The sequence below is a fragment of the Yersinia antarctica genome, assembly GCF_056636475.1.
On sequence record NZ_JBSJQF010000001.1, the window covers coordinates 920,281 to 977,951 of the forward strand.

A 57,671-nucleotide genomic window follows, 5' to 3' on the forward strand; every position below is an offset into this window, starting at 1 on the left:
CCCCCACCGACAGCCGTCACCACCCCTAAAACCAGCACACCAAACGGGTCCATACGCAACTTCCCCGCTAGCAATACACCAGAGATAGCAAATACCGCAGTACCTAAAATATCCAGCCAATAAACCAGCATTAATGTGACTCCGCCACGGGGGATGGAAAGCTGGCCATTTGTTGGCACAACTGTTCAGCGGCCAGCAGGATACGCGGACCCGAACGATTAAACCAGTCCTCATTCAGCGTTATAACAGGAATTGCAAGCTGAGGTTGCCAGAAGGCTCTGACATTATCAGCCTGTGGCTGGTCACCGCTGACTACGATCACCTGTGGTTGGCGTGTCATGACTTGTTCCCGACTGACTTGAGGCCAAGGAACACGACTGCCAGCAAAAATATTTGCTCCACCACACAAGGAAATAACCTCACTTTGTAACGTATGCCCAGAGCTGGTAAACAGCGGCTGAGTACCAAACTGTAAAAAGGTACGCAAGGGCGTGTTACGGACATTGTGGCGACGTAATTCAGTAACCTTCTGACGGAGTTGAGCTGCGGCTTGGTGGGCCTGTTCAGGATGCTGGCTGTATTGCGCCAATTTATCCAGATCACCAGCAATTTGATCAATATTTACCGGATCAGAATAGAAAATTGGAATACCAAAGGCGGCGAGTTGATCAAGCGGGCGTTGTGGATTACCGCCACGCCACGCGAGGATCAAGTCTGGCTTTAATGCCAAAATACGTTCGACATTCACGCCTTGCCAGGATGCAACTTGCTCAAGCTTTTTAGCCGCTTCCGGGTAATCAGAGTAAGCACTTACTGCAACCAGTTTATCGCCTAATCCCGCGGCATAAGCCAGTTCAGTGGTGCTGGGGGATAAGCTGATAATCCGCTCTACTGCCACTGCGTATGGTGCAAACAGGGCAAACGAAAACAGGCCGAGCAACAACGTTATTGCTGCTCGTGATAGGGAGAAAATACGGGAACGGACCATTAATTGCGATTAGCCAGTGTGGTTAACATGGCTTCGATCATAAGCGTCGACTGCTGAGCGGCGACCACTAAGAACTCTTCAAAGCTCAGATGAGACTCCTGATCAGCCACATCAGAAATCGCACGAACCACAACGAAAGGTGTCTTGAACAGATGACAAACATGGCCGATAGCGGCGGCTTCCATCTCGACTGCTGCCACCGACGGGAAGGCCGCGCGGATACGGGCCAGGGGGGCTGAACCATTAATAAAGGCATCGCCGCTGCAAATCAGGCCGCGTACTGCATGTAAGTTCAATTGATTAATGCAGCTTTCTGCCAGTGCAATCAACTCAGCATCAGCAATGAAAGCGGGAGGGCAACCGGCCATTTGGCCTGCTTCATAGCCGAATGCGGTCACATCAGCATCGTGATAGCGAACTTCGTTAGAAACAACGATATCACCCACTTTCAAACTGGAGGCTAAACCACCCGCAGAGCCGGTATTGATTACCACGTCTGGCTGGCAATGCTCTAACAGCAATGTTGTTCCCATGGCCGCAGAGACTTTACCAATGCCGGATTTTAGTAATGCGACATCAACGCCATTGAGTTTACCGGTGTAAATTTCGCAACCTGCTCGTGTCAAGGTTTGGCGATTTTCAATTTTATCACGCAGCAACGTAACTTCTTGCTCCATCGCACCAATAATGCCTACTTTCATATGGATACCCGCTGATTTTAAAGAGTGGATTAGGTTGTAATTATCAACGCACAGTTTATCAGTTAAGTGAGATATCCGGGTAGCTCAGCAAAGATAATGCGTAATGTGCCGCAGTTCATGCGTAATCAATTGCATCTGTTGGCGGGAGTCGGTATCACTGTTTATATTAAATGATCAGGGGGATAACATGTCCGGGATCGACTTTAAGCAGAAAATCAGTTTTCAGCGGCCGTTTGGTAAATCCAGTTCGGCGGAAGATGAATATGAGATTACCCGAGTATTTGAAAGTGATCGGGGTCGGATTGTGAATTCTGCCGCCATTCGGCGTTTGCAGCAAAAAACACAGGTCTTCCCACTGGAACGTAATGCCGCTGTTCGTAGCCGTTTAACCCACTCGCTGGAAGTGCAACAAGTGGGGCGTTATATTGCCAAAGAGATCCTTAATCGGTTTAAGCAGGATAAAAAAATCACAGCTTATGGGCTGGATAAGCTGCTTGATCCCTTTGAAAGCATAGTGGAAATGGCTTGCCTGATGCATGACATCGGTAATCCTCCCTTTGGCCATTTTGGTGAATCAGCTATCAATAACTGGTTTACAAAACAGATGGACCCTAACGGCGGTGGTGCGGAACCTCGTGGTAAGGATCATTGTCAGGTTAATGCATTAAGGCTGCGGGAAGGGGAAACAGAACTTAATATCCTGCGCAGTAAAATCCGCCATGACCTAAGCCAGTTTGAAGGTAACGCACAAGCCATTCGGTTGGTTTACAGTTTATTAAAACTGAATCTGACTTATGCTCAGGTAGGATGCATTCTTAAATATACCAAACCGGCGTATTGGTCAGGCGATATTCCTGCTTCTCATCACTATTTGATGAAGAAACCAGGGTTTTATCTGGCTGAAGAAGACTATGTTAAAGATTTACGTCGTGAACTCAATATGGGAGAGTTCAATCGTTTCCCTCTGACATATATTATGGAAGCTGCGGATGATATTTCTTATTGTATTGCTGACTTAGAAGATGCAGTAGAAAAAAGTATTTTCAGCGTTGAACAACTTTATGATCATATGATGCAAGAGTGGGGCGAAGTTACCCATGGCGACTTGTTTGATAAAGTTGTTGGTGGCGCATTCCGGCAATTAGGTCGCGGGCAAGGCCGGCGCAGTTCGGAAGATCAATTCTTTATGTATTTACGGGTAAATACTGTCGGGAAGTTAGTTCCCCATGCAGCACAACGGTTTATTGAAAATTTACCCACGGTATTTTCTGGCTCGTTCAATCAGGCATTATTAGAAGACTCCAGCCCTGCGTGTAAATTACTGCAAATTTTTAAAAAGGTGGCAGTAAAACATGTGTTTAATCATCCTGAAGTAGAACAGCTTGAATTACAAGGATATAGAGTTATTAGTGGGCTACTTGATATTTACAGCCCATTATTATCTATGCCGCAAACGGCCTTTACACAGTTAGTGGCAGAAGGCAGCCACCGCCAGTATCCTATTGAGACGCGGTTGTTCCATAAATTGTCTACTAAGCATCGCTTGGCTTATGCGGAATCGACAGAGCGGTTACGTAATTTATCGTCAGAACAACATGAGATCTATGAATATTATTATCGTGCTCGTTTAATTCAGGATTATATCAGTGGGATGACGGATCTTTATGCTTATGATGAATATCGGCGATTGATGGCTGCGGAATAGTATCCAAGCAAAGTGAGTTGTCCGTTTAATTAACTGTAGTTTTGTAAAGACGGACAATATTTTTTACTATTCCGATTATTGGTTCTATGAACTTCATCCCCCATATTTAATCTTACTATGCAAGACGGCTATATCCTTCTCTTGGCGTTGCCGCGTAGTGAGTGGCTTTCGTTACTCGACCCATCCCTATCGTTGAGCTTTAGTTCGCTCATTAGGATTCGCGCGATTGCTCACTGACTGCTACGTCAATTATTTTGGATATAAGTCAGTTATACCCTTTGTCTCTGAAGCTGCTAGGTTGTTAGCCGCAACTTCAATTTCTTTGGGTATATATACCATTTATTGACCCCTTATTAATTGTACAGCGAGAACCAGAATACATGAAAAAAACAACTTTAGTGTTAAGTGCACTGGCATTGAGCATCGGTTTAGCCATGGGGCCGGTTTCTTCTGCTATTTCGGCAGAGACGGCCTCTTCTAGCAGCCAGCAGCTCCCTAGCCTGGCGCCAATGCTAGAGAAAGTGATGCCTTCTGTTGTGAGCATCAACGTGGAGGGTAGCACCCAGGTTAGCAACTCCGGTGCTGGTGGCGTGCCACCACAGTTCCAGCAGTTCTTTGGTGATGACTCGCCGTTCTGTCAAGACGGTTCACCGTTCCAAGGCTCCCCGATGTGTCAGGGCGGGCAGGGTGGCAAAGGGGGATCACCTAGCAAGCAGGATTTCCGAGCGCTCGGTTCAGGTGTCATTATTGACGCTGCCAAAGGTTATGTCGTTACCAATAACCACGTGGTAGATAATGCGACTAAAATCAGCGTTAAACTGAGCGATGGCCGTAGCTATGAAGCAAAAGTGATCGGTAAAGATCCGCGAACTGATATCGCGTTATTGCAGTTAAAAGATTTTAAAAATCTGACTGCAATTAAAATCGCAGATTCTGATCAATTGCGTGTGGGTGATTATACCGTTGCTATCGGTAACCCATATGGTCTGGGTGAAACCGTAACATCCGGTATCGTGTCTGCTTTGGGGCGCAGTGGTCTGAACGTGGAAAACTACGAAAACTTTATCCAGACTGATGCCGCGATTAACCGTGGTAACTCCGGTGGCGCATTGATCAACCTGAACGGTGAGCTGATTGGTATCAACACTGCGATCCTGGCACCAGATGGCGGTAACATCGGTATTGGTTTCGCTATCCCAAGTAACATGGTGAAAAACCTGACATCTCAAATGGTTGAATTTGGTCAGGTGAAACGTGGTGAATTGGGCATTATGGGCACCGAGCTGAACTCTGAGCTGGCCAAAGCCATGAATGTCGATGCACAGAAAGGTGCCTTTATCAGTCAGGTCTTGCCAAAATCTGCGGCGGCCAAAGCCGGGATCAAAGCTGGTGACGTGATTGTCAGCATGAATGGTAAAGCAATCAATAGCTTCGCAGGTTTCCGTGCTGAGATTGGTACTCTGCCAGTGGGCAGTAAAATGACCTTAGGTCTGCTACGTGACGGTAAACCTGTCAATGTGGAAGTGACCTTAGAGCAGAGCAGCCAAACTCAGGTTGATTCCGGTAATCTCTATACTGGAATTGAAGGTGCGGAGCTGAGCAACTCTGATGTTAATGGTAAAAAAGGTGTGAAAGTTGATAGCGTGAAAGCCGGCACTGCCGCTGCACGTATTGGCCTGAAAAAAGGCGATATCATCATGGGGATTAACCAGCAGTCAGTTCAAAATCTGGGTGAGCTGCGGAAGATTCTCGATACCAAACCATCAGTGCTGGCGCTGAATATTCAGCGTGGTGACACTTCACTCTATTTATTAATGCAGTAATCGGCATTAATAACGCCAAAAGGGCGCAGTTCATTATGACTGTGCCCTTTTTTTATGTTGAAGCGGGGGTGTGCTAAGCAGTACCTAAATAGCTTTTGGCAGCATAGCGAACATTCTCTATCTCATCTAATAATTCAAGCCATTCAGGTTGCAAGCCTTGTAAATCTGTTTGCTGGCGCAATTGCTGCTCAATTGTCATGCGCAATTGCTGCTCAATTGTCATGCACAATTGCTTCAGTCGCGGCACACCGCTACATGCACAACTGCCATGGAACTTATGAATTAGGTTCAGAATATCGTTGTCATGACTACCTGCCAATATAGCCTGCACGCGACCTATCACTTGCGGCATAAATTCTAATAACATAGTTAACAGGTCTCTGGCGAGAGCCTCTTTATTGGCTGCTTGCCTGACTGCCAGTGGCCAATCTATCGCCCCGTCACATTCAGATTGAAGTACCGGCAAGTGAGCAGCCTGCACCAGAAGGGGGGCTGAACTATCATGCTGAAAGCGGGAAAGTGCCTGAATTAATCGAGCTTCATCAATCGGTTTTGCCAGATAGTCAGCCATCCCCAGTTTTAACAACTGTTCTTGCTGGCCTCTTACGGCGTGGGCGGTGACTGCAATAATGGGGGTATCCAGATGATGGGACATCTGATGAATGACTTCGCTGGCACGGATACCATCAATTTCAGGCATTTGAATATCCATTAAGATGATATCCAGCGTGTTTTCTCGGGCATAGGCAATGGCTTTCGCGCCACTGTCACACAACACGGTCTCTTCGACCTGTTCTTCAAGCAGGGTGCCAATGAGTTTTAGGTTAGCTGGATTGTCGTCAACTGCCATTACCTTAAACGGTAATTTAGCCAACTTGTCCGCTTGCTCCACTACGGGTAATTCACTGTGAGGTTCTTCAGATAACAGCAATGGAATCAATCTATTCGATGACAAAGGTTTGACCAGACATGCTTTGGCACCGAGCTGTTTAAGTTGCTCAGCCTCCACCTGTGACTGGCTTGGTAGAGCCAGAATTACGCGCTCGGAAATTTTCAGCGCCGCTACCAGTTTATCTTGATGAACCGCCATATCATTACGGAACGGAATGGGTACCCCCACCAGCAGGAAATCATAATGTTGGCGCGGTAATTGCGCTAACGTCGGGCTATGAGTGACCTGCAAGGGCGTGACACTCAGAATATCTAGCGCGGCCCTTGCTGCACAAGTATTGCGCTCAACATAGGCGAGTGTTTTCCCCTCTAAGTACGACATATCAGGATGGCGATAAGAGAGGGTTTCGTTAAGATCCAGTGTGAGATGGAACCTAAAGGTTGAGCCGCGATCTACTTGGCTGTGAAAGCTAATATCGCCCCCCATCTCTTTGACCAATCTTTCGGTAATGACCAATCCAAGGCCGGTCCCTCCGTGTCGACGCGAGATACTGGCATCCGCCTGACGAAAAGCCTGGAATAGCTGAGCCTGTTGGGATTCAGAAATACCAATGCCCGTATCGTGAATCTCTACTACCAGAGTGACTTGTTGTGCTGTCTTCGCCTGCACAGCAACCAGAATATCGATATTGCCCTGTTCGGTGAATTTAATCGCATTACCGAGCAAGTTCGTGACAATTTGCTGCAAACGCATCGCATCCCCGACTACCTGCTCGGGGACATCATTATTAACATGCAGTGTCAGCTCCAGCCCTTTCTCATGTGCGGTGTGTGCCAGTAAGATAATGACTTCATCCAGTGCACCACGTAGTGGGAAGGGAATGTGTTCAAGAATGAGTTTTTCGGCCTCCAGTTTGGAGAAGTCGAGAACATCATTAATGATGCATAACAGGTTGTTGGCTGAACGTTGGATAGTCTGCAAATAGTCAGTTTGTGTGGGGGTTAGCGAAGTTTTCAACGTTTGGCGCGTAAAACCAATGACACCATTTAGCGGAGTTCGTAGCTCGTGAGACATGTTAGCCAGAAACTCCGACTTAATGCGTGCCGCTTCCTGTGCCCGCTTTTTTGCCAGCCCCAGCTCAACATTTTGTATCTCCATCTGTTCCAGTGTTTCGCGTAAATCAGATGTCGCTTGATCGATATTTTGCTGCATATCTTCGTGATAGGCCGCCAACGACATCGCCATCGAATTGATACCATTTTTCAGAATATTCAGCTCGCCGAGCATATGTCCTTCGACCCGGCTATCCAATTGCCCTCGACGAATACGGTCAACAGCATTCACCATGTTACGGATTGGGCCGGTAACATCGCGCATCAAACGATAAGCAAACAAAATCGCTACACACATGCAAAACAGCAACAGCAGGGTTGAAATAAAGATCTCTTTGTATTGCTGCAAACGCACCGATTGTAAATCCAAATCTATGGCGATATAGCCTAGTGGCTGATGGGTTATATCCGAATCCGAGACTCTGTCACTGGATAAGTTGGATTCAGAGACAATAGGCATTCGCATAATCAGCGAGTCGCCGCGATAAGAGAGCATCAGCGACTCAGGGATAGAATCACCTTTAGGTAACCTTAATTGTGAGGAATTGTAATTATAGTTAGATGTGACAAAAAGATTGTTATCTGCGTCGAAAACGGATATTGACCGAACAATATTCGAGTGACGGCGATGAAGCAGGTTAATCAACTGACGGACAGTATCGCGGTTGCGAAAGGTCATGCCATATTCACTGGCAACCGCCAACGGTTCGATAATATTAGTGCCTGCATTAACTATTTGTTTTTGAAGCTCATTATAACGATTTACCATAAAGGAAGTACTGAGTAACAGCCCAAGAAGCAGCGTGGGGGCCAGGATTAAAATCATCATGCGCGCGCGAAGACTGTATTTGGTCATGGTATTCCAATGTGGGAGAATCGGCAGCTTACAAAACCAGTGCTTGATCAATCAATATGGCGCAATTCTACTCTCCAAACCGACGTGTGACGACCCGACAAACGATAACTGTGACAGTAAATTCTCTTGATCCCTTTGGTCAGGGGGTTGCACGCGATAAAGGCAAAGCTATTTTTATCCCCGGGGTTCTACCGGGAGAGCAAGCTGAAATTGAGCTGATCGAGCAAAAACGCCAGTATGGTCGCGGTAAACTTAAACGTTTGTTGAACCAATGTAGCGAAAGAGTGGCTCCTCCTTGCCCTCACTTTGGAATTTGTGGAGGCTGTCAGCAGCAGCACGCTTGTAGCCAATTGCAACAAGATAGCAAAGTAGATTCGCTCAGGCGACTGCTGGTGCAGGCAACGGGGGGCTGCCCTGCATTAGACTCGGTTATCTGTGGGCCAGAGTATGGTTATCGGCGGCGGGCGAGGTTGGGGTTGCTCTATCAGCCAAAACAGCAGCGATTACAAATGGGCTTCCATCAAACTGAATCTCACGACTTGGTTAGCATAAAACATTGTCCCGTCCTGCGGCCTGAATTGGAGCGCCTGCTACATCCGCTCTATCAATGTTTATCTGCCTTACAGGCTGTGCGCCGGTTAGGGCATGTGGAACTGGTACTGGCTGATAATGGGCCGTTGCTGGTTTTACGCCACCTTGATACCCTTAATGAGGTAGATCGTGCAGCGCTTATAGATTTTGCTCTGCGGGAGGGGGTTGCCGTTTATCTGGCTGCCGACAGCGAGAATCTGGAAAAACTCTTTGGTGAGGACCCCTATTACCAGATAGACGGTCTACGCTTAGCATTTCATCCACGGGATTTTATTCAGGTCAATGATACGGTCAACCAACAAATGGTGGCTCAGGCTCTGGCATGGCTTGATGTACAACCTGACGAGCGGGTACTGGATCTCTTCTGCGGTATGGGTAATTTTACATTGCCGCTAGCAAAGCGTGCGCGTGAAGTTGTCGGGGTGGAAGGAGTTGCGGAGCTGGTGGCGAATGGGCAGTATAATGCGCAGAACAATGCATTAGCCAACGTGTCATTTTTTCATGAAAATCTGGAATCCGATATCAGTCGTCAGCCGTGGGCGATACAAGGATTCGATAAAGTATTATTAGACCCCGCTCGCGCAGGTGCTGCCGGGGTGATGTCACATATAGTCAAACTGGCGCCAAAGCGGGTGGTGTATGTTTCGTGTAATCCCACTACGCTGGCACGGGATAGTCAGGTGTTGTTAGCCGCCGGTTACCGTCTTGCTCAGGTGCGAATGTTGGATATGTTTCCCCACACCGGGCATCTTGAATCTATGGCGCTGTTCATGCAGGAGCCAGGGGTCGCAAAGTAGGGAGAAGTTATGGTTGCGGTACGAAGTGCACATTTGAATCCGGCGGGTGAGTTTGCTCTCGACGACTGGATCGCCAGCTTGGGGCTTCCTAATCCGCAGTCAGGTGAGCGATTGGCCGAAACCTGGCGTTACTGTGAGCAACAGACGCAAAACCATCCTGATGCCTCGTTATTGTTGTGGCGCGGTCTTGAAATGGTTGAGATTCTTTCCACTCTGAGCATGGATAACGACAGTATGCGCGCGGCGCTACTGTTCCCGCTGGTGGATGCCAATGTGGTGGATGAAACCACCCTGACTGAGCAATTTGGCAAGGGTATCACCTATTTGGTGCATGGCGTGCGTGACATGGACGCTATCCGCCAATTAAAAGCGACTCACAACGACTCCATGAGCTCTGAGCAAGTGGATAACGTGCGCCGTATGCTGCTGGCGATGGTGGAAGATTTTCGCTGCGTGGTCATCAAACTGGCTGAGCGTATTGCTCATTTGCGTGAAGTGAAAGATGCACCGGAAGACGAACGCGTGCTGGCGGCCAAAGAGTGTTCCAATATTTATGCCCCGCTGGCTAACCGCTTGGGTATTGGCCAGATTAAGTGGGAGTTGGAAGACTTCTGCTTCCGCTATCTGCATCCCGATGAATATAAACAAATTGCTAAATTGCTTCATGAGCGTCGTATTGATCGTGAACAATTCATTGATGATTTTGTCGCTTCATTGCACAAAGCAATGGCGGATGAAGGTATCAAAGCTGATATTTATGGCCGACCAAAGCATATCTACAGTATTTGGCGCAAGATGCAGAAAAAGTCGTTGGCCTTCGATGAGTTATTCGATGTGCGCGCTGTGCGAGTGGTCGTCGAGCGTTTGCAGGACTGCTATGCCGCATTGGGGATTGTGCATACTCATTTCCGTCATTTGCCTGATGAGTTTGATGATTACGTCGCTAACCCTAAACCCAATGGCTATCAGTCAATTCATACTGTAGTCCTCGGGCCGCGTGGGAAAACGCTGGAGATTCAGATTCGTACCCGCCAGATGCATGAAGATGCTGAATTGGGGGTTGCCGCCCACTGGAAGTACAAAGAAGGTGCTGTGGCGGCGGGGCGTTCTGGCTATGAAGGGCGCATTGCCTGGTTACGTAAGCTGATTGCCTGGCAGGAAGAGATGGCAGATTCTGGCGAGATGCTGGATGAAGTGCGCAGTCAGGTATTTGACGACCGGGTCTATGTGTTTACCCCGAAAGGCGATGTTATTGATTTGCCTGCCGGTTCTACCCCACTCGACTTTGCTTATCATATTCACAGTGATGTGGGGCACCGCTGCATAGGTGCTAAAATCAGTGGCCGAATTGTGCCGTTTACCTATCAGTTACAGATGGGTGATCAGATTGAAATTATCACCCAGAAGCAACCCAACCCAAGCCGTGACTGGCTGAATCCTAACCTCGGTTATGTCACTACCAGTCGTGGGCGATCCAAGATCCATAACTGGTTTAGAAAACAAGATAGAGACAAGAATATTCTTGCTGGCCGGCAGATGCTGGACAACGAATTGGAACATATGGATATCAGCCTAAAAGAGGCTGAGAAGCTGCTAGTTCCGCGCTATAACATGAATTCGATGGATGAAGTGTTGGCGGCCATTGGCGGTGGTGATATTCGTCTGAATCAGATGGTCAACTTCCTGCAAGGCAAGCTGAACAAGCCAACAGCGGAAGAGGCTGATTTAGAGGCATTGCGCCATCTGAATAATAAGCATCAGCCACCACCACGCAACGCCAGCAAAGACAGCGGGCGCATTGTGGTCGAAGGTGTTGGCAATCTGATGCACCATATTGCCCGTTGCTGCCAACCGATTCCCGGTGATGAGATTATTGGTTTTATTACCCAGGGGCGGGGGATATCCATTCATCGTGCTGATTGTGAACAACTGGCTGAATTGCAGTCTCATGCACCAGAGCGGATTGTTGATGCGGTTTGGGGTGAAAGCTACTCCAGTGGCTATTCATTAGTAGTGCGGGTGACCGCCAATGATCGCAGTGGCTTGTTACGTGATATCACCACCATACTGGCGAACGAAAAGGTCAATGTATTAGGGGTTGCCAGCCGCAGCGATACTAAAAAGATGCTCGCTACCATCGATATGGATATCGAGATTTACAACTTGCAGGTGCTGGGCAGGGTGTTAGCCAAGCTGAATCAGTTGCCGGATGTGATAGATGCCCGTCGGCTCCACGGCAATTAAGTTTTTGATCTGGACGGCTACTGCGCTTTGGCATATTGATATTGGGCAGTGCTCGCCCTCCTCACGTACTGCGTGTACGCTCCGGGGGCTGTGCGCTGGCCGCAATCAATCTGCCTGCGCTCGCTACGCCTCGAATTTTAAACAGCAAAAAAGTGAATAAATTGAGATGACCCAGCCAGTAACTACCCCTGATATCACCGCCTTAGCTCTGCAACGTTTGTTGGATATTATGCGTACCTTGCGTGACCCGGAGCACGGCTGTCCGTGGGATCGTAAACAGACGTTTGACACCATCGCTCCCTATACATTAGAAGAAACCTATGAGGTGCTTGACGCGATTCAGCGCAAGGATTTTGATGATTTACGTGATGAACTGGGCGATTTGCTGTTTCAGGTGGTGTTTTATGCCCAAATGGGGCAGGAACAGGGGTTGTTTGCGTTTGATGATGTTTGTCATGCCATCAGCGACAAACTGGAGCGTCGTCACCCGCATGTATTCCCTAATGCTGCGCTAAACGCCACTGACGTAGCGATTGGCAGTGAAGCGGCGCTGGCGGGTTGGGAATCGCGTAAAGCCGAGGAAAGAGCGGAGAAAGCCCTGTATTCGGCACTGGATGATATTCCCGATGCACTACCAGCATTGATGAAAGCCCATAAAATCCAAAAGCGCTGCGCAGTGGTTGGTTTTGATTGGGACACACTTGGTCCGGTTTTGGACAAAGTCTATGAAGAGATCGATGAAGTGATGTTCGAAGCTCGCCAAGCGGTGGTGGATGAAGAAAAACTGGGGGAAGAAATTGGCGATTTGCTGTTTGCTACGGTTAACTTATCTCGTCATTTAGGCCATAAAGCTGAAAATGCCTTACAGGCAGCTAACCGCAAGTTTGAACGTCGTTTTCGTCAGGTAGAACAAATAGTTATGGCATCAGGGAAGAGCATGGAGAGCGCGACGCTGGAAGAAATGGAAGCCGCCTGGCAGCAAGTTAAAAAGCAAGAAACTGAAATTTAAGGTGTTTTAATTCATTTGGCGGATGGTTGTTGGATTTTAATTACGTTAATATATTGAATTATAACGGATAGCAAGACGATGTTCCGTGCGGTTTTGGTAGCGAAAATGGCCACTGGCGCGGAGATAGTTTGTAGCGAAACCAAGGTTCGAGTATACTACTTTCCCGTCTTGGTTCTTCCATCGTCTTTAAACCTAAACTCTCAGGTTCAGCATGACAACTAATTATATTTTTGTGACCGGCGGGGTCGTATCCTCTCTGGGTAAAGGCATTGCCGCAGCCTCTCTGGCGGCTATACTTGAAGCCCGTGGCCTCAACGTTACCATCATGAAACTGGACCCGTACATCAACGTGGATCCGGGCACCATGAGCCCGACTCAACACGGGGAAGTTTTCGTCACCGAAGATGGTGCTGAAACCGATCTGGATTTAGGGCATTACGAGCGTTTCATTCGCACCAAAATGACCCGTCGTAACAACTTCACCACTGGCCGTATCTATTCTGAAGTTCTGCGTAAAGAACGCCGTGGCGACTATCTGGGTGCGACTATCCAGGTTATCCCTCATATTACCAATGCTATCAAAGAGCGCATCATCGAAGGCGGCGAAGGCCACGATGTGGTTTTGGTTGAAATTGGTGGCACCGTGGGCGATATCGAATCCTTGCCATTCCTGGAAGCTATTCGCCAGATGGCAGTTGATGTTGGCCGCGAGCACACGCTTTATATGCATCTGACGTTGGTTCCTTACTTGGCAGCTGCCGGTGAAGTGAAAACTAAGCCAACGCAACATTCGGTAAAAGAGCTACTTTCCATAGGTATTCAGCCAGATGTGCTGATATGCCGTTCTGATCGCGCAGTTCCTGCTAATGAACGGGCCAAAATTGCCTTGTTCTGTAATGTGCCAGAAAAAGCGGTTATCTCCCTAAAAGATGTTGATTCCATTTATAAAATCCCAGGGCTATTGAAATCACAGGGCCTTGACGATTATATTTGTAAACGATTCAGCTTAACTTGTCCTGAAGCAAATCTTGCTGAATGGGAACAGGTATTATACGAAGAGTCGAATCCAGGTGGCGAAGTGACCATCGGGATGATCGGTAAATACGTAGAATTGCCGGATGCTTATAAATCTGTGATTGAAGCACTCAAACACGGTGGGCTGAAAAATCGCCTGACTGTGAACATCAAGCTGATTGATTCGCAAGATGTTGAGACACGCGGCGAAGAGATGCTGAAAGGACTGGATGCTATTCTGATCCCAGGTGGCTTTGGTTACCGTGGTGTGGAAGGCAAGGTTCTGGCAGCGCGTTATGCCCGTGAACACAATATTCCTTATCTGGGTATTTGCCTGGGTATGCAAGTTGCACTGATGGAGTTTGCCCGCAACGTAGCGGGGATGGAAAACGCAAACTCCACCGAATTTGTGCCAGACTGTAAGTATCCGGTGGTTGCATTAATCACCGAATGGCGTGATGAAGACGGCAACGTTGAAGTACGCACGGAAGAGAGCGATTTGGGCGGTACCATGCGGGTGGGTGGGCAACAATGTCACCTGACCGAAGGTAGCCTGGTACGTCAGATGTATGGCGAACCTACCATCGTTGAGCGCCATCGTCATCGCTATGAAGTAAACAACATGTTGTTGAAGCAGATTGAATCCGCCGGGTTACGTGTAGCAGGGCGTTCTGCGGATAACAAACTGGTGGAAATTATTGAGTTACCAAACCACCCGTGGTTTGTAGCTTGTCAGTTCCATCCAGAATTTACTTCGACGCCACGTGATGGTCACCCGTTGTTCGCCGGCTTTGTTAAAGCGGCTGGTGATTATCAGAAGCGCCAGGTGAAATAAAATATTTGGTAGAAGGGGCGGCAGTGATGTCGCCCCCTCTGTCTGGAGTTTTAGTTTAACTTGTACTGAGGAAAATCTAATGTCCAAAATCGTTAAAGTCATCGGTCGCGAAATCATCGACTCCCGTGGTAACCCAACTGTAGAAGCTGAAGTTCATCTGGAAGGCGGTTTTGTTGGTTTGGCTGCGGCACCATCAGGTGCTTCTACCGGTTCCCGTGAAGCACTGGAACTGCGTGACGGTGACAAATCCCGTTTCCTGGGCAAAGGCGTTCTGAAAGCCGTTGCAGCAGTAAATGGCCCAATTGCTCAGGCAGTTATGGGTAAAGATGCTAAAGACCAGGCTAACATCGATAAAATCATGATCGATCTGGATGGTACTGAGAACAAATCCCAGTTTGGTGCTAACGCCATCCTGGCTGTTTCTCTGGCAGCAGCGAAAGCAGCAGCAGCGTCTAAAGGCATGCCTTTGTACGAGCACATTGCTGAACTGAACGGCACCCCAGGCAAATTCTCTATGCCACTGCCTATGATGAACATCATCAACGGCGGCGAACATGCTGATAACAACGTTGATATTCAAGAGTTTATGATTCAGCCAGTAGGCGCGAAAACTCTGAAAGAAGCGGTTCGCATCGGTTCAGAAGTGTTCCATACTTTGGCTAAAGTTCTGAAGTCTAAAGGCATGAGCACTGCGGTAGGCGACGAAGGCGGTTATGCACCAAATCTGGGTTCTAACGCCGAAGCACTGGCTGTTATCGCTGAAGCGGTAAAACAAGCAGGCTACGTGTTGGGCAAAGACGTTACTCTGGCTATGGACTGTGCGGCATCTGAGTTCTACAAAGATGGCAAATATGTTCTGGCTGGTGAAGGCAATAAAGCGTTCACTTCTGAAGAGTTCACTCACTTCCTGGAAGACCTGACCAAACAGTACCCAATCGTCTCCATCGAAGATGGCTTGGACGAATCTGACTGGGCTGGCTTCAAATACCAGACCGAAGTTCTGGGCGACAAAATTCAGCTGGTTGGTGACGACCTGTTTGTAACCAACACCAAGATCCTGAAAGAAGGTATCGAGAAAGGTGTTGCTAACTCTATCTTGATCAAATTCAACCAGATCGGTTCTCTGACCGAAACTCTGGCTGCTATCAAGATGGCGAAAGATGCAGGTTACACCGCGGTTATCTCTCACCGTTCAGGCGAAACCGAAGATGCTACCATTGCCGACCTGGCAGTAGGTACCGCAGCAGGCCAAATCAAAACTGGTTCAATGAGCCGTTCTGACCGTGTTGCTAAATACAACCAGCTTATTCGGATTGAGGAAGCGCTGGGTGACCGCGCACCATTCAACGGTCTGAAAGAAGTGAAAGGCCAGTAATTACTGCGCGTTACCTTCAGTAAAACAGTTTGTTGATAAAGCCCGCCTTAATAGGCGGGTTTTTTTATGGGATATGGCGGGGCAAGCTTCGGTAATATGCTGGCCGTGAGCTGTCATTGTTACAAATTAGCCTGTTATTACCACTTACTTACCTCTGCGGGATTAATCTGAATCTCACCCACCCCACACATCGGCTTCACATCTCTTACACCGCTGCCGTGCAGATAATTCATCACCCGTTATCATTAATGTGTACCCGAATGATTCGACAATAATGCATAAAGGAAGATAACGGATGAAACTGAAATACTTAATGTTGCCAGCGATGCTTTTTACCAGCAGTGTGCTGGCTGCAGGCGTTACTGTGACCATGAACGAAGCACTCCCTGAAGGTAATGGTAAAGCTCTGGGCACGGTGACAGTGACTGAAACACCTTATGGTTTATTGTTTACGCCCAATTTGACCGGGCTGGTGGCGGGGATTCATGGATTCCATCTGCATGAAAACCCAAGTTGTGCACCAGGGCAGAAAGACGGCAAACCCGTGCCAGCCCTTGCTGCTGGCGGCCATTTTGATCCACAAAAAACTGCCGTACACCTTGGCCCTTATAATGACAAAGGGCATCTGGGGGATTTGCCGGGACTGGTTGTGAATGCTGATGGCAGCGCGACTTATCAGGTATTGGCTCCACGGCTGAAATCACTCTCTGAACTGAAGCAGCATGCCCTGATGATCCATGCCGGTGGCGACAACTATGCCGATCATCCAATGCCGTTAGGCGGTGGTGGTGCGCGCATGGCTTGTGGCGTGATTGAGTAATACTCTGATACAGACAAACTGGCAGCATAAGCGTTGCCAGTTTGGTCACAGTCAGAGAATCTGCGATAATCGCCGATTGGCTTGAATGAATATAGAGAAACTGATGCTGTACCCGATTAATGAGATGTTCCAAACCTTGCAAGGCGAGGGTTACTTCACCGGTGTACCGGCGATCTTTGTGCGTTTGCAGGGCTGCCCGGTAGGTTGTAGCTGGTGCGATACCAAACACACTTGGGAAAAGGAAGCCGATCGGGAAGTTGATATGCAGCGTATTATGGTGAAAACTGCCGAAAGTGATGCCTGGGGGGAAGCCAGCGCACAGCAGCTATTAGATATTTTCTCTCAGCAGGGATATACCGCACGCCACGTTGTCATCACTGGTGGAGAACCCGCTATTTACGACTTGTTCCCCTTAACCTCATTGTTGGAGCAGGCCGGTTATAGCTGCCAGATTGAAACCAGCGGCACGCATGATGTGCGGTGTTCAGCGACGACCTGGGTGACGGTTTCGCCAAAAGTGAATATGCGCGGTGGCCTGAAAGTATTGCCTCAGGCATTGCAACGCGCCGATGAAATCAAACATCCGGTTGGCCGCATGCGTGATATCAAGGCATTAGAGGCACTGCTTGCCACGCTGGATGACGACAAAAAGCGGATTATTGCGCTACAACCCATCAGCCAGAAAGACGACGCCACTAAGCTCTGTATCGAAATTTGTATTGCCAAGAATTGGCGGTTGTCGATGCAGACGCATAAGTATTTAAATATCGCTTAATCCCCTTCGTCCTTGCCGCCGCAGCCGTGTTGCGGCGCTCATTACTCGGCCCGTCCATGGGCCTCGCCTCTGTGAGGCCGCTGCAAGCAGCGTTCAAATCTGCTCCCGACAGATTTGTCACCCAAATCACTTACTCATGTAAGCTCATTGGGATTATGAGCCTTATAACAGGCTCACCCTGCGGGCCAGCACAAGCGCTGTTCAAAATGGTTTACAACCAATTTGTCATTCACTTGCTGTCTTGCTGCAACATCAATGACTTTGGGTATCGATTTGTTAGTCGCGATTTATTACCCGCGATAAACGCAGCCCGCAGAACAGGTCTCTTTCACCATTACTGCGCTCAGTTCTGGTAGCTGCGGTTTAAGCTGTTGCCAAATCCAACTGGCCAGCACTTCACTGGTCGGGTTTTCCAAACCAGGAATATCATTCAGATAGTAGTGATCCAGTCGTTCCCAAATAGGTTTAAATGCTGCTTTCAGATCAGCAAAATCCATCACCCAGCCGGAGTGAGCATCCACTTCACCGGTAACCTCGATACGGACCAGAAATGAATGACCGTGCAAACGGCCACACTTATGACCTTCCGCAACATGGGGCAGCCGGTGAGCGGCTTCAAATTGAAAATCTTTAAATAGGGTGGTGCTCATAGTCCTGACCTTATTGACTCAAAAAACCGCCGCATAGTACCGGAAAGCACCTCTGCTGGCTATGAAAGCGCACAACGGGGAGCGCTTCTTGGCCCCTGCCAATCCAGTCTTTTACCCGTAGCTTACTGATTTATATGTAGACGTAGTAAATTAATAGCTTGATATGGGTTAGTGAAAATTTTCTTAATAAGTTGAACACTTTAACTCATATCCATTACCTGAAAAACCGCTTAGTCGTTTTGGTTATTTATTATTTCTATCGCTTCTTTAATTGTTATTATCGGGATGGTTAACCTTACAAACATTAAGAAATATGTGCTGAAAATAGATCGACTGACACTGGCTAAAGCTTAAGGGAATGCGTACTGCAATGACGACTCAGGTTCCTCCTACTTCTTTACTTCCGCTATCGCCGGAGCAGTTAGCCCGCTTACAGGCGGCGGTTGGTGAGTTTTCCCCAACCCAAATGGCATGGTTGTCCGGTTATTTCTGGGGCATGGTTAATCAACAGCCAGGTGTGGCTGCAACCCCAGCGGCAGTGGCTCCGCCAGCGCTGACGATTACCCTTATTTCTGCCTCTCAGACAGGTAATGCACGCCGCTTGGCGGAACAGCTACGTGATGACCTTCTGGCGGCTAAACTTAATGTCAATTTGGTCAATGCGGGTGATTATAAGTTTAAGCAAATTGCACAAGAACGCCTATTAATTGTCGTTGCCTCCACTCAGGGCGAAGGTGAACCCGCGGAAGAAGCGGTTGCATTGCACAAATACTTATTCTCTAAAAAAGCGCCTAAGTTGCCGGAAACCGCCTTTGCTGTGTTTGGATTAGGGGACACCTCTTACGAGCACTTTTGCCAAGCAGGTAAAGATTTCGACAGCAAATTGGCGGAACTTGGTGCTCAGCGCTTATTGGATCGTGTCGATGCGGATGTGGAATATCAGGAATCGGCACAGCAGTGGCGTCAGCAGATCGTTGCAGTGTTACAGGCTCGGGTGCCGGCACAATCGGCAACTGCGGCGGCGGTAACTCAAAGTGGTGTCGTGGATGAAATCACATCCAGCCCATACAGCAAAACGGCACCACTGACCGCGCAATTATCGGTACAGCAGAAAGTGACAGGCCGTAACTCCGAAAAAGATGTCCGCCACATTGAAATAGATTTAGCCGATTCAGGTCTGCGTTACCAACCCGGTGATGCACTGGGGGTCTGGTTTGATAATGACCCGGCCCTGGTAGACGAGCTACTCGCTCTGTTGTGGCTTAAAGGCGACGAACAGGTCAGTGTCGACGGGCAGAATCTGCCACTGGCACAGGCATTGCGCAGCCATTTTGAACTGACACAAAATACGACGCTGATCGTTGATAAGTATGCGGCACTTTCCCGTGATGAGAAGCTGATTGCGCTGCTGGCAGATAAACCGGCGCTGCAACAATATGCCAAAAATACCCCGATCGTTGATATGGTTAGACAAGCCCCGTCTGATCTCAATGCTGATCAGTTGATTGCGCTGTTACGGCCACTGACGCCGCGTTTGTACTCCATTGCTTCCTCACAGGCTGAGACTGAAAACGAAGTACATATCACTGTGGGTGTGGTGCGCTATGACATTGATGGGCGACCACGTACTGGAGGGGCGTCAGGGTATTTGGCTGATCGGCTGGAAGTGGAGGGTGATATTCGTGTCTTTATCGAACATAACGATAACTTCCGCCTGCCTGCTAACCCGGAAACGCCAGTTATCATGATTGGCCCCGGTACCGGTATTGCACCTTTCCGCGCCTTTATGCAACAGCGTGAGGCCGATGGTGCGAGTGGCAAGAATTGGTTGTTCTTTGGCAACCCTCATTTCACCGAGGATTTTCTCTATCAGGTTGAATGGCAGCGCTATGTTAAAGACGGCTTGCTGACCCGCATTGATCTGGCTTGGTCGCGCGATCAGGCCCATAAAATATACGTACAAGACAAACTGCGTGCACAGGGCGCAGAACTGTGGAACTGGATACAACAAGGTGCCCACATTTACGTCTGTGGCGATGCTAACCGCATGGCCAAAGACGTTGAGCAGGTTTTACTGGACGTGGTGGCTCTGCACGGTGCAATGGATACCGAGCAGGCTGATGAATATTTAAGTGAGCTGCGCCTGGCGCGCCGTTATCAGCGGGATGTGTACTGATGAATGAAAAACACCCAGGACCATTAGTCGTTACTGGAAAACTGTCTGATGGCGAACGTATGAAGTCGGAAAGCAATTTCCTGCGTGGGACCATTGGCAAAGACTTGAATGACGGTCTAACGGGTGGTTTCAATGGCGACAACTTCCTGTTAATCCGCTTCCACGGTATGTACCAGCAGGATGACCGTGATATCCGCGCCGAACGCGCCGAGCAGAAGCTGGAACCACGTCATGCCATGATGCTACGTTGCCGCTTGCCGGGGGGGATTATTACCCCACAGCAATGGTTGGGAATTGATAAGTTTGCGGCGGATAACACCTTATACGGCAGTATCCGTATCACCAATCGCCAGACATTCCAGTTCCATGGCATTCTGAAAGGTAATGTTAAACCGGCCCATCAGTTGCTTAATCAATTGGGGCTGGATGCGTTGGCGACGGCAAACGATGTAAACCGTAATGTACTGTGTACGTCGAACCCGGTGGAATCGGTGCTACATCAGGAAGCCTACGAATGGGCGAAAAAGATTTCTGAGCATTTGCTGCCGCGTACTCGCGCTTATGCCGAAATTTGGTTGGATGCGGAAAAAGTGGCGACCACCGATGAGGAGCCGATTCTCGGCGCGACCTATTTACCGCGTAAATTTAAAACCACAGTTGTTATTCCGCCGCAAAATGATGTGGATCTACACGCCAACGATCTCAACTTTGTGGCTGTCGCTGATAAAGGCAAACTGATTGGTTTTAACGTGTTAGTAGGCGGTGGGTTATCCATTGCTCATGGTGATAAGAATACCTATCCCCGTAAAGCGAGTGAATTTGGTTACATTCCGCTGCAACACACGCTGGCTATCACTGAAGCGGTTGTTACCACGCAGCGGGATTGGGGCAATCGTACTGATCGCAAAAATGCTAAAACCAAATATACGTTGGAGCGAGTAGGGGTAGAAACGTTCAAAGCGGAAGTTGAAAAGCGCGCAGGCGTCAGTTTCGGGGCTATTAAACCTTATCAATTTACTGGTCGTGGCGATCGTATTGGCTGGGTCAAAGGGATCGATAAAAAATGGCATTTAACCCTGTTTATCGAAAATGGCCGTTTGCTAGATTATCCTGGCCGTAGCCTGAAAACCGGTGTGGCAGAAATTGCTAAAATCCATCAGGGTGATTTCCGCTTAACTGCGAATCAGAACCTGATTGTGGCAGGGGTGCCGGAAAAAGATAAAGCCCGTATTGAGGCGCTGGCCCGTGAGCATGGCTTGATGGATGACAGTGTCAGCCCGCAGCGTGAGAACTCCATGGCGTGTGTTTCATTCCCAACCTGCCCATTGGCTATGGCAGAAGCTGAACGCTTCCTGCCAGAGTTTGTTACCCGTATTGAAGGTATTTTGCAGCAACACGGTTTGCCCAATGAACATATTGTGATGCGGGTTACTGGCTGCCCGAACGGCTGTGGCCGTGCTTTATTGGCAGAAGTAGGGCTGGTGGGTAAAGCCGTTGGTCGTTATAACCTGCATCTGGGTGGCAACCGGGAAGGCACTCGGATACCGCGGATGTATCGTGAAAACATCACCGAAGATGAAATTCTGTCAATTACCGATCAGTTGGTTGGGCGCTGGGCAAAAGAGCGCCATGCTGATGAAGGTTTCGGTGACTTTGTGATTCGCGTTGGTGTGATTGCTCCAGTGATTGATTCAGCCCGTGATTTTTATGACGTACAGGAGGCGGTGTGAGCCAATTTAACTTGAGTGAACTTAATGCCCTGCCGAAAGCAGAACAAGCGGCGGCACTGGCACTGGTTAACGGTCAACTTGAGCATTTAACCGCGCAAGAGCGGGTGAGCTGGGCATTGGAAAATCTACCGGGCGAGTTTGTACTTTCTTCCAGCTTTGGTATTCAGGCCGCCGTTTGTTTGCATCTTGTTACGCGGCAACGTTCTGATATTCCAGTAATTCTTACTGATACCGGTTACCTATTCCCAGAAACTTATCAGTTTATTGATGACTTGACTGAGAAGCTTCAACTTAACTTACAGGTATTTCGTGCCCCTCATAGCTCGGCTTGGCAGGAAGCCCGTTACGGTAAATTGTGGGAGCAAGGAGTCGAGGGTATTGAACGTTACAATGACCTGAACAAAGTGGAACCCATGAATCGGGCGTTGGAAACGCTGGGGGCTCAAACGTGGTTTGCTGGTCTTCGCCGTGAACAATCAGGCAGCCGGGCGCAGCTACCGGTGTTAACCATTCAGCGCGGTGTCTTCAAGTTGCTACCGATTATCGATTGGGACAATCGGCAGATTTACCAATATCTGACTCAAAATGGCCTGAGCTATCACCCTCTTTGGGAACAGGGTTACTTATCGGTTGGGGATACTCATACCACCCGTAAATGGGAACCGGGAATGAGCGAAGAGGAAACTCGCTTCTTTGGTTTGAAACGCGAATGCGGCCTGCATGAAGGCTGAGGCTAATATCAACGCTATTTATAGCCCTGTGAGTGTTACAGCTCAGTGAGTGAAAAGTAGACCGCCCCCGATGGGCGTTCCGGCGACGGATGCGTAACGGCTACACCCAACTGCACGTTCTCCCTTTATTTGAATTTGTCTGTGGTCTGAGGGCGCTGCCTGCGCCCTCATTTTCATTATCTATTAGCTGATGATTCTCTCACGTGCCAATTCAGCCAGAAATTGGCTACGGTTCTTATAACCCCGGTGTGTGGCGATAAACTTATCAATGGCGGTCAGCAGATTTTGCGACATAGTCAGATTGAATTTGACCGCCTTACTTTCATATTTGGCCGGATCAATCTCAACAAACCCCAAAATCCCCCCTTCTTCTTTTAACCGGGGATCCCCAATGTAACGTTGTGGATCTTTCGGGGGCGTGGGTAATGGAAAACCTTCATCCATCAGTGCTTCAATATGAACAGCAAAGGCTTCTTCGGCATTTTTACTGATATCGGCAAAGGTATTGCCAGCAAAGAAACAACCGTCAAGATCGGGAAAATATCCATCGAATCCTTCAGTGGTACTGAAAATAAAAATAGGGTAGATCATGGTTAACTCCCTAAGCGTTTATACCCGCCATCATTCAAACCGTATGTGTGGAGGCGGTTCCCAGTGGGTGATTTCACACCTTCCAGCAACTTGAATGATTTAGGGTATGCGGCTTTGTTTAAATCAATTTAATTCCGGCAATCTGCTGAGCCTGCCGCAGAACACCTTTGGATGTATCCTTGCGCGGATGGGGCAGCGTAATGATCTTGCGTACACCCGGTTTGCACATCGTGACATGGCTACCGCCATTGGTTTTTTTACAACCCCTGATTTGCCAGCCCGTATCCTGCAATCGCTTTATTAATTCGCCACTCTCCATGTGACCTCCTGGTGAGTCGATGGTGGGTATCATACCTACCAGCGAGATTGAGTCAATTAATTATGGGTGCCATACCCACCAAGAGTTATACGTGAAAAGCACGAAAAAGGGCGATCATAATGATCACCCTGACGTTGAATTTATTGGTTTTTATCGGTGTTTTGCGCGAAGTTACGCAAAGCCCATATTATTTTTTATCGGCAGCGAGCGCTTGTATCAGGGGCAACAATATTTTCACACTATCGTGTGAACGTTTACTAATACGACCCGGTAAGTACTTATCCAGATAATTTAAGTTATCTAGCTGGCTTTGATGACGGGTTATACCTTGAGGAAAGTGGCTACTGACGGCCCGTTGCTGACAACCCTCTTTGTTACCCAGGCTGTAGTTGCTTGCTTCGACAGACAACACCGGTAATCCGGCGCTATAGAAGATATTTTTATCCGCCCTACAGGGGGAGCTAATCTGGTTTTTAACTGTGGCGGCAGTAATGCCATACCGACGTGCCAACGCAAGTGCTTGATCCCTTGCAGCAATGGCTGTGGGCTGGTTACTGGCATTAAAATAGAGCCGGTCACCGGTTATCAGACTATCTAAGTTGATCACTAGCAGTGTGTTGGCTTTCTCCGTTTTACTCATTCGTTGCAGATAGTTCTCGGCACCTTGTGCACCTATCTCCTCGGCGCTGAGTGCCACAAAACGCAAATCATAGCGCAATGGTGTGTCTTTCAGATGTTCAGCCAGTTCCAGCATAACGCCGACCCCTGCCGCATTGTCATCGACCCCTTGTAGCGTCAGCCCACCCAGATTCTTATCTAAATCTTTATCACTTTGCGGTGTGTAGGTATCAAAGTGCGCCATGATAATTATCTGTTTCTGGTCATCCGCTTTGCCAGTCACCTGCTTTTTATCGAGAGTTGTCATGTTGCGAGCGGCAATCACCGAGGTGGCAGTCAGTGTGTGCCAGCTTGGTTTACCGTTTTTACTGGTATACAGATAACGGGTATTAAAACCCCGCAGGTTGCTTTGATAACCCATTTGCTGAAAACGGTGGTTGATATACTCAGCAGCCAGTAATTCTGCCGGGCTACCCGCCATACGGCCGGGAAAGTAGGTGCTGATATGGCGGATTTGTTGTTCAGCGATTCGACCAACGGCCTGAGTCGTAGCGGCATGCAACGGTAAGACGGTACTGAAACACAGGGTGAATAGTGCCCACTTTAGGCGACGGCGGGAAAACATACCGAAATATCCTTGTTATAGTCTGGGCCATGCCTCGCAGCATGGACAATACAGCTCTTTCCGGTGCTTAGTATGAAACTGTCTACACCAATAGACAATTTGTATACTTCCTAAAGTGTAGAAATTTTATGTCAGTAAGTAAGAAAATCGCCCTGAGTGCGAATTGGCTAACTTAGCTGCAAGCCATGCTGTTACGCCTATATATCATTATGGAACTTGTAATTACTTTTCGTCATTTCATAAGGCCATGCCTCCCCCCTATAGTCACCCTACGCTTTATCATGTAATTGAAGGACGTTGTGGACTATCTACCTCTATTTGCCGACTTGAAACAGCGCCCAGTATTGGTTGTTGGCGGCGGCGAAGTCGCTGCGCGAAAAATTGAATTACTCCACCGCGCGGGTGCACAGGTGAGGGTAGTGGCACAGACTCTTTCATCTGAACTGGAACAACAGCATCAGGATGGCCGCATTAACTGGCTGGCAAAGGTTTTCTTGCCGGAACAGTTGGATGATGTTTTTTTGGTGATTGCCGCCACGAACGATACCGTGCTGAATGCCGCTGTTTTTACTGCTGCGGATCAGCGACATCTTTTGGCTAACGTGGTTGATGACCAATCCCGCTGCTCGTTTATCTTCCCGTCGATTGTCGATCGCTCCCCTCTGGTGGTGGCTATCTCCTCTGCCGGTCAAGCTCCGGTGCTGGCGCGTTTACTACGTGAGAAGTTAGAGGCCCTGCTACCGGCCAGCCTGAGTGATATGGCCGCCGTTGCCGGGCGCTGGCGTGGTCGGGTTAAACAGCATATCGCCTCGATGGGAGAGCGCCGTCGCTTTTGGGAAAATGCGTTTAGTGGCCGCTTTGCGAGTCTGATTAGCCGTGGTCAGTTAGCCCAAGCCGAAGAGGAATTACAACGAGAGCTGGAGGGGCAGCGCAGCACTCAGGGTGAGGTTGCTTTGGTGGGGGCGGGGCCTGGTTGTGCAGGTTTGCTGACATTACGTGGTCTGCAAGTGATTCAGCAGGCTGATGTGGTGTTATATGACCATTTAGTCAGCCCGGAAGTGTTGGATCTGGTACGGCGTGACGCTGAACGTATCTGTGTCGGCAAACGGGCAGGAGCACACTCGGTAGCACAGGAAGAAACCAATCAATTACTTGTCTCGCTGGCGCAGCAGGGGAAACGGGTAGTGCGGCTGAAAGGCGGTGATCCGTTTATCTTTGGCCGTGGTGGTGAAGAGCTGCAAATGGTGGCGCGTGCGGGCATCGCGTTTCAGGTGGTGCCGGGAGTGACGGCGGCAAGTGGGGCGACAGCCTATGCGGGTATCCCCCTGACGCATCGTGACTATGCTCAGAGCGTAACCTTTATTACCGGGCATTGCCGCGCCGATGGCGATGATTTGGATTGGCAGGCACTGGCTCGAGGCCGCCAAACTTTGGCGATTTATATGGGAACAGTGAAAGCCGCCGAGATTAGCCGTCAGCTCATAGCCCATGGTCGGGCAAGCACCACCCCTGTAGCGGTAATTGGCCGGGGAACCCGTGCTGACCAACAAGTTCTGACGGGCACACTGGCCCAACTGGAATCATTAGCACATCAGGCGCCGACCCCAGCACTGCTGGTTATCGGTGAAGTGGTGGATTTACATCACCAAATCGCCTGGTTTGGGCAACAACCACAGACTGAACAGGCTATCAGCCCGTCAGTCGTGAATTTGGCATAAAGGATCTGTTATGGACGAAAAACGACTCACTCATTTGCGGCAATTGGAGGCGGAGAGTATCCATATCATCCGTGAAGTGGCCGCTGAATTCGGTAATCCGGTGATGCTCTATTCTATCGGTAAGGATTCCTCTGTGATGCTGCATTTGGCGCGCAAGGCATTCTTCCCCGGTAATTTGCCATTCCCGTTATTGCATGTGGATACCGGTTGGAAATTTCGCGAGATGTATGAATTTCGCGACCGTACCGCTAAAGCATTTGGCTGCGAGCTACTGGTCCACCGCAACCCGGAAGGGGTAGCGATGGGCATTAACCCGTTTGTTCACGGCAGCGCCAAACACACTGATATCATGAAAACCGAAGGCTTGAAGCAAGCGCTGAACAAATACGGTTTTGATGCTGCATTTGGTGGCGCCCGGCGTGACGAAGAGAAATCCCGCGCCAAAGAGCGTATTTATTCGTTCCGTGACCGCTTCCATCGCTGGGATCCAAAAAATCAGCGCCCGGAACTGTGGCACAACTACAACGGCCAAATTAACAAAGGCGAAAGTATCCGCGTGTTCCCGCTGTCCAACTGGACTGAGCTGGATATTTGGCAATATATCTTCTTGGAAAAAATCGACATTGTTCCACTGTATCTGGCAAAGCCTCGTCCGGTGGTTGAGCGTGATGGCATGTTACTGATGGTGGATGACGACCGAATTGATTTACAACCGGGTGAAGTCATTACTCAGAAGATGGTGCGTTTTCGCACCTTGGGCTGTTGGCCATTGACTGGCGCGGTAGAGTCCGAGGCTGAAACTTTACCTGCCATCATCGAAGAGATGCTTATCTCTACTACCAGTGAACGCCAGGGTCGAATGATCGACCGTGACCAATCCGGCTCGATGGAGCTTAAAAAGCGTCAGGGATATTTCTGAGGAGCGCCCAATGAGCACGAAATTACAAGATCAGCCCGTTGTTGATGAGCTGCCAGTTTCAGAGAACAAATCGATGATTTTACAAAACACCTCTATCGCCCAGCAGATTGCCAACGAGGGGGGAGTAGAAGCTTACCTGCATGCCCAACAGCATAAAACGATGTTGCGTTTTCTGACCTGCGGCAGTGTGGATGACGGTAAGAGCACCCTGATTGGGCGTTTACTGCATGATACCCGCCAAATCTATGAAGATCAGTTATCAACGCTGCACACTGACAGTAAACGTATTGGCACTCAGGGTGAAAAATTGGATTTGGCGTTATTGGTTGATGGCTTGCAGGCCGAGCGTGAGCAGGGCATCACCATTGATGTGGCTTATCGCTATTTCTCAACCGAGAAACGCAAATTTATCATCGCAGATACGCCTGGGCATGAGCAATACACCCGCAATATGGCGACCGGGGCTTCTACCTGCGATCTGGCGATTTTGTTGATCGATGCCCGCAAAGGGGTGTTGGATCAAACTCGCCGTCACAGCTTTATCGCTACATTGCTGGGGATCCGCCATTTGGTAGTGGCGGTGAATAAGATGGATTTGGTGGAATATCAGGAAAGCGTCTTCGAACAATTTAAAGAAGATTACCTGAGTTTTGCCGAGCAATTACCCACGGATCTCGACATCAAGTTTGTCCCTCTATCTGCGCTGGATGGCGATAATGTGGCATCACCGAGCGAGAAAATGAATTGGTATTCCGGCCCGACACTACTGGAAGTGCTGGAAAGTGTTGATGTGGTCAATGCCAGCCGGCAGCAGCCGCTGCGCTTCCCGGTGCAGTATGTTAACCGGCCAAACCTGGATTTTCGTGGTTATTCTGGCACCTTGTCTGCCGGTGTGGTGCGCGTTGGGCAGAGAGTAAAAGTGCTGCCGTCCGGTGTGGAATCAAGTGTGGCGCGCATTGTTACTTTTGATGGTGACTTGGAGCAAGCCATCCCTGGCGAAGCCATAACCTTGGTGCTGACTGATGAAGTGGATATCAGCCGTGGCGATTTATTGGTTGATGCCAGTGAAACCTTAACAGCGGCGCAAAATGCGCTGGTGGATGTGGTGTGGATGGCGGAACAGCCGTTAGTGGCTGGACAAAGTTATGACATCAAAGTAGCGGGGAAAAAGACCCGTGCGCGGGTGGAAAATATTCAATATCAGGTGGAAATCAACTCATTGACCCAGCGGGTAGTTGACAGCCTGCCGCTTAATGGTATTGGTTTGGTTGAACTGGCATTTGATGAACCGCTGGTGCTCGACAGCTATCAACGCAACCGGGATACCGGTGGCATGATCTTTATTGATCGGCTGACTAATGTCACTGTTGGTGCGGGGTTAATCCGCGAAACGCTGGCGTCGGTTTATCAGGAAAATACTGAATTCAGTACGTTTGAGCTAGAACTGAATGCTTTGGTTCGCCGCCATTTCCCACACTGGGGCGCGCGTGATCTGTTAGGGGGTAAATAACTTGTACGCCGATCCGTTGAAAACGCATGATGTTAATGAATCGGGCGCTCTGCCAACTGATGAGAATATCATCTGGCATCCCCATGCGGTGACCCGAGAGGATCGGGAGCAACAGCATGGGCACCAAGGGGTGGTGCTGTGGTTTACCGGTTTATCTGGCTCAGGGAAATCTACCCTTGCCGGTGCGCTGGAACAGGCACTGTTTGCTCGCGGTGTTAGCACTTACTTACTGGATGGCGACAATGTGCGCCATGGTTTATGCCGTGATTTGGGTTTTTCTGATACTGACCGGCGCGAGAATATTCGTCGCGTCGGGGAGGTGGCCAAACTGATGGTAGATGCCGGGTTGGTGGTGCTGACGGCGTTTATCTCACCTCATCGGGCTGAGCGGGAAATGGTGCGCGATATGTTGGCATCAGGCCAGTTTATTGAGGTATTTGTCGATACACCGTTGGCTATTTGTGAGGCCCGTGACCCTAAAGGTTTGTACAAAAAAGCCCGTGCTGGCGAGCTGAAAAATTTTACTGGCATCGACTCTATTTATGAATCACCCGAACACGCTGATATTCATTTGCCGGGTGAACAATTAGTAACAAATTTGATTGAACAATTGTTAGACGTACTGCGTGGTCGAGCTATTATCAAATCCTAAATGATACCCTTTGTACTTGAAGCTACAGGGCCGTTAGCTGCACGCATTCACCCGAATCACTTGACTGTGTAAGCGCATCGGGATGTATTAGCTTGCTGCCTACCTGTAACGCTAATTACGCTGGGTATCTATACTAATGGCTATCGGCAAAACGCCCTTAGAGCGTGCTGGTAAACTGTGCCCATAGGATTGCTATGCAGAATATCACCCAAATTATTATCGACGAACAGCGGGAAAGGGAGGAGCCGTCATACTCCTTTCTCGGTGGCGTTACAGGCTTTGTTTTCTATTGGCTGGCGTTTGCGATACCTTTCTTTGTCTATGGTCCCAATACCGTCTTCTTCCTGCTGTACACTTGGCCGTTCTTTCTGGCCCTGATGCCGGTTTCAGTGTTGGTAGGTATTGCCTTGAGTGTGTTATCGCGCGGTAATCTCTTATTTACCATTGGTGGGAGTGGTATTGCAGTATTGTGTTTATTCTGGATGCTGTTTTCATTTCTTACTGGTTGGTGAGCAAATCGGCGGGCTATTCGGTTTCACCTGATAATAACCCGCTTCAATTTGTAACATCTTCAATGGGTAACCGTTTACCCTTGCGCTGAAAGCACCTTACTGAGAAATGCCTGAGTTCGCGGATTAGTAGGGGCGGTAAAGATTTTTTCCGGTTGCCCCTCTTCCTGTATCACCCCTTGATCAATAAACAGCACCCGGTCGGCCACATCTCGGGCAAAGCCCATTTCATGAGTCACTACCACCATGGTCATCCCTTCCAGTGCTAATGCTTTCATCACCGCTAGCACTTCACCGACTAACTCCGGGTCCAGCGCTGAAGTCGGTTCGTCAAACAACATGATTTTAGGTTCCATTGCCAAGGCTCGGGCAATGGCAACGCGTTGCTGTTGACCGCCAGAAAGACTGCTGGGATAGGCATCAATCTTATCGAGTAATCCCACCTTGCGTAACAACAATTCAGCCCGTTCTATGGCTTGTGCTCGTGGCAGCTTTTTAACATCCATAGGTGCCATGGTTAGGTTTTCCAACACCGTCATATGAGGGAAGAGATTAAAACGTTGGAACACCATGCCGACACTTTCGCGCATCCGGTTGAGATCGGTTTTCGGCTTATGGATCTCAAAACCATTAACGGTTATTTCTCCCCCGGATAACGTCTCCAACGCATTAATACAGCGCAAAAAGGTGCTTTTACCCGAACCGGATGGGCCAATGATGCAAACCACTTCTTTTGGCTGAATGTCGCAAGAAATGCCACGCAACACATGGGTTTCGCCAAATTGTTTTTGTAGGTTATGTACGTGAATCACTTTTACCGAACCTCTTTTCCATATGCCGCACTAATAGCGAAAGTAAGAATGTGATAACCCAATAAACCAGTGAGATAGTCAGGTAGGGTTCCCAATAAGTCGCATAGGCACCAGAAACGGTGCGAGCAGCATAGGCTAAGTCAGCCAGGCCAATCGCAGAGGCCAGCGATGAATCTTTTACGATAGCGATGGCATTGTTACCCAGTGGCGGTAACATCCGGCGGAAAGCCTGAGGCAGAATAACCTTGCGCATCGTTTTGCCGTAGCTCATTCCCAATGAGCGCGAGGCTTCCATCTGGCCGCGATCAATTGACTGAATACCCGCGCGGAAAATCTCAGAAACATAAGCACCCGCGTTCAGCGTGATAGCCACGACACAGGATAAAAAAGCACCGTAATCTGAGCGCAGCATTCTGGCAAAATCAGAAGACATAATGCCATTGGTGACCAGAATGCCATCCCGTGGGTTAATAAACAGTGGCACCAGCGCGAAATGCACCACCATTATCTGCACAAATAAGGGGGTGCCGCGAATAGCACTAATATAGATGCGTACTGGCCATTGAACGAAATAGTAGAATACTGGCTTCCAGATACCGTGAGGCGCTTGCGCCAGACGGCCCAGACCGAGGGTTAACCCCCAGGTTGTGCCCAAAATCACACAGATAATGGTGCACTTAATTGTCATCCAGGCACCGTCCATAAACAGTGGGGCGTATTCCTGAATGATTTCCCAACGAAATCCTGACATAGGGTGATCCGGTCAATCAAGCCACCGCGCATTCACGCAGCGGTGGCGTATATAAGAAAGGGTTATTTTGCTGGCTGGGTTGCGGCTGGCAGTGTTGGTACCTGTGCATCAAACCATTTTTCATAGATTTTGGCGTAAGTGCCGTCAGCAATGATTTTCTGCAAACCACTGTTGATTTTGGTGCGCAATTCTTCATTACCTTTCGCCACCGCAATACCGAAATATTGGCGCTCAAACTTGGTATCGGAAACCAGTTCAAATGCTTTTTCCGGGTGAGTTTTCAGGTAGAACTTAGCGACACCTACATCACCTACGGCGGCAGCGATGCCATCTTCGTAGAGTTCTTGCAGCATCAGTGGCGTGTTATCAAAGCGTTTGATCGCAGTGCTGTTTTTACCCAGAACATCGGATACCACGATGTCGCCGGTGCTTGAGTTCACCACGCCAACATTCAGATCTTTCAGTGCCGCAATGGAATCAACTTTAGAGCCTTTAGCCACGACGATAGTTTGTTCGGCAGGGAAATAAGGATCTGAAAAATCAACCATTTGTTTACGTTTATCGGTAATGGTGATACCCGAAATGATGATATCGCGATCACCGGAGCCTAATGTGGCAAAAATCCCTTCCCAAGGCGTATTCACCAATTTGACCTGAAAACCTTCAGCTTTACCGATAGCTTTGATGATATCTATATCAAAACCTTCCAGTTGTTTTTGGCTATTTTCATACTCAAATGGGCGGTAGGTACCACCGGAACCGACAACATAAGTCGGCTCGGCTGCAACAACGCTACCCGCAGACAATACGGCGGCCAGACAAGTTCCGACCAGCATTAAACGTTTAAACATGTGAATCTCCCGGTAAAAAGTAGCAACGAGTTAAGGTACATTTTTTATTTATGCAGTTTGAGTGCATAAAAATAAACTTTTATACATATAAACTCAACTGTAATGGGGTTTATTTGTTTTTGACGAGATTAAATATGCATTTTTAACTTGAGTGTTGGTATAAGCTAATGCCAAAAACAGTTTTTGCAGTGTTTATCTCTGCATGATTTGCAGTGGGGCAATAAGAGGTAGTGACAGCAGGACTTACCGTGCACTCAAAACCAGCAACTAATGACATTTTGTAGATTTGCATGGTATTTTTGCCGGAAATCATCCTTAATCTGAGCTTTATGACCTATTTCCTTCACAGAGTGGAGTCCGACGAAAAGTTGTGGGATGATTATACCCGTCATACTTCAAGTTGCATGTGTGTTGGCTGTCTTCGTTCACCCCAGTCACTTACTTGTGTAAGCTCCTGAGGACTCGCTCAGTTGCTGCCTTCCTGCAACTCGAATTATTTACGGTATAGGCAGTTTTTCAGGGGGCGGGAATGGGAAAACTTACACTACTATTGCTGATTTTACTTGGCTGGCTACAGTATTCACTGTGGTTGGGCAAGAATGGTGTTCATGATTTTGTTCGGGTTAAGGATGACGTGGCGCTGCAAGAGGCCAATAACGGCAAACTTAAAGCTCGGAACGATCAGCTATTTGCTGAAATTGATGATTTAAATGGTGGTCAAGAGGCTATCGAAGAACGCGCACGTAACGAACTGGGCATGATCAAGCCTGGCGAAAGTTTCTATCGTCTGGTTCCTGACCAATCCAGACGTAATGCGGGTATCCCTTCGTCGTCAAATAACGCGCAATAATAAATAATGAGTAATTTTGCAGTTTCCCTTCCTGATATCATTGCGGTATTACCGGCTGCAGGTATTGGCAGCCGTATGCAGGCTGATTGCCCTAAACAGTATTTAACTGTGGCTGGCAAGACAATCATTGAACATGCTATTTTTTCTTTGCTTCGGCATCCACGTGTCCAGCGGATTATTGTGGCAATACATCCTCAGGATACGCAGTTTTCAACGTTACCTATTGCGCAGGACCCGCGGATCACGCTTGTTCACGGTGGTGAGCAGCGGGCTGATTCGGTGATGGCTGGCTTACAATGTGCAGGGCAGACTGAGTGGGTGCTGGTTCATGATGCGGCTCGTCCTTGTTTGCATCTCGATGACCTTGAAAGGTTGTTGTCGATTATCGACCATAGCCATGTCGGGGGTATTCTGGCAGCACCAGTACGTGACACCATGAAGCGCAGTGAGGCCGTTGTCCAAATTGGCGATCATCCGGCCATTGCCCATACTGTAGATCGTCAAGCGCTGTGGCATGCCCTGACACCTCAACTTTTCCCGCTTGAGTTATTAAAAACATGCTTGGCCCGCGCCTTGCGCGAAGGGACGGTGGTCACTGATGAAGCTTCTGCATTAGAACATTGCGGCTATCATCCGATATTAGTGTCTGGTCGTTCGGATAATATCAAAGTGACGCGCCCTGAAGATCTGGCCTTGGCCGAGTTTTATTTAACCCAACGTCAATAGCCCAATTAATGGGTGTTGCAGCCAGTAAATTCCAGCAGGCTTGGCCCAGTCATTGTGATTCTGGTGAGTAAGAGCGGCTAATGCTGCTGCAACCTCAAGTAATAAAGGCATTATAAGGAGTGCAATTAATGCGAATTGGTCATGGTTTCGATGTTCATAAATTTGGCGGAGCTGGCCCACTTATTATCGGCGGTGTGCGTATCCCATATGAGATGGGCCTATTGGCACATTCCGACGGTGATGTCGCATTACATGCAGCTACCGATGCAATATTGGGGGCGGCTGCGTTAGGTGATATCGGCAAATTATTCCCTGATACCGATCCGGCATTTAAAGGTGCTGATAGCCGTGCTTTGCTGCGTGAAGCTTATCGCCGTATTCTGGCGAAAGGCTACCGGCTGGGTAATCTGGATATTACGATTATTGCCCAGGCACCTAAAATGGCTCCCCATATCCCGCAAATGCGCGTGCATTTGGCGGAAGACCTACAATGTCATATGGATGATATCAACGTAAAAGCCACCACCACGGAACAACTTGGTTTTACTGGCCGTGGTGAAGGTATTGCATGTGAAGCAGTGGCGCTTTTGGTTAAAGCATAACAGGGTTAAGGCATAACGATGGACATGGAAAATCTAACCTGGCTGCACGGTAAACCCAAAGCGAGTGGCATTTTAAAAGCCAATCCCGAAGATTTTGTGGTGGTTGAGGACTTAGGCTTTGAACCTGATGGCGAAGGCGAACATTTGCTGATCCGTATTCGCAAAAATGGCTGTAATACGCAATTTGTTGCTGACTATCTGGCGCGTTTTGCCAAGCTTCATCCGCGTTTAGTGAGCTATGCGGGTTTGAAAGATCGCCACGCTGTCACAGAGCAGTGGTTCTGTTTGCACCTACCGGGCAAAGAAGCACCGGATCTCGCTACGTTCGAGCTGGAAGGGTGTGAAGTGCTGGAAGCTGTGCGGCAGAAACGTAAGCTGCGTATCGGTTCACTGAAAGGCAATGCTTTTACCCTGGTGTTGCGCCATATCACTGATCGTCAGGATGTAGAACAACGGTTGCAGCAAATTGCCGCACAGGGAGTGCCCAACTATTTTGGCAGCCAACGGTTTGGCCGTGGTGGTAATAATCTGGTGCAGGCTCGTCTGTGGGCGAATAATGAGATTCGGGTCAAAGAGCGCAGTAAACGCAGCTTTTACTTGTCCGCTAGCCGTAGTGCAATGTTCAACCTGATTAGCAGTTGCCGTCTGGCGCAACAGCAAGCAACCACGGTGCTGACAGGCGATGCTTTACAGTTAACTGGTCGTGGCAGTTGGTTTGTGGCCAGTGCTGATGAATTGGTGGCGTTACAGCAGCGTGTTGATGCGGGTGAATTGAATGTGACGGCCCCACTGCCAGGCGACGGCGAACTGGGTACGCAGGATGAAGCATTGGCTTTTGAGCAGTCATGTATAGCGGATCAAAGTGAATTACTGGCGTTGATTAAGCGTGAATGTGTTGAGGGTGCTCGCCGGGCTGTACTGCTAAAGCCACAGAATATGGTGTGGAGCTGGTGGGATGATGTAACCCTTGAACTCAGCTTCTGGCTACCCGCGGGCAGTTTTGCCACCAGTGTGGTAAGGGAAATAATGAATCAGGATAATGCCGATGCTGCGGATATTGCTGAGTAACGACGACGGTATTTCTGCGCCAGGGATACAAGCGCTCGCCGCTGCATTGCGCGAGTTTGCGCAGGTACAAATCGTCGCCCCAGATCGTAATCGCAGCGGTTCTTCCAATGCACTGACTTTGGACTGTGCATTACGCATTACCACATTATCCAATGGCGATATTGCCGTGCAGCAAGGTACTCCGACAGATTGTGTCTATCTCGGAGTAAATGCGTTAATGCGCCCCCGGCCCGACATTGTGGTTTCCGGTATCAACGCAGGCCCGAACCTGGGGGATGATGTTATCTATTCCGGCACGGTGGCCGCCGCAATGGAAGGGCGGCATTTAGGCTTTCCTGCTCTGGCCGTGTCACTCAACGGTCATCAGCATTATGCTACGGCAGCAGCAGTCACTTGCCGTTTATTGCGTGCTTTACAACAAAAGCCGTTGCGTACCGGTAAGATACTTAATATTAATGTACCTGACTTACCCTTATCTGAAATTAAAGGTATTCGAGTCACACGTTGTGGTAGTCGCCATCCAGCAGAGCAGGTATTTTGTCAGCAGGACCCACGGGGGCAAGATCTCTATTGGATTGGGCCGCCGGGGGAGAAATTTGATGTAGCACCGGACACTGATTTTGCTGCGATTGAACAAGGTTATGTTTCTATAACACCACTTCAAGTTGATTTAACCGCCTATGCGGCGCAAGACGTGGTTGAAAACTGGTTAGCCAACATTACTGGTTAAAACACCTAGGGTGACGAGGAATGGTAAATAAACGCATGCAGACATTGTTGATGCTGTTACGTCAGCAAGGTATTCACGACGAGCGCTTGTTACAGGCGATCGAAGCGGTGCCGCGCGAGCGTTTTGTTGATGAGGCGTTGTCCCATAAGGCATATGAGAATACAGCTCTACCTATAGGTTCAGGGCAAACTATTTCTCAGCCGTACATGGTGGCACGGATGACCGAATTGTTGCAATTGACACCGACTTCTCGGGTATTAGAGATAGGTACCGGTTCTGGCTATCAGACCGCAATTTTGGCGCATTTAGTCGAACATGTCTGTTCAGTTGAACGAATCAAAGGGTTACAGTGGCAGGCAAAGCGTCGCCTAAAGCAACTGGATCTGCATAATGTCTCCACCCGCCATGGTGATGGCTGGTTAGGTTGGGCATCACGCGGGCCATTTGATGCGATCATTGTCACAGCAGCTCCACCAGAAATTCCAAGTGCCTTACTTGAACAATTGGATGAAGGTGGGATATTAGTTCTTCCCGTTGGGGAGCAGGCTCAAACCTTGAAATGTGTGCAACGCCGTAACAATGAATTCCAAATTGAGACGGTAGAGGCCGTGCGTTTTGTTCCTTTGGTTAAAGGTGAATTGGCCTGAATAAATGCCTTTAGACCCATCATACTTCAAGCTGCATGTGCGTTGGCTGCGCTCAATTGCCGCCTTCCTGCAACTTGAATTATTTAGGGTGTATTTCAGTCTTAATCTTTAACTAAAGTCGAAGTGCAGTTTTTTTGTGCTAAAGATTGGCCGAAAATCAGTAATATAAATTTTATGGTATGGCAGGCGCGGTATTGATAGCATGCGCGCTTCTGTATCTTGTTTCTTCAGTGCGAGTCAGCATGTGTCTTGGCCTGCGCTGTGGAACCTTTTAATACTCGAAAATGAGTGGAATAGTCGTATTCGGCATGGCGTTTTAACAGTCGTTAACTGACCACTTTAACTACAGTGTAAAAGGTATTTTGGATATATCGCTTATTATTGCTGTCATGGGGGAAGCATGAGCACGGGAAGCCCAATGATTACATTACGCCGGGTAGCGGCATGTACGGTTATGAGTTTATGGTTGGTAGGTTGTAGTAATGACTCCTCAACATCTGCGCCAATCAGCAGTGTTGGCGGTGATCGTTCAGGGACCATGCTAAGTGGCTCGGATACGAATAGTTCCGGTAGCCGCATCGTTTATAACCGTAGTTACAACAGTATCCCCAAGGGAAGTTACAACGGTAATACCTATACCGTTAAGCGTGGTGACACGCTGTTTTATATTGCCTGGATAACCGGGAATGACTTCCGTGATCTGGCAGCAAAAAACAATATTGCTGAGCCATATAGCCTGAATGTTGGACAATCTATCCAGTTGGGTAATGGGTCGGGTGGTGGAATGTTAGCCGCGACCGATGCCACATCAGGTGGAATGACAAAACCGCCGGCAAATATTCAGAACACAACTACAACGGTTGATTCTCAATCAACTAGCGCGTATTCTGGAAACTCGGGTAAACAGAATGTTGGTAAAATGTTACCAGCGTCAGGGGCAGTTGTCGCATCGACCGCACCTGTTACCGCGCCAAGCAGTACCATCAGTGATCCAACCAGTAATGGTGGTCCAGTCAGTAGCTGGAAATGGCCAACTGAGGGTAAAACGATCGATAGCTTCTCGGCTTCCGAAGGGGGCAATAAAGGGATAGATATCGCCGGTTCTCGTGGGCAACCCATCTTCGCTACAGCAAACGGGCGAGTTGTGTATGCTGGGAACGCACTGCGTGGTTACGGTAATCTTATTATCATCAAACATAATGATGATTACCTGAGCGCCTACGCTCATAACGATACAATGCTGGTCCGGGAACAAGAAGAAGTGAAGGCGGGTCAAAAAATAGCAACCATGGGTAGCACCGGAACCAGTTCAGTTAGATTGCATTTTGAAATTCGTTACAAGGGGAAATCCGTAAACCCGCTGCGTTACCTTCCGCAGCGATAGATTGGGCAGAATACGCTGTATTCTGCTCGCCGGATTCACGGGTAGGAGCAGCATATGAGCCAAAATACGCTGAAAGTTAACGAGTTGCATGAAGATGCTGATTTTGATGAAAACAGTACGGAAACTGAAATTTTCGACGAAAAAGCATTAGTAGAGGATGAACCTACTGAAAGCGAGTTAGCAGAAGATGAGCTGTTGGCGCAAGGTGTTACCCAGCGAGTGCTGGACGCGACGCAGCTCTATCTTGGTGAGATTGGTTATTCGCCGCTGTTAACCGCAGAAGAAGAGGTTTATTTTGCCCGGCGTGCATTGCGCGGTGATGTGCCTTCACGTCGGCGTATGATTGAAAGTAACTTGCGGTTGGTGGTGAAGATCGCCCGCCGTTACAGTAATCGCGGTTTAGCACTGCTGGATTTGATTGAAGAGGGAAACCTCGGTCTTATTCGGGCGGTGGAAAAATTTGATCCTGAACGCGGTTTCCGTTTCTCCACTTATGCCACTTGGTGGATTCGTCAAACGATTGAACGGGCGATAATGAACCAAACCCGGACCATCCGTTTACCTATCCATATCGTTAAAGAATTAAACGTTTATTTGCGTACTGCACGAGAACTTTCTCATAAATTGGATCATGAACCGAGCGCTGAAGAGATTGCTGAGCAACTCGACAAACCGGTTGATGACGTGAGCCGTATGTTACGTCTGAACGAACGTATCACTTCTGTTGATACACCGTTAGGCGGCGACTCAGAGAAAGCCTTGTTAGATATTCTGTCCGACGAAAATGAAAATGGTCCAGAAGATACAACGCAAGATGACGATATGAAGCAAAGTATCGTTAAATGGCTGTTTGAATTGAATGCTAAACAGCGCGAAGTGCTGGCCCGTCGTTTTGGTCTTTTAGGATATGAAGCAGCAACGCTGGAAGATGTTGGCCGTGAAATTGGTTTGACGCGTGAGCGTGTCCGCCAGATTCAGGTTGAAGGCTTACGTCGTTTGCGGGAAATTTTGCAAACACAAGGCTTGAGCATCGAGGCGTTGTTCCGTGAATAAATTTACCCGCCTTTCTGCAACACGAAATAGTTAGGGTATAGATAGTTATTCTTATAAAACACAAAAACGGTGAACAGATGTTCACCGTTTTTTTATGCCCGTTTACACCATATTCTTCAGGCGATAAATCCATTCCAATGCCTGACGTGGTGATAATGAGTCTGGGTCCAGTGCTTCCAATGCTTCAACCGCAGGTGGTGTCTCTTCATTTAACAATGTCAGTTGTGAGCCATCAATCTTACTGGCTGCGGCATTATTAGACAGGGACTCGAGCTCTTTCAGTTTTTGCCGTGCCCGCTTAATCACATCACGTGGTACACCGGCCAGGGCTGCGACTGCCAGACCATAACTTTTACTGGCTGCCCCATCCTGCACACTGTGCATGAAGGCGATAGTTTCGCCATGTTCCAGAGCATCAAGGTGGACGTTTACCACACCTTCCATTTTTTCCGGTAGGGTGGTTAACTCAAAGTAATGAGTGGCGAACAGCGTCATCGCTTTAATACGGCTCGCCAGATTTTCAGCACAAGCCCAGGCTAATGAAAGGCCATCATAAGTGGATGTACCGCGACCAATCTCATCCATCAGCACCAGACTTTGCTCCGTGGCGTTATGCAGGATATTGGCTGTTTCCGTCATTTCGACCATGAAGGTGGAACGGCCTGAAGCCAGATCGTCAGCGGCACCTACGCGGGTAAATATGCGATCAACCGGGCCAATGATAGCGCTTTCCGCCGGAACATAACTCCCCATGTGTGCCAACAAAACTATTAAGGCTGTTTGGCGCATATAGGTACTTTTACCCCCCATATTCGGGCCGGTAATGATCAGCATCCGCCGCTGAGGTGATAACGTCAGCGGGTTAGAAATAAAGGGCTCACTGAGAACCTGCTCGACGACCGGATGGCGGCCAGCGGTAATTTTAATCCCCGGTTTATCACTCAGGATTGGGCAGTTGTAGTTGAGTGTTTCCGCTCTTTCAGCCAGATTCGCCAGTACATCCAGCTCCGCCAACGCATTAGCACTGATTTGCAATTCAGGCAGATGTGGCAACAGAAGATCGAAAATCTCTTCATATAACCCTTTTTCAATCGCCAGCGCTTTGCCTTTAGAGGTCAGAACCTTGTCTTCATACTCTTTCAGTTCTGGAATGATATAGCGCTCAGCATTCTTCAGGGTTTGTCTACGGACATAATGAATCGGAACCAAGTGGCTCTGACCACGACTTACCTGAATGTAATAGCCGTGGACGCCATTAAAACCGACCTTCAGTGTATCCAGGCCCAGCTTTTCACGCTCACGGATCTCCAGCCGATCCAGATAATCGGTAGCACCATCGGCCAGAGCTCGCCATTCATCGAGTTCAGAATTATAACCCGGCGCAATGACACCACCATCACGTACTAACACTGGCGGTGCTTCTACAATTGCCCGCACCAATAGATCCTGTAATTCATCAAACTGGCCGACTTGTGACAACAAATTTTGCACGTGGGGAACATCCACCGATTGCAGTAGACGGTGAATCTCCGGCAATTGCTGGAAAGCATGGCGCATCCGCGCTAAATCTCTTGGGCGCGCAGTGCGCAGCGCCAAACGAGCCAGAATACGTTCTAAGTCGCCTACCTGACGCAACGGCGTTTGCAGTTCGGCGGTGATATCTTGTAAGCCGCCGATTGCTTGTTGGCGATCGCTTAATACCTTGATATCGCGAACCGGCATATGCAGCCAGCGTTTTAGCATGCGGCTGCCCATTGCGGTCACACTGCAATCGAGAATAGCAGCTAACGTATTTTCAGACCCACCAGACAGGTTCTGGGTCAGTTCAAGGTTACGACGGGTCGCGGCATCCATAACAATGCCATCTTGCTGGCGCTCCATGGTTAAACCGCGGATATGGGGTAGAGAGGTACGTTGGGTATCTTTGACATATTGCAGTAGGCAACCCGCAGCGCGCAGTGCTTGATGGGCTTGCTCTACACCAAACCCGATTAAATCACGGGTGCCGAATTGCAGATTAAGCTGCTGACGGGCGGTTTCTAGCTCAAACTCCCATAATGGACGGCGGCGCAAGCCATGCCGGTGTTCTATCAACGACATCTGCTCAAAGTTTTCTGGGTAAAGTAACTCTGCGGGATGCGTTCGCTGCAACTCGGCAGCCATGGTTTCAAGATCTGCGGGTTGTGCAACCCTAAAACGACCGGAGCTGATATCTAACGTCGCATAGCCAAAACCGCGCGCATCCTGCCAGATAGCCGCCAGCAGATTATCCTGACGTTCTTGTAGCAGAGCTTCATCACTGACAGTACCTGGTGTCACGATACGCACTACTTTACGCTCAACTGGCCCTTTACTGGTGGCGGGATCACCGATTTGCTCGCAAATTGCGGCAGACTCACCTAACTGGACCAGCTTCGCCAGATAGTTTTCTATCGAATGATAAGGTACCCCAGCCATCGGAATAGGCTCACCTGCGGAGGCTCCGCGTTTAGTGAGTGAGATATCCAGTAGCTGTGAAGCTCGCTTGGCATCACTGTAGAACAGTTCGTAAAAATCCCCCATCCGGTAGAACAATAGAATGTCAGGATGCTGGGCCTTGAGCCGAAGATACTGCTGCATCATCGGGGTGTGAGAATCGAGTTTATCGGTATTATTCATGTGGTTATGATTTATAGTCCATTGAATTTAAAGTTAATTGTGATTTTTATTATTATCGTTAGCTATCACATGATTTTACGGTTAACACGGAAATCTCGCTATCAATGCCGGCACAACAGCCGATAAAAATAAGCTATGAGCTTGAAACAGAAGGGCTGTAATTACAACCATTCATCAAGTCCTTTTTCCAGCCAATATACTAGCCCAGCAGCCCCAAAACTGACATAGGTAAAACTCGAGGCTGCCCGCAAACGGTGTAATAAGCCCCTTGATTTAGGGGCCAGGTGATTTGTGATTGCTGATAAGGTCGGCGTTATTGAAAGGCTGGGTTGGCGGGGAATAAAGCGCGAGCAGTTTGGTACAACTGATCGGCGTAAGCTGTTTCCTTCTGATACCGAGCAATCATGATCAGACTTTGATAAACATTCGGATCATTGTGTAATTGAATATACTGCTCGGCCCATACCCTAAATTGGCGTAATAACATGGGGTCAGGATGCTGGTTAAATCGCAATAATAGATTAACATTTCTTATATATTGATACCTTTCCCACTGGATATAGGGATTGGTCAGGCTATCTAAAGGCTGCATGTTAACCAAGCCACTTCTCTCGGCCAGTGTGAGTACCCGGCCAGTTTTAAAGCCTGTCACCATAAACACCAGTGTGCATAGCGCCGATAAAATCACGGCAGTGTGCAGCCAGCGTTGCCAGCAAGTTGGCTTCGATGTGGTGGGTTGCAGCATATCTTCTGTAACCATCAGGCGGCCAAGTAAAATCAGCACCAGCCAGTGGGCTGCTGATTGATAAAGAGGGAACTCCGTCATCAAATGCAACGCGATCGGCAACGTGAGAACCCACAGAGGGAAAACGGTTTTTGGTTGCATTAAGAGTGGCTTCACATAGCCGATAGCCAATAGCAACATCCCGATCAGTGCGGCAATGCCACCCTCAACCCAACCATAAAGCACTTCATTATGAGGGTGGGAAGGATAAGTTAAGTAAGTCGGTACCCGCCAATGCTGCGCCAACTCATGGGCAAAACTTGACTCAAAGCTACCATATCCCCAACCCTGCCATGGGTGCAGCTGTATCATCTGCCAGGTATATTGCAGTATCAGCCAGCGCTCGGTGTTGCTGGCATCTTTGGATACATGCATACCGATATTCATCTGTTCCAACAGATAAACGGCGACCAGTAAACTCAGCAGGCTACTCAGCCACACCCAGGCTATCTGTCGCTGACGCCAGTAATATAGCGACAGTAATAGCAAGGTTGTTATCCCGCCAACCCAACCGATCCTTGATTGCAACAGCACCAATAAGCCTGGGAATAGCAGCAGGGTAAGTGTGCTGATGCCTCGAACGGCCCGCTTGCTTGATAACATAAACAGATAGATTGCAATGCTATAACCGGTTGCCAGGTAACTTGCCAGTACATTGGTTTGCTGGAATATGCCATAAGGCCGCTGTGCACTATCATATTCCATCCAATTATCGGATGTAAAAACAAAAAATTGCAACAGAGTCAGCACAGCTTGCCCCCAGGCCGACAAGAGGATGATCACCAGCCATCTCTGTCGCAGGGCTACATTCAGTTTCAGGCGGAACAACCCCAGTAGCAGTATTATCCCACCCCACAGGCCTAAAATCCGCGGTAACCAGGCAACGACATGCTGTAATGAGGCAGGAAATAGCCCCGGCAGGCTTATCATCAAGGCGCCAAACAGCAGCCACAAACGGCCAGGAGAATTTACAAGCTGAGTGGCTTCAGTATGGGGTAAATAGAGTGTTATCGTCAGCAGTGCCATCATGGCCCAGATGATTATATTGGCAGGAAGATGAAGCCCAGCCCCTCCTCGGTTGATTTCATAGTGCATCATGGTGACAAAGGTAATGGACATCAGCGCCATAACAACAAGGTTGAGCACTGGTACTGAAAGAGTGGGTCTTATAGATGGGGGTAAACAAAGTTTCATTTTTCTATCAACAAGTTACATATATAGCTAACATCCTGTTGTACGGAAACAGGTTAACTAATTGTCCAATATTGGGGTTATAACAGCTCAATGGGATAGTGTCTGGCAGCAATTAAAGCTGAATCTTTATCGCTATTCAAATTTATCTCGTTGAAAAATAATGTTTTTATTCTAAGATGATGGCCGTTTCATTTTTTTTCTGGCTGAGTAACAAACCAGCGTAATGAGTTCATCACTTTGGTTTCTGACATTCTGGCCCTGTCTTCCTCGACTAGCTTCATTAATACCAATCTTGCCGTATAAATATCCAAGTGCGCTTTATCGGCAAGTTCTCTGGTTTTTGGCCAATTGATAACAGGTGGTGGCGACTCAGTAAACTGCTCCATTAACGAATTACAGTGGTCCTCCAGAATACCCATCACTTCTTCTTTTCTCTGATTCTTCGGTTTCATTGTTATTTACCCTATTAAATTTATATGTTGAGAATGTATAACTTTAAATTTCCTATATTCTTTATTTCTAATCAGTGTTTCCTACATATTATGTGGATATTTCCTACGCTATCGGTAATTGTTCTTACATTAACGTGGTTGTGTTCTCATTCCTTTTTATATGTTTTTATATTCTGTATTTTGTCACCCAGTATCTTACGCTCAGGATTTAACTTTTTGTCATTTTTGCCGCATAAGGAAAATAGGGTTATTAATTTGCATGTGAAATAAATGATATTTTAAGTAATTTAATAAAAACCTTTAAAATCAATCTATTGATTTATTTTTTATGGGTTTTGTTGAGATTTAACATATAAAAAAACCAAGCTAACCTAAGAAGGAATCAAAGGGTTCTTGGGTGTTTATACCATTATTACTAAGGTTTTTCTGCTTCTTAGGCTGAAATGTTAAGGATTTAATGTCGATTATAGATTGGGTCATGAAATAAGCAATCATTAATTTTGAAAAATCGCTCTTTAGCGATCAAATGTGTCGGGATGCTTATTTTTGGAGTGTTATATGTCGAGGGTATAATGTTTATCGATCAATCTTATCGATTTTATTTCGTTACTGTAATCAATTAAGTTAAACACTCTGAATTATAGTTATTTGAATTAAATGACTATCAACTAGATGCCTATATTTGTATTATCTGCCTCGAACAAAATAAGGGCTTTAAACGTTATTTGAATTTTTTTCTTAATGTGCAGGCGTTACCAATGCCTACATATTGACTTTATGGCTCTGTGCAGTTCTCAGCTTGTCCTTTGGTATTTTAACGGCAAGAAGCAACATGCATTTGTATTTTAAAACAACTTCTACGCGGTATTTACTTTGATTTTTTCAAAGCAAATCAGTGTATTAAATTTTAATTGTGTATAAAGGAATCACGTAATGAAACTGAATAAAACAATCTTAGCTGCTGCTCTGGTATTAGGTTTTGCTTCTATGGCTAACGCTGCTGATCAAGGCCAGGGTACTGTGACTTTCAATGGTTCAATCATTGATGCACCTTGCTCAATCGCATCAGGTTCTGATTCTCAGACTGTTGAAATGGGTCAGATCTCTAACGTACTTCTGCAGAATGGCGGCAAATCAAACCCTGCCAAAAAGTTCGACATCAAACTGGAAAACTGTGACATCGCTACTCTGAAAACTGTAACCACTACTTTTAGCGGTGCAGAATCAGAAGCAGTACCTGGCCTGCTGGGCATCACTGGTCTGGCTGAAGGCGCTGGTATCGCCATCGTTGATGGTACTGGTTCTGTTGTGAAACTGGGTCAAGCAACTGCTGAACAGACTCTGATCACCGGCAACAACACTTTGGCATTCTCTGCTTACCTGCAGGGCAGCACAGCTTCTGACGCTATCAAACCAGGTAGCTTCTCAAGCGTAGCTAACTTCATGCTGGCTTACCAATAAGCCCCCCTTTTTTAATTGGACATGCGGATTTATCCGCATGTCTTTTCTCTTGAGAAAGATACGTATTGGATGAGTTAGGTGATTTATGTCCAGGTCTTTTTTTTTGATAGTGCCTCCTTCCTTACTGATGGCGTTATTGCTGAGTTTACCGGTAACGGCAGATCCCATGAAAACAGCCTGGGGCCGCGTGAGTATGGAAGGAAGTATTACTGATACTGCTTGTGCGATAGAGCCCGGAAGCTTGGAACAGACCATCGATATGGCGATTTTGCCTATTGGTAAATTGGTTCAGAACGGTGCAGGGGATGAACACCCGTTTGAGATTCGGTTGCTGCATTGCACGATAGCTCACCCTGATCCAGATAAGTCGAACCAGCAGCATTTTGTTGTGACATTTGACGGTGCCGCAGACGGTAATAATTTTGCAGTTAATGGTGAAGCCGAAGGAGTGGCAATGCAAATTATTGATGATAAAGGCAATGTTTCGACGCCAGGGGTGGCATCACCGGAGATCAATATAATTCCTGCTGATATGAAACTCAATTATGCCCTGCGGTTAGTGGGCAATGGTAAGACACTGCGTGCTGGAACTTATCATTCTAGCGTTCGTTTCAAATTGGATTATTACTGATTTCAATGAGTAAGGTGACATATCCCATGGTATCCGCTCGTTCCATCACCTCCGGTTTTGCCCGTCGTGATTTATTGCGAATTTTGATTGCAGTTGCATTAAGTGGCAATGCTTATGGAGCGCAAGCCCGTGATGATATTCAGTTTAATACCGATGTGCTGGATACCAAGGATCGCGCTAATTTTGACCTGAGTCAGTTCTCCCAACGCGGCTACATCATGCCTGGGCACTATAACTTATTGGTTAGTATGAATAAGCAGGAGCTCAGCGAACAGCCGGTTGTGTTCTACGTCTCAGAAAAAGATCCTAATAAAAGTGAGGCCTGTTTAACACCCCAGTTAATTGAGTTGCTGGCATTGAAAGAAGACAGCTTCCAAAAGCTGACCTGGTCGCGTAATGGGGAGTGTCTCGATATCAGCAGCTTACCCGGTCTGACCGTGGAAGGTGATTTGGCGAAGTCAGCACTGTACCTGAGTGTGCCGCAAGCCTGGCTGGAATACAGCGAACCCGATTGGGATCCCCCTTCTCGTTGGGAGGATGGTATTCCCGGAGTGCTGTTCGATTACAACTTGTTAGGGCAATTGAACCGCCAGGAAACGAACAATACCAATAACAATACGTTAAGCGGAAACGGGACCACCGGCGCTAACTTGGGTGCCTGGCGATTCCGTGCTGATTGGCAAACGCGGGTTGACCAATCATCGGGTTCATCGACTGAGCGTCAGTGGGATTGGAGCCGCTATTACGCCTATCGCGCTATCCCGAATTTGGGTGCCAAGTTGACGCTGGGTGAAGATTTTCTGAACTCCGCCATCTTTGATAGCTTTCGCTTTAGCGGCGCTAGTCTGGCGACCGATGACAATATGTTACCGCCTAATTTGCGTGGCTATGCCCCTGAAATTACTGGTGTTGCCCGTACCAACGCGCGAGTTGTTGTGAGTCAGCAAGGGCGTGTGTTGAGTGAAACACTGGTCGCGGCCGGTCCTTTCCGTATTCAGAACTTGAACAGTTTTGTTTCCGGCACGCTGGATGTGCGAGTCGAGGAACTTGACGGACAAGTTCAACAATTCCAAGTGAATACCGCCAGTATTCCTTATCTGACCCGCCCTGGCATGGTGCGCTATCGCATGGCTGCCGGTAAGCCTTCGGATATCGGACGTCGGTCTGAAGGGCCAGTATTTGGTACCGGGGAATTCTCCTGGGGGATCAATAGCGGCTGGTCATTGTTTGGTGGTGGGATCAGTGGTGAAAACGAATATCAAGCGGCATCCATCGGGGTTGGCCGTGATTTGATGGAATTTGGTGCCGTATCGGTTGATATGACCCAATCTTGGGCCAATTTACCCGAGCAAGGTACGTTGAGTGGCGGCTCTTACCGAGTCAACTATTCGAAAAACTTTCAGGAAACAGGCAGTCAGGTGACATTTGCTGGCTATCGCTTCTCTGAACGTAACTTTATGAGCATGACTGAATATCTCGACGCGCGTTATCGCAACAATGACGTGGGTGGCAATAAAGAGATGTACACCATCAGCTTCAACCAGCAATTTCAAGATCTGGGGCTGAGCGCGTATCTGAACTATAGCCATCAGACCTATTGGGATCGCTCGGCGAATGACCGCTATAACCTGTCGCTCTCGCGTTATTTTGATATCGGTAAAGTGAAAAACGTCAGTTTGACCTTCTCGGCTTACCGTAACCGCTATAACGAAAGCAATGACGATGGCGTGTATCTCTCCATGTCGATGCCGTTTGGTAACAGCGCAACAATCAGTTATAGCGCGACGGTGAGTGGCCGTGAACACAGTCAGCGAGTGGGTTATACCGATCGTCTGGATGCTCACAACAACTACCAGATCAATACCGGCGTAGCACGTAGCGGCGCGCTAGTCAGTGGTAACTATAACCACATAGGTAATAGTGCGGATATCAATGCCAACGCCAGCTATCAGGAAGGACAATACTCTTCTGTTGGTTTAGGTATTCAGGGCGGGGCAACTATCACCCCTGAAGGCGGGGCTTTGCATCGGGTTAATACCCTTGGCGGCACTCGCTTGTTACTCGATACCCAAGGGGTATCCGGCGTTCCGGTTCAGGGATATGGCTCATCGATACGGACCAACCAGTTTGGTAAAGCTGTGGTTGGTGATGTGAATAGCTACTACCGCAATCGGGCCAGTATAGATATCGATAACCTGGCAGACGATGTTGAAGCCAGAGGAACCATAGCCCAGGTCACATTGACTGAAGGTGCTATTGGTTATCGCCGCTTTAATGTGATTTCCGGCGAAAAAGCGATGGCCATGATACGTATGGCAGATGGCACATCACCGCCATTTGGGGCCACCGTGTTAAATGAAAATCAGCAAGAGACCGGCATTGTTAATGACGACGGTTCCACCTATCTCAGTGGGATCAAAGCCGGTGAAACCATGTCAGTACACTGGAATGGGAAGGCGCAATGCAGCATCACTCTGCCGCAGGCTCTTTCTCCAGCAATACTGGCGAATCTACTGTTGCCTTGCCAGCCAATAGCGACGGGGGATAAACCTCCGGTGTCGCAGTAGAAAGGTTTGGTAATGAACCTGCGGGTAACCGCCCGTTCAGCTAAGTGAAAACGATCGGCGCCACCAGGTTCTGACAAGATTAATTCGAAGGAAAAGGTAATGAAATTGAATAACAAACTGCGTATCACCGCGATTTTGGTGACGGCACTTATGGCTCAGCAAGCAACAGCAGCGATTGCACTGGATAGAACCCGGGCGATTCTTAATGGCGGCGATAAGTCGATCAGCTTGAACATCAGCAACCAGAATAAGGAGCTACCTTATCTGGCGCAGGGATGGATTGAAGATGAGCAGGGTAACAAAATCAATTCACCGTTGACGGTAGTTCCACCGGTTCAGCGAGTAGAGCCTGGCGCGATGAGTCAGTTAAAAATACAAAGCTTGCCTGCTGTGAGTCAGTTGGCGCAAGACCGGGAAACCTTGTTCTATTTTAACCTGCGTGAAATTCCACCGCGGTCGGACAAACCCAATACTTTGCAGATTGCACTGCAAACGCGCATCAAACTTTTCTACCGCCCAGTTAGCATCGTGCCACAAAAGGCTGATATGTCGACACCTTGGCAAGAGAAGTTACAGCTGACTCGTCAGGGTGATCGTTATCAGGTTAATAACCCAACGCCGTATTACATCACGTTGGTCGATGCCAGTGACGGCAAAGCCGGGAAAACAGCAGCCGACTTCAAGCCGCTGATGATCGCACCAAAAGCGCAAAGCATGTTGGATGTCAGTGCCGCCGCATTGGGCAGCAAACCGGTACTAACTTATGTCAATGATTTTGGCGGTCGTCCCAAGCTGATATTTAGCTGTTCGGGGAGCACGTGTTCTGTGGTTGAAAGCATCAAGTAACGGTGTATTTCAGGGCGCTGCATAAGAAGAATACTGGGCGGGTGTCAGGCTGAACGATGAATAAGGAATATGGGATGACTGTTGTTTGTAAGGGAATAGTTACCCGGCGGGCCATGACGTCCATCTTTGGGATGACAGCCATCGTAGGGACAGCGGCCGCAGTGATGACTATGTTGTTAAGTAGCTCAGCATGGGCATTAAATAAGTCTGCGACAGTCAATGTCTCAGTCACTATTTTTGCCGCACCGCCTTGCGAGATTAACGGTAACAATACTATCAACGTTAATTTTGGCGATACCGTCCTGACATCAAATATTGATGGTAGCAACTACATGCAGCCGGTGAATTATACGTTGAACTGTACTTCGGCCGCCTCTAATGCACTGAAATTAAGCATTAATGGTAATGGGGCAAATTTTGATACCAGTGTCTTGAAAACGAGTAATTCAGGTCTGGGGATCAAGTTGATACGTAATGGGCAGTCATTCCCACTGAATACGGCATCCAACTTTACCTATCCGAATGTTCCTGTATTGCAGGCGGTACCGGTTAAACAAACAAATGCAACGTTGAGCACGGGCTATTTTTCCGGCTCAGCGACCCTGGTTGTGGAGTACCAGTAATGAAAATTAATTCACTGATTTCACGCTGTTCCATTGCGGTGGTACTGACTCTCGGCAGTACGTTGGCCTATGCGGACAACATGCTGTTCTCCGGCACATTAATTAATCCTCCGCCCTGCGTGATTAACAATACCGGCACTATCCTTGTCGGTTTTGGCAATGATGTTCTGACTTCGCGGGTTGATGGCACTCAGTATATGCAGCCGGTGACCTATACATTGAATTGTACTGGGGCTGTATCCAATGCGCTGAAAATGACAATTAAAGGAAATGGTGCGGGTTTTGATTCCAGTGTCTTGAGCACGAATAATTCGGCGCTGGGGATCAAATTACTACGTAATGATCAAGCATTGTCACTGAATAGTGCTTTCACCTTTTCCTATCCGACTATCCCGGTGCTGAAGGCCGTACCGGTCAAACAACCCGGTGCAACGTTGAGCGCGGGAGATTTTTACGGTACAGCGACCATGGTTGTGGAGTATCAGTAATGAAAAACGGATCACTGATATCGCGTTGTTCCATTGCGGTGGTACTGACACTGAGTAGCACGCTGGTGTATGCGGATGACGTATTGTTCACGGGGACATTAATTAACCCCGCCCCTTGTGTGATTAATGGGGGAAATACGATAGATGTGCCTTTCGGGGAAAATCTGGGCGTGAACAAGATCGATGGTATTAATTATACCCGGGATGTGCCTTACAGCATGACCTGCGAAACAACCAGTAGCAGTTTGGAATTAGGTCTAACGATTGTCAGTGCATCGGTTACTACATTTGACTCCGCAGCGATACAAACCGATGTTCAGGATCTGGGTATTCGTTTACTGAAAAACGGTGTTCCTTTTGCACTTAATACCCGTGTTGCTTATGACAAAAATAACCCACCGGTACTTAAGGCCGTACCTGTTAAAGCTGCTGGGGCAACATTAAGTGAAGGAAGTTTTGAGGCTACCGCTACTTTATTAGTGGATTATCAATAGGATCAAATGATGACTAATTTAAATCTGCTGATGCGCCGTGGGCGAGCTATTTTAAGTATTCTAATTCTGAATTTATTTTGGATGATACCGGTATCGGCCGCTGACAATATGCGTTTTCATGGCGCCTTGGTCGCAGAGCCTTGCACTATTCGTCCCGGTGATGAAGCTATTAGTTTGAATTTTGGCACTATCGTCGATAAATATCTGTATTCGAATCAGCGTACATCAGGCAAACAGTTTCAACTACATCTGGTCGATTGCGATATCAGCTTAGGTACGACAGCCAATATTGTATTTACTGGTAATGATAGTGTTAATTTACCTGGGTTATTGGCGGTTGATGGCAGTGATGTTGGAATCGCCATTGGTCTTGAAACAATGGCGGGGACACCTCTGTATCTGAATCAGTCGAGTGACGATATTGCACTTGATACAGGAAATAACGTTATTACCTTGAAAGCTTATGTTCGGGGTGAACCCGAGGCGATATCTCAACGTACTATTAAGCGCGGTGAGTTCAATGCGGTCGCAACATTTAATCTGCAATATTATTAATGGGATCTCCCCTCTAATCTTATTTCAATACGAATATGTTAACGCTGAAAATCATTATCAACAGCTTAAATGCCGATATGCGGATAGAGACAATGGAACTTAAACGAATGACAAAGCCTAATATGCGACTAAGTCATAAATATTGCTGGCTAATTGCTTGCGTACTGTTTTTATTTCCGCTTTATAGTCAGGCCAGTGCCTGGGTTTCGACGCAAACACGAACCGGCGGTCAATATACCGGAACATTCTCCTGGCCGACGGAGGAGTTGAGCAACGTACTTTGTACCTCCTCATCTTGTTCTGTGGCGATATGTCACTACTCCACTCTTGAAGCTGAGCGGTGTGTTAACCCGAGTGGGGCATCAACGCGAGTCATTGTTTATCAAGGAGCAACGGCGCAGACCATGCGAGATGCGTTTGTCAGTCGCAATGGCGCTTCTGGAAGTTGGAGCACCACGACCCCGGTTTTGAGTTCATCAAACACCTGTTTTGGCATTCTCTATTGGCAAGGGGTTGGTGATTTAAACTTTACCGGTAATCAGATCCCAGGCTCTTATTGTGGTGCGGTTCCTCCAACGCCAGAAACCTGTGAGGTTACCAATGATGTCTATATCAACCACGGCTCGCTTAATCAGCAAAATGTCGATGGTGCGATAAAAAGTGAACCGCTCATTATCAACTGTACAGCCAGAACATCGGTGAAATTAACGCTGGTCGGCGGGAAAAATATTAATCTTGGGCAAAATGGCAATCTGACTTCGACCTTAAAAGTGTCAGGGCAAGACTTATCCAATGGCGTGACGGTAACGGCAGCGATAGGCAACACCCCTTTCCAGATCGAATCAACACTTCATGCGCCAGCATTGCCTGACGCAGGTACATTTAGCGGGAGTGGAGTGGTTATTATGTCCTATCTCTAAATGTAGAATTATATGCATTCATTATTTGAGTGCATGATGATTATGAATATGAAATAGTGTTTTAAATTCGCTATTTTCATATTCATAAGTTGGGTGGTTTTACTGTTGTTTATATATTGCAGGGGGCTCCCATGGCATTTATTTATATATTATTTTAAATTAAATAAATGTTATCTTTAAGTTGTAATGTGTTGTACTAATATAGTATAACGCTGTTGCGTTAGATTAGTTAGGTATTAGGCTATAACCTAAATAATTCGAGTTGCAAGAAGGCGGCAAGGGAGATAATCCCGATGAGTTTACATGAGTAAGCGATTCGGGTTATTGAGCGTAGCCAACACACATGCAGCTTGAAGTATGACGGGTATACAACCTAAAAATGAAACGCATACTTCAATGGGCTATTAAATAAATAGGCTATAAATTTTTCTTTTAAGGATTTTCTCATGAAAAAAATGAACATGGCAGTTGCAAATACAATCGTTGGCGGTACTGGTCAAACTTGTAAAGATACTTTCCAGTGGCAGACTAGCGGTACAACTGCAACTTGCATGGCAGTAACTACTTGTACTGACAAACACGGTAAAGTATTAAGCACTACTTCTGCACCTAGCAACATTGCTAACTGCCGTTAATTAAGTATTTGTTAATTTTTATCGATATTTAATAGTATCCCAGGCAAGTGCGGGAGGGATTTCTGTACTTGCCTGACTTATTTATTCAAATGTATCATCGATGCTTAAATTCAAGAATTTTCGCATTAATTGAATGTTAGAAAGATTATTTCGTGGGCATAAATGTTATTTGATTCTGTTTATGTCTTACCTGAACTCTGATTGTGAATAGAACTGAATCTATGTCTACTGAAAAAAATATGTTTAGGAGTAAGGGATTTTTTATAGGCTATACACTGTTAGTTATCCTTATTTCTTCATTGATAACAACGGCCTATTTCCACTATTTCGTTCTTAATCAGGATGAACAGGAAACCCTATTCGCTGTCAGCAACAGTGAAGTTGAAAACAGCCCAATCAAAGACGATAAAACTATTATTGAGATCTTCTCTTATGGCTGCCATTACTGCGCCATCAATGAAGAGAATGTCACCCAATTAGAAAACCGCATGCCAGAAGGGACGCGTTTTGTTCGCCTGCATATCAGCAGTGATAAAACCACCGGCTTGGGGCGTTTTGCACCTATTTTCGCCACTTTATCCGTCATGGGTATTGAACCGCAGCATCGCCAAAGTGCCTACAAAGCGGTACTGGAAGACAACATTGACCTGAGTGATAACAGCCAACTCGAAACCTGGCTAAAAGCCAATGGCATTGATGTTGCCCAATATCAGCAAGTAAGCCAGTCAGCTGAAGTTAAAGAATTGATCGCGTATATGACGGCAGTGACTGCGCATTACAAGATAGACGCCACCCCGAGCTTTATTGTTGGCAAAAAATGGATAGCGTTACAGGACAGGGAATTCCCAGCGTTCTCAGATCATCTCTTGTCATTACTCGAGCACGATAAGGCGCTGGAGAAATAATGAGACTGTTAGCCGTATGGGGTTACTTTGCCTGGAGAAACCAGCTCGACAAGCTGGCTTTGAGTGGGCGGTTACTTGCCCGCGGGCAGGCCAGGCTGGCTTGCTGGCTGTTACGGCACGGTGATTATCGTTTCTTACTGATGCTCGGTGCTTTGCGCCGGGCTTTAGGCTTGATGCCAAAGCGACAGAAGAATCTGGCGCGAGTGGCGGCGGCCAACAGCCAGTGTTTATTGAATGGTGACAATAGTCCATCAGCACAGAATTTTATGCGTACCGCCCAGCGCCGTCAGGTATTGGAGCTGGCAGCGACTTATGGCCAAAACCGGCGGGTTTTAGCTCAGTTAGCAGCATGTACTCAGCAGTTAGATAGCCAGGTTCGTGCACTGCATGAGGCCGGCTCACCGGTTATTTTAGCGCCGCTGCATATGGTTTCTGATGTGCTCGCTGGCATGGTGGGGGCTAATGCTTATCCGGGGCAGGCGACCGTGGTGGTATCAGCCAGTGCCGAGGCGTATGAAGAGCAGGCGCGGCAGATGGGCGGGGTGAATATTTCCTATTGTTCCATCCATGCTGACAGCCGTGCAATCGCCGGTAACCTGATGGAAGCCATCATTGAAGCGGCCGAGCATAAGCGCAATATTATGATTTTCCCAGATATTACGCCGGATTACACCGTCAATAACCAGATGGCTGAAACGGCAAAAATACCCTGCCAATTATTCAACCGCCCAGCCAATTTACACAGTGGCATTATTCGCCTTGCCAGAGCACTTTCAGCGCAGGTGGTTTTTTATTATCTGTACTACGACAAAGAAATAAAAATAAATATTTATCCTGCACTTAGCGCGCGAGAAGTGAAAAGTAAATTACCCGAATTGATTGAAACATCAATGACGCAACATCCGCAAGATTGGCTGTTATGGCACTCACATTCGTTATTTTTTATTAACGAATAATGGCACTCATAAAGAATAGTAGAAAATGGAAAAGATAATCCCGACCCAAGTTTTTCAAAGCGAAACCAATGAATGCGGTTTAGCCTGTATTGCGATGCTGGCACAGACGCAAGGCATCAACGCGCCGTTGGAAAGCTTACGGGAGCGTTATCCTGCCTCGGCGCATGGCACGTCATTGGCTACGCTTTGTACTATTTTATCTGAATTGGCGATACCCGCTTACCCGGTGGTGTTTGAACATCAGGAGCTGTCTGCCTTACCGCTGCCCGCCATTCTGCATTATGGCGCGAACCACTACGTGTTACTTGCTTACCGTAAAGGCAACTATGTCTGTGTGATGAATCCGGCAATCGGTCAGCAATTGTTGCCAATGGATGCTTTGAAAGCGGAAATTAGCGGTTATGCCTTGGTGTTGGATCCAGAAACACCGGCAGACCCAGAGGCGGTGAAGAAAATTGAACACAGTACGCGATTGAGCGCACTGGACTGCATGAGCTTGAAAGAGACCGCCAGTGTTCGTGGCATCTACTGGCTGATGACGCTGGCATTTTTGATCTCGCTGACGCTGTTTATCATGCCGACCATGGTCAGTAGCGCCATTAATGACGTGTTTTCTTCTGCAGGTGATAAAGACTTCCCCTATTTCTATTTCCTATTGGCTTTTGTGGTCTCAACGTCACTTGCTTTTTGCGTGCGATACATCACCGAGCGTTATATCAAACACTTTGTGGTGCTAAATAGTGTCGCCGGCTTCTCCCGTTTGCTCAGTCATTCACTTAACTTTTTTGATAAACGCGCACCGGGTGATATTTTCAGCCGCTTCTCCAACTGGCAAATGGCGGCTACGCAAAAAATAGAACTGGATAACGGCCTGCGTACCGACTGGATAATCGGTGCTATTGCGCTGGCGGTGATGTGCTATATGAGTCCGGTGCTGGCGATGGTTTCTGCCGTCGGCGTGATGCTGATGGGGCTTATCAGTATTTGGGCCATCTACCGTGACCGTTATTACACCCAACAGTTACAAGTAAAAGGTGCTGAGCAAAGTGATTTTATTCTGGAAACCATTCAGGGATTTTCCACTATTAAATCAGCCGGTTTGGCCAGTCAACGCCAAGGGGTGTTTGCCGGTCTGGCACTTTCATTATTCAGTGCGTTACAGAAGAAAAAAATTTACGATCAGGTCAAAAATAGTCTGTATCAACTGATCGGCAGCCTGGAAATGGTGTTCTTTATGCTGCTGGCGTTGCCGTTGTTGAAGCAGGGGACGCTGAGTTTGGGGGAATTCTTTGCCTATAGCTTTGTCCGTGAGATCTTTACCTCGTATATCACCAAGATCTTCTATGCGATTTTGCAGAAAAACCAACTGCATGTCATTGATATCCGTGCCCGTGATCTGTTCCCTGCTGGGGAGGCAACCCCCTCAAGCAGCGATTCACCGATCCCACCGGCGATCCCGGCATTTACCCGCCAATTGGTCTATCAGAATATCCGTTTTGCCTATGACGCCAGTCAGCCGGTATTGCGCAATTTGTCGCTGTCACTGACTCGTGGGCAAAGTGTGGCGATCATCGGGGAATCTGGTGCGGGCAAAAGTACTTTGTTGAAAGTGATGGCGGGGTTGATGCCACCACAGCAAGGGCAGGTATTGGTGGATGGGGAGCCGGTAGATTTTCAGCAGGCCCATGCCTTGTTCTTCCTGCAAAGCCAGGAAGATATCCTGTTTAATGCCTCGGTATTACA

General features: G+C 47.9%; 52 protein-coding genes (2 of these 52 only partly in view). 38 read left to right on the plus strand and 14 right to left on the minus strand.

The window, feature by feature from the left end; genetic code table 11:
* The 3 genes in view from ACWJJO_RS04080 to mtnN are tightly spaced (each overlapping or abutting the next) and all read right to left on the minus strand, a layout consistent with a single transcriptional unit that may run on beyond the window.
* Positions 1 to 131: the 5' end (the start) of a TRIC cation channel family protein gene (locus tag ACWJJO_RS04080; protein ID WP_019211026.1), read on the minus strand. 484 nt of this gene lie to the left of the window's left edge; only the first 131 of its 615 coding nucleotides appear in the window; it begins with the start codon at positions 129 to 131; its stop codon lies off the left edge, out of view.
* Entirely contained in the window at positions 131 to 988 is an 858-nt protein-coding gene (gene btuF, locus ACWJJO_RS04085; RefSeq protein ID WP_481090661.1) for a vitamin B12 ABC transporter substrate-binding protein BtuF, read from the minus strand. Before btuF ends, ACWJJO_RS04080 begins: the two co-directional genes overlap by 1 nt.
* On the minus strand, positions 988 to 1,689 hold the full coding sequence (gene mtnN, locus ACWJJO_RS04090) for a 5'-methylthioadenosine/S-adenosylhomocysteine nucleosidase (RefSeq protein ID WP_083160436.1): 702 nt from the start codon (positions 1,687 to 1,689) through the stop codon (positions 988 to 990). The genes btuF and mtnN overlap by 1 nt, the downstream gene beginning before the upstream one ends.
* A gap of 187 nt (positions 1,690 to 1,876) precedes the next feature.
* On the opposite strand from mtnN, the gene dgt reads away from it, so the two are divergent.
* Both dgt and degP read left to right on the plus strand, forming a co-directional pair.
* The gene (dgt, locus tag ACWJJO_RS04095) at positions 1,877 to 3,394 is read left to right on the plus strand and encodes a dGTPase (protein ID WP_481090662.1); all 1,518 of its coding nucleotides are present in this window, start codon (positions 1,877 to 1,879) and stop codon (positions 3,392 to 3,394) included.
* Positions 3,395 to 3,774: 380 nt separating this feature from the next.
* Positions 3,775 to 5,217, plus strand: a complete 1,443-nt coding sequence (gene degP, locus ACWJJO_RS04100; RefSeq protein WP_083160432.1) for a serine endoprotease DegP — start codon at positions 3,775 to 3,777, stop codon at positions 5,215 to 5,217.
* A gap of 73 nt (positions 5,218 to 5,290) precedes the next feature.
* Here the strand turns inward: degP and barA are convergent, their stop codons facing one another.
* Entirely contained in the window at positions 5,291 to 8,077 is a 2,787-nt protein-coding gene (barA, locus tag ACWJJO_RS04105) for a two-component sensor histidine kinase BarA (protein ID WP_481090663.1), read from the minus strand.
* 56 nt (positions 8,078 to 8,133) lie between these two features.
* Between barA and rlmD the strand changes: the two genes are divergently transcribed.
* From rlmD to queE, 7 genes are all read left to right on the plus strand, one after another.
* Positions 8,134 to 9,465 (plus strand): 23S rRNA (uracil(1939)-C(5))-methyltransferase RlmD, encoded by a 1,332-nt coding sequence (rlmD, locus tag ACWJJO_RS04110; RefSeq protein WP_372568699.1) that lies wholly within the window; start codon positions 8,134 to 8,136, stop codon positions 9,463 to 9,465.
* A gap of 9 nt (positions 9,466 to 9,474) precedes the next feature.
* Positions 9,475 to 11,709: a GTP diphosphokinase gene (gene relA, locus ACWJJO_RS04115; RefSeq protein WP_083160425.1), complete on the plus strand. Its 2,235-nt coding sequence runs from the start codon at positions 9,475 to 9,477 to the stop codon at positions 11,707 to 11,709.
* A 166-nt stretch (positions 11,710 to 11,875) separates the two neighbouring features.
* Positions 11,876 to 12,718 carry a nucleoside triphosphate pyrophosphohydrolase gene (mazG, locus tag ACWJJO_RS04120; RefSeq protein ID WP_083160423.1) on the plus strand — a complete coding sequence of 281 codons (843 nt, stop codon included), beginning with the start codon at positions 11,876 to 11,878 and terminating at the stop codon, positions 12,716 to 12,718.
* A gap of 211 nt (positions 12,719 to 12,929) precedes the next feature.
* Positions 12,930 to 14,567: a glutamine hydrolyzing CTP synthase gene (gene pyrG / locus ACWJJO_RS04125; protein WP_083160421.1), complete on the plus strand. Its 1,638-nt coding sequence runs from the start codon at positions 12,930 to 12,932 to the stop codon at positions 14,565 to 14,567.
* Positions 14,568 to 14,646: 79 nt separating this feature from the next.
* Positions 14,647 to 15,942, plus strand: coding sequence for a phosphopyruvate hydratase (eno, locus tag ACWJJO_RS04130; protein ID WP_050086475.1), 1,296 nt, complete (start codon positions 14,647 to 14,649; stop codon positions 15,940 to 15,942).
* Positions 15,943 to 16,237: 295 nt separating this feature from the next.
* Complete coding sequence (gene sodC / locus ACWJJO_RS04135) at positions 16,238 to 16,762, plus strand: superoxide dismutase family protein (RefSeq protein ID WP_083160419.1); 525 nt, start codon at positions 16,238 to 16,240, stop codon at positions 16,760 to 16,762.
* Positions 16,763 to 16,865: 103 nt separating this feature from the next.
* Positions 16,866 to 17,537 carry a 7-carboxy-7-deazaguanine synthase QueE gene (gene queE, locus ACWJJO_RS04140; RefSeq protein WP_481090664.1) on the plus strand — a complete coding sequence of 224 codons (672 nt, stop codon included), beginning with the start codon at positions 16,866 to 16,868 and terminating at the stop codon, positions 17,535 to 17,537.
* A 290-nt stretch (positions 17,538 to 17,827) separates the two neighbouring features.
* On the opposite strand, the gene queD is transcribed toward queE, so the two are convergent.
* On the minus strand, positions 17,828 to 18,187 hold the full coding sequence (gene queD / locus ACWJJO_RS04145; protein WP_481090665.1) for a 6-carboxytetrahydropterin synthase QueD: 360 nt from the start codon (positions 18,185 to 18,187) through the stop codon (positions 17,828 to 17,830).
* Positions 18,188 to 18,557: 370 nt separating this feature from the next.
* On the opposite strand from queD, the gene cysJ reads away from it, so the two are divergent.
* Genes cysJ through ACWJJO_RS04160 form a run of 3 tightly spaced genes read left to right on the plus strand, consistent with a single transcriptional unit; the run spans position 18,558 to position 22,824 of the window.
* The gene (gene cysJ / locus ACWJJO_RS04150) at positions 18,558 to 20,363 is read left to right on the plus strand and encodes an NADPH-dependent assimilatory sulfite reductase flavoprotein subunit (protein ID WP_083160411.1); all 1,806 of its coding nucleotides are present in this window, start codon (positions 18,558 to 18,560) and stop codon (positions 20,361 to 20,363) included.
* Complete coding sequence (gene cysI / locus ACWJJO_RS04155; protein WP_481090666.1) at positions 20,363 to 22,093, plus strand: assimilatory sulfite reductase (NADPH) hemoprotein subunit; 1,731 nt, start codon at positions 20,363 to 20,365, stop codon at positions 22,091 to 22,093. The genes cysJ and cysI overlap by 1 nt, the downstream gene beginning before the upstream one ends.
* Positions 22,090 to 22,824 (plus strand): phosphoadenylyl-sulfate reductase, encoded by a 735-nt coding sequence (locus ACWJJO_RS04160; RefSeq protein ID WP_481090667.1) that lies wholly within the window; start codon positions 22,090 to 22,092, stop codon positions 22,822 to 22,824. The genes cysI and ACWJJO_RS04160 overlap by 4 nt, the downstream gene beginning before the upstream one ends.
* A 183-nt stretch (positions 22,825 to 23,007) precedes the next feature.
* Here the strand turns inward: ACWJJO_RS04160 and ACWJJO_RS04165 are convergent, their stop codons facing one another.
* From ACWJJO_RS04165 to ACWJJO_RS04175, 3 genes are all read right to left on the minus strand, one after another.
* Positions 23,008 to 23,415 (minus strand): type II toxin-antitoxin system HicB family antitoxin, encoded by a 408-nt coding sequence (locus ACWJJO_RS04165; RefSeq protein ID WP_005181621.1) that lies wholly within the window; start codon positions 23,413 to 23,415, stop codon positions 23,008 to 23,010.
* Between the two features lie 118 nt (positions 23,416 to 23,533).
* A complete protein-coding gene (locus ACWJJO_RS04170) occupies positions 23,534 to 23,734 on the minus strand; it encodes a type II toxin-antitoxin system HicA family toxin (RefSeq protein WP_005181624.1) in 201 nt (66 codons plus the stop codon).
* A 187-nt stretch (positions 23,735 to 23,921) separates the two neighbouring features.
* Positions 23,922 to 24,977, minus strand: a complete 1,056-nt coding sequence (locus ACWJJO_RS04175; protein ID WP_481090668.1) for an aminopeptidase — start codon at positions 24,975 to 24,977, stop codon at positions 23,922 to 23,924.
* A 299-nt stretch (positions 24,978 to 25,276) separates the two neighbouring features.
* On the opposite strand from ACWJJO_RS04175, the gene cysG reads away from it, so the two are divergent.
* The 5 genes from cysG to ACWJJO_RS04200 all read left to right on the plus strand — a co-directional run bounded on the left by cysG (position 25,277) and on the right by ACWJJO_RS04200 (position 30,288).
* Positions 25,277 to 26,695, plus strand: coding sequence for a siroheme synthase CysG (gene cysG, locus ACWJJO_RS04180; protein WP_481090669.1), 1,419 nt, complete (start codon positions 25,277 to 25,279; stop codon positions 26,693 to 26,695).
* A 10-nt stretch (positions 26,696 to 26,705) separates the two neighbouring features.
* Entirely contained in the window at positions 26,706 to 27,614 is a 909-nt protein-coding gene (gene cysD, locus ACWJJO_RS04185) for a sulfate adenylyltransferase subunit CysD (RefSeq protein ID WP_004706274.1), read from the plus strand.
* A gap of 10 nt (positions 27,615 to 27,624) precedes the next feature.
* Entirely contained in the window at positions 27,625 to 29,124 is a 1,500-nt protein-coding gene (cysN, locus tag ACWJJO_RS04190; RefSeq protein ID WP_193784722.1) for a sulfate adenylyltransferase subunit CysN, read from the plus strand.
* Position 29,125: 1 nt separating this feature from the next.
* Positions 29,126 to 29,776, plus strand: a complete 651-nt coding sequence (gene cysC, locus ACWJJO_RS04195) for an adenylyl-sulfate kinase (protein ID WP_442821247.1) — start codon at positions 29,126 to 29,128, stop codon at positions 29,774 to 29,776.
* A gap of 194 nt (positions 29,777 to 29,970) precedes the next feature.
* Complete coding sequence (locus tag ACWJJO_RS04200; RefSeq protein WP_083160403.1) at positions 29,971 to 30,288, plus strand: DUF3561 family protein; 318 nt, start codon at positions 29,971 to 29,973, stop codon at positions 30,286 to 30,288.
* Between the two features lie 74 nt (positions 30,289 to 30,362).
* Here the strand turns inward: ACWJJO_RS04200 and ACWJJO_RS04205 are convergent, their stop codons facing one another.
* The 3 genes from ACWJJO_RS04205 to ACWJJO_RS04215 form a co-directional block, all read right to left on the minus strand.
* Positions 30,363 to 31,097 carry an amino acid ABC transporter ATP-binding protein gene (locus ACWJJO_RS04205; protein WP_083160401.1) on the minus strand — a complete coding sequence of 245 codons (735 nt, stop codon included), beginning with the start codon at positions 31,095 to 31,097 and terminating at the stop codon, positions 30,363 to 30,365.
* Positions 31,081 to 31,848: an amino acid ABC transporter permease gene (locus ACWJJO_RS04210; RefSeq protein WP_481090670.1), complete on the minus strand. Its 768-nt coding sequence runs from the start codon at positions 31,846 to 31,848 to the stop codon at positions 31,081 to 31,083. The genes ACWJJO_RS04205 and ACWJJO_RS04210 overlap by 17 nt, the downstream gene beginning before the upstream one ends.
* Before the next feature lie 62 nt (positions 31,849 to 31,910).
* Entirely contained in the window at positions 31,911 to 32,699 is a 789-nt protein-coding gene (locus tag ACWJJO_RS04215; RefSeq protein WP_372558063.1) for a basic amino acid ABC transporter substrate-binding protein, read from the minus strand.
* Between the two features lie 529 nt (positions 32,700 to 33,228).
* Between ACWJJO_RS04215 and ftsB the strand changes: the two genes are divergently transcribed.
* The 8 genes from ftsB (at position 33,229) to rpoS (ending at position 39,759) form a co-directional block, all read left to right on the plus strand.
* Positions 33,229 to 33,549, plus strand: a complete 321-nt coding sequence (ftsB, locus tag ACWJJO_RS04220; RefSeq protein WP_083160397.1) for a cell division protein FtsB — start codon at positions 33,229 to 33,231, stop codon at positions 33,547 to 33,549.
* A gap of 6 nt (positions 33,550 to 33,555) precedes the next feature.
* Positions 33,556 to 34,275, plus strand: coding sequence for a 2-C-methyl-D-erythritol 4-phosphate cytidylyltransferase (gene ispD, locus ACWJJO_RS04225; protein WP_442848116.1), 720 nt, complete (start codon positions 33,556 to 33,558; stop codon positions 34,273 to 34,275).
* Between the two features lie 128 nt (positions 34,276 to 34,403).
* Entirely contained in the window at positions 34,404 to 34,877 is a 474-nt protein-coding gene (ispF, locus tag ACWJJO_RS04230) for a 2-C-methyl-D-erythritol 2,4-cyclodiphosphate synthase (protein ID WP_083160395.1), read from the plus strand.
* 18 nt (positions 34,878 to 34,895) lie between these two features.
* Positions 34,896 to 35,945: a tRNA pseudouridine(13) synthase TruD gene (gene truD / locus ACWJJO_RS04235; RefSeq protein WP_481090671.1), complete on the plus strand. Its 1,050-nt coding sequence runs from the start codon at positions 34,896 to 34,898 to the stop codon at positions 35,943 to 35,945.
* The gene (surE, locus tag ACWJJO_RS04240) at positions 35,923 to 36,675 is read left to right on the plus strand and encodes a 5'/3'-nucleotidase SurE (protein WP_083160391.1); all 753 of its coding nucleotides are present in this window, start codon (positions 35,923 to 35,925) and stop codon (positions 36,673 to 36,675) included. Before truD ends, surE begins: the two co-directional genes overlap by 23 nt.
* Before the next feature lie 20 nt (positions 36,676 to 36,695).
* Positions 36,696 to 37,322, plus strand: coding sequence for a protein-L-isoaspartate(D-aspartate) O-methyltransferase (locus ACWJJO_RS04245; RefSeq protein WP_050086457.1), 627 nt, complete (start codon positions 36,696 to 36,698; stop codon positions 37,320 to 37,322).
* Between the two features lie 418 nt (positions 37,323 to 37,740).
* Positions 37,741 to 38,706, plus strand: coding sequence for a murein hydrolase activator NlpD (gene nlpD, locus ACWJJO_RS04250; RefSeq protein ID WP_193784841.1), 966 nt, complete (start codon positions 37,741 to 37,743; stop codon positions 38,704 to 38,706).
* A gap of 54 nt (positions 38,707 to 38,760) precedes the next feature.
* Complete coding sequence (gene rpoS, locus ACWJJO_RS04255) at positions 38,761 to 39,759, plus strand: RNA polymerase sigma factor RpoS (protein ID WP_019210991.1); 999 nt, start codon at positions 38,761 to 38,763, stop codon at positions 39,757 to 39,759.
* 102 nt (positions 39,760 to 39,861) lie between these two features.
* On the opposite strand, the gene mutS is transcribed toward rpoS, so the two are convergent.
* The 3 genes from mutS to ACWJJO_RS04270 form a co-directional block, all read right to left on the minus strand.
* Positions 39,862 to 42,417: a DNA mismatch repair protein MutS gene (gene mutS / locus ACWJJO_RS04260; RefSeq protein WP_420072832.1), complete on the minus strand. Its 2,556-nt coding sequence runs from the start codon at positions 42,415 to 42,417 to the stop codon at positions 39,862 to 39,864.
* Between the two features lie 313 nt (positions 42,418 to 42,730).
* The gene (locus ACWJJO_RS04265) at positions 42,731 to 44,320 is read right to left on the minus strand and encodes a PglL family O-oligosaccharyltransferase (protein WP_481090672.1); all 1,590 of its coding nucleotides are present in this window, start codon (positions 44,318 to 44,320) and stop codon (positions 42,731 to 42,733) included.
* A gap of 263 nt (positions 44,321 to 44,583) precedes the next feature.
* Complete coding sequence (locus tag ACWJJO_RS04270; RefSeq protein ID WP_083160383.1) at positions 44,584 to 44,847, minus strand: faeA-like family protein; 264 nt, start codon at positions 44,845 to 44,847, stop codon at positions 44,584 to 44,586.
* Positions 44,848 to 45,780: 933 nt separating this feature from the next.
* Between ACWJJO_RS04270 and ACWJJO_RS04275 the strand changes: the two genes are divergently transcribed.
* From ACWJJO_RS04275 to ACWJJO_RS04335, 13 genes are all read left to right on the plus strand, one after another.
* Positions 45,781 to 46,308: a fimbrial protein gene (locus ACWJJO_RS04275; RefSeq protein WP_083160381.1), complete on the plus strand. Its 528-nt coding sequence runs from the start codon at positions 45,781 to 45,783 to the stop codon at positions 46,306 to 46,308.
* 127 nt (positions 46,309 to 46,435) lie between these two features.
* The gene (locus ACWJJO_RS04280; protein WP_193784840.1) at positions 46,436 to 46,939 is read left to right on the plus strand and encodes a fimbrial protein; all 504 of its coding nucleotides are present in this window, start codon (positions 46,436 to 46,438) and stop codon (positions 46,937 to 46,939) included.
* A gap of 26 nt (positions 46,940 to 46,965) precedes the next feature.
* Complete coding sequence (locus ACWJJO_RS04285) at positions 46,966 to 49,506, plus strand: outer membrane usher protein (RefSeq protein WP_193784720.1); 2,541 nt, start codon at positions 46,966 to 46,968, stop codon at positions 49,504 to 49,506.
* 99 nt (positions 49,507 to 49,605) lie between these two features.
* Positions 49,606 to 50,352: a fimbria/pilus periplasmic chaperone gene (locus ACWJJO_RS04290; RefSeq protein ID WP_372568708.1), complete on the plus strand. Its 747-nt coding sequence runs from the start codon at positions 49,606 to 49,608 to the stop codon at positions 50,350 to 50,352.
* A 74-nt stretch (positions 50,353 to 50,426) separates the two neighbouring features.
* Positions 50,427 to 50,975, plus strand: coding sequence for a fimbrial protein (locus ACWJJO_RS04295; RefSeq protein WP_193784839.1), 549 nt, complete (start codon positions 50,427 to 50,429; stop codon positions 50,973 to 50,975).
* Complete coding sequence (locus ACWJJO_RS04300; RefSeq protein WP_083160371.1) at positions 50,975 to 51,463, plus strand: fimbrial protein; 489 nt, start codon at positions 50,975 to 50,977, stop codon at positions 51,461 to 51,463. Before ACWJJO_RS04295 ends, ACWJJO_RS04300 begins: the two co-directional genes overlap by 1 nt.
* A complete protein-coding gene (locus tag ACWJJO_RS04305) occupies positions 51,463 to 51,957 on the plus strand; it encodes a fimbrial protein (protein WP_083160369.1) in 495 nt (164 codons plus the stop codon). Before ACWJJO_RS04300 ends, ACWJJO_RS04305 begins: the two co-directional genes overlap by 1 nt.
* Before the next feature lie 9 nt (positions 51,958 to 51,966).
* The gene (locus ACWJJO_RS04310) at positions 51,967 to 52,512 is read left to right on the plus strand and encodes a fimbrial protein (protein ID WP_083160367.1); all 546 of its coding nucleotides are present in this window, start codon (positions 51,967 to 51,969) and stop codon (positions 52,510 to 52,512) included.
* 92 nt (positions 52,513 to 52,604) lie between these two features.
* Positions 52,605 to 53,432, plus strand: a complete 828-nt coding sequence (locus tag ACWJJO_RS04315; RefSeq protein ID WP_481090673.1) for an MrpH family fimbial adhesin — start codon at positions 52,605 to 52,607, stop codon at positions 53,430 to 53,432.
* Between the two features lie 446 nt (positions 53,433 to 53,878).
* Positions 53,879 to 54,067, plus strand: coding sequence for a DUF4762 family protein (locus ACWJJO_RS04320; RefSeq protein ID WP_005167317.1), 189 nt, complete (start codon positions 53,879 to 53,881; stop codon positions 54,065 to 54,067).
* A 239-nt stretch (positions 54,068 to 54,306) separates the two neighbouring features.
* Positions 54,307 to 54,972 carry a DsbA family protein gene (locus tag ACWJJO_RS04325; protein ID WP_083163845.1) on the plus strand — a complete coding sequence of 222 codons (666 nt, stop codon included), beginning with the start codon at positions 54,307 to 54,309 and terminating at the stop codon, positions 54,970 to 54,972.
* The gene (locus tag ACWJJO_RS04330; protein ID WP_420073182.1) at positions 54,972 to 55,928 is read left to right on the plus strand and encodes a lysophospholipid acyltransferase family protein; all 957 of its coding nucleotides are present in this window, start codon (positions 54,972 to 54,974) and stop codon (positions 55,926 to 55,928) included. Before ACWJJO_RS04325 ends, ACWJJO_RS04330 begins: the two co-directional genes overlap by 1 nt.
* 25 nt (positions 55,929 to 55,953) lie before the next feature.
* Positions 55,954 to 57,671: the 5' portion of a peptidase domain-containing ABC transporter gene (locus tag ACWJJO_RS04335; RefSeq protein ID WP_083160363.1), read on the plus strand. 430 nt of this gene lie beyond the right edge of the window; the window shows 1,718 of its 2,148 coding nt (coding positions 1–1,718); its start codon is at positions 55,954 to 55,956; the stop codon falls past the right edge of the window.

Excerpts from the sequence above, each read along its gene's own strand:
- cysD (WP_004706274.1), top strand. The coding sequence starts at position 26,706 with ATGGACGAAAAACGACTCACTCATTTGCGGCAATTGGAGGCGGAGAGT.
- ACWJJO_RS04165 (WP_005181621.1), bottom strand. The coding sequence starts at position 23,415 with ATGATCTACCCTATTTTTATTTTCAGTACCACTGAAGGATTCGATGGA.
- nlpD (WP_193784841.1), top strand. The coding sequence starts at position 37,741 with ATGATTACATTACGCCGGGTAGCGGCATGTACGGTTATGAGTTTATGG.
- rlmD (WP_372568699.1), top strand. The coding sequence starts at position 8,134 with ATGGCGCAATTCTACTCTCCAAACCGACGTGTGACGACCCGACAAACG.
- ACWJJO_RS04280 (WP_193784840.1), top strand. The coding sequence starts at position 46,436 with ATGGCGTTATTGCTGAGTTTACCGGTAACGGCAGATCCCATGAAAACA.
- mutS (WP_420072832.1), bottom strand. The coding sequence starts at position 42,417 with ATGAATAATACCGATAAACTCGATTCTCACACCCCGATGATGCAGCAG.
- relA (WP_083160425.1), top strand. The coding sequence starts at position 9,475 with ATGGTTGCGGTACGAAGTGCACATTTGAATCCGGCGGGTGAGTTTGCT.
- ACWJJO_RS04215 (WP_372558063.1), bottom strand. The coding sequence starts at position 32,699 with ATGTTTAAACGTTTAATGCTGGTCGGAACTTGTCTGGCCGCCGTATTG.
- btuF (WP_481090661.1), bottom strand. The coding sequence starts at position 988 with ATGGTCCGTTCCCGTATTTTCTCCCTATCACGAGCAGCAATAACGTTG.
- cysJ (WP_083160411.1), top strand. The coding sequence starts at position 18,558 with ATGACGACTCAGGTTCCTCCTACTTCTTTACTTCCGCTATCGCCGGAG.
- ACWJJO_RS04295 (WP_193784839.1), top strand. The coding sequence starts at position 50,427 with ATGACTGTTGTTTGTAAGGGAATAGTTACCCGGCGGGCCATGACGTCC.
- ACWJJO_RS04270 (WP_083160383.1), bottom strand. The coding sequence starts at position 44,847 with ATGAAACCGAAGAATCAGAGAAAAGAAGAAGTGATGGGTATTCTGGAG.
- ACWJJO_RS04310 (WP_083160367.1), top strand. The coding sequence starts at position 51,967 with ATGACTAATTTAAATCTGCTGATGCGCCGTGGGCGAGCTATTTTAAGT.
- ACWJJO_RS04275 (WP_083160381.1), top strand. The coding sequence starts at position 45,781 with ATGAAACTGAATAAAACAATCTTAGCTGCTGCTCTGGTATTAGGTTTT.
- sodC (WP_083160419.1), top strand. The coding sequence starts at position 16,238 with ATGAAACTGAAATACTTAATGTTGCCAGCGATGCTTTTTACCAGCAGT.
- ACWJJO_RS04320 (WP_005167317.1), top strand. The coding sequence starts at position 53,879 with ATGAAAAAAATGAACATGGCAGTTGCAAATACAATCGTTGGCGGTACT.
- cysI (WP_481090666.1), top strand. The coding sequence starts at position 20,363 with ATGAATGAAAAACACCCAGGACCATTAGTCGTTACTGGAAAACTGTCT.
- ispF (WP_083160395.1), top strand. The coding sequence starts at position 34,404 with ATGCGAATTGGTCATGGTTTCGATGTTCATAAATTTGGCGGAGCTGGC.
- ACWJJO_RS04315 (WP_481090673.1), top strand. The coding sequence starts at position 52,605 with ATGGAACTTAAACGAATGACAAAGCCTAATATGCGACTAAGTCATAAA.
- ispD (WP_442848116.1), top strand. The coding sequence starts at position 33,556 with ATGAGTAATTTTGCAGTTTCCCTTCCTGATATCATTGCGGTATTACCG.
- queD (WP_481090665.1), bottom strand. The coding sequence starts at position 18,187 with ATGAGCACCACCCTATTTAAAGATTTTCAATTTGAAGCCGCTCACCGG.
- rpoS (WP_019210991.1), top strand. The coding sequence starts at position 38,761 with ATGAGCCAAAATACGCTGAAAGTTAACGAGTTGCATGAAGATGCTGAT.
- ACWJJO_RS04200 (WP_083160403.1), top strand. The coding sequence starts at position 29,971 with ATGCAGAATATCACCCAAATTATTATCGACGAACAGCGGGAAAGGGAG.
- ACWJJO_RS04285 (WP_193784720.1), top strand. The coding sequence starts at position 46,966 with ATGGTATCCGCTCGTTCCATCACCTCCGGTTTTGCCCGTCGTGATTTA.
- pyrG (WP_083160421.1), top strand. The coding sequence starts at position 12,930 with ATGACAACTAATTATATTTTTGTGACCGGCGGGGTCGTATCCTCTCTG.
- barA (WP_481090663.1), bottom strand. The coding sequence starts at position 8,077 with ATGACCAAATACAGTCTTCGCGCGCGCATGATGATTTTAATCCTGGCC.
- ACWJJO_RS04305 (WP_083160369.1), top strand. The coding sequence starts at position 51,463 with ATGAAAAACGGATCACTGATATCGCGTTGTTCCATTGCGGTGGTACTG.
- ACWJJO_RS04170 (WP_005181624.1), bottom strand. The coding sequence starts at position 23,734 with ATGGAGAGTGGCGAATTAATAAAGCGATTGCAGGATACGGGCTGGCAA.
- ftsB (WP_083160397.1), top strand. The coding sequence starts at position 33,229 with ATGGGAAAACTTACACTACTATTGCTGATTTTACTTGGCTGGCTACAG.
- ACWJJO_RS04265 (WP_481090672.1), bottom strand. The coding sequence starts at position 44,320 with ATGTCCATTACCTTTGTCACCATGATGCACTATGAAATCAACCGAGGA.
- mazG (WP_083160423.1), top strand. The coding sequence starts at position 11,876 with ATGACCCAGCCAGTAACTACCCCTGATATCACCGCCTTAGCTCTGCAA.
- surE (WP_083160391.1), top strand. The coding sequence starts at position 35,923 with ATGCTGCGGATATTGCTGAGTAACGACGACGGTATTTCTGCGCCAGGG.
- ACWJJO_RS04300 (WP_083160371.1), top strand. The coding sequence starts at position 50,975 with ATGAAAATTAATTCACTGATTTCACGCTGTTCCATTGCGGTGGTACTG.
- dgt (WP_481090662.1), top strand. The coding sequence starts at position 1,877 with ATGTCCGGGATCGACTTTAAGCAGAAAATCAGTTTTCAGCGGCCGTTT.
- ACWJJO_RS04210 (WP_481090670.1), bottom strand. The coding sequence starts at position 31,848 with ATGTCAGGATTTCGTTGGGAAATCATTCAGGAATACGCCCCACTGTTT.
- truD (WP_481090671.1), top strand. The coding sequence starts at position 34,896 with ATGGACATGGAAAATCTAACCTGGCTGCACGGTAAACCCAAAGCGAGT.
- ACWJJO_RS04325 (WP_083163845.1), top strand. The coding sequence starts at position 54,307 with ATGTTTAGGAGTAAGGGATTTTTTATAGGCTATACACTGTTAGTTATC.
- ACWJJO_RS04245 (WP_050086457.1), top strand. The coding sequence starts at position 36,696 with ATGGTAAATAAACGCATGCAGACATTGTTGATGCTGTTACGTCAGCAA.
- queE (WP_481090664.1), top strand. The coding sequence starts at position 16,866 with ATGCTGTACCCGATTAATGAGATGTTCCAAACCTTGCAAGGCGAGGGT.
- ACWJJO_RS04175 (WP_481090668.1), bottom strand. The coding sequence starts at position 24,977 with ATGTTTTCCCGCCGTCGCCTAAAGTGGGCACTATTCACCCTGTGTTTC.
- cysN (WP_193784722.1), top strand. The coding sequence starts at position 27,625 with ATGAGCACGAAATTACAAGATCAGCCCGTTGTTGATGAGCTGCCAGTT.
- degP (WP_083160432.1), top strand. The coding sequence starts at position 3,775 with ATGAAAAAAACAACTTTAGTGTTAAGTGCACTGGCATTGAGCATCGGT.
- ACWJJO_RS04330 (WP_420073182.1), top strand. The coding sequence starts at position 54,972 with ATGAGACTGTTAGCCGTATGGGGTTACTTTGCCTGGAGAAACCAGCTC.
- mtnN (WP_083160436.1), bottom strand. The coding sequence starts at position 1,689 with ATGAAAGTAGGCATTATTGGTGCGATGGAGCAAGAAGTTACGTTGCTG.
- eno (WP_050086475.1), top strand. The coding sequence starts at position 14,647 with ATGTCCAAAATCGTTAAAGTCATCGGTCGCGAAATCATCGACTCCCGT.
- ACWJJO_RS04290 (WP_372568708.1), top strand. The coding sequence starts at position 49,606 with ATGAAATTGAATAACAAACTGCGTATCACCGCGATTTTGGTGACGGCA.